General features: G+C 44.7%; 52 protein-coding genes, 13 tRNA genes and 1 pseudogene (1 of these 66 running past the window's edge). 11 read left to right on the top strand and 55 right to left on the bottom strand.

Features of this window, described 5'->3' with window-relative positions; all coding sequences use genetic code 11:
• The 3 genes from AB4Z45_RS08205 to AB4Z45_RS08195 form a co-directional block, all read right to left on the bottom strand.
• On the bottom strand, positions 1-1,543 hold the 5' portion of the coding sequence (locus AB4Z45_RS08205) for an S-layer homology domain-containing protein (RefSeq protein WP_441908659.1). The gene continues 5,135 nt to the left of window position 1, outside the view; only the first 1,543 of its 6,678 coding nucleotides appear in the window; its start codon is at positions 1,541-1,543; its stop codon lies off the left edge, out of view.
• 252 nt (positions 1,544-1,795) lie between these two features.
• A complete protein-coding gene (locus AB4Z45_RS08200) occupies positions 1,796-2,836 on the bottom strand; it encodes an NAD(P)/FAD-dependent oxidoreductase (protein WP_441909074.1) in 1,041 nt (346 codons plus the stop codon).
• Positions 2,837-3,004: 168 nt separating this feature from the next.
• A complete protein-coding gene (locus AB4Z45_RS08195) occupies positions 3,005-4,954 on the bottom strand; it encodes an AraC family transcriptional regulator (protein WP_441908657.1) in 1,950 nt (649 codons plus the stop codon).
• Between the two features lie 426 nt (positions 4,955-5,380).
• Between AB4Z45_RS08195 and AB4Z45_RS08190 the strand changes: the two are divergent.
• Together AB4Z45_RS08190 and AB4Z45_RS08185 are read left to right on the top strand one after the other, a co-directional pair.
• Positions 5,381-5,596, top strand: a pseudogene (locus AB4Z45_RS08190) (YiaA/YiaB family inner membrane protein); the annotation flags it as partial.
• A gap of 84 nt (positions 5,597-5,680) precedes the next feature.
• Positions 5,681-5,878 carry a YiaA/YiaB family inner membrane protein gene (locus AB4Z45_RS08185; protein WP_256711064.1) on the top strand — a complete coding sequence of 66 codons (198 nt, stop codon included), beginning with the start codon at positions 5,681-5,683 and terminating at the stop codon, positions 5,876-5,878.
• A gap of 66 nt (positions 5,879-5,944) precedes the next feature.
• On the opposite strand, the gene AB4Z45_RS08180 is transcribed toward AB4Z45_RS08185, so the two are convergent.
• The 9 genes from AB4Z45_RS08180 to AB4Z45_RS08140 all read right to left on the bottom strand — a co-directional run bounded on the left by AB4Z45_RS08180 (position 5,945) and on the right by AB4Z45_RS08140 (position 16,810).
• Positions 5,945-7,402 (bottom strand): ABC transporter substrate-binding protein, encoded by a 1,458-nt coding sequence (locus AB4Z45_RS08180; protein ID WP_339207482.1) that lies wholly within the window; start codon positions 7,400-7,402, stop codon positions 5,945-5,947.
• A gap of 111 nt (positions 7,403-7,513) precedes the next feature.
• Positions 7,514-8,386, bottom strand: coding sequence for a carbohydrate ABC transporter permease (locus tag AB4Z45_RS08175; RefSeq protein ID WP_076271011.1), 873 nt, complete (start codon positions 8,384-8,386; stop codon positions 7,514-7,516).
• Entirely contained in the window at positions 8,386-9,306 is a 921-nt protein-coding gene (locus AB4Z45_RS08170; RefSeq protein ID WP_441908656.1) for a carbohydrate ABC transporter permease, read from the bottom strand. The genes AB4Z45_RS08175 and AB4Z45_RS08170 overlap by 1 nt, the downstream gene beginning before the upstream one ends.
• Positions 9,307-9,412: 106 nt before the next feature.
• Positions 9,413-10,750: a response regulator transcription factor gene (locus tag AB4Z45_RS08165; protein ID WP_441908655.1), complete on the bottom strand. Its 1,338-nt coding sequence runs from the start codon at positions 10,748-10,750 to the stop codon at positions 9,413-9,415.
• Positions 10,751-10,779: 29 nt separating this feature from the next.
• The gene (locus AB4Z45_RS08160; RefSeq protein ID WP_441908653.1) at positions 10,780-12,582 is read right to left on the bottom strand and encodes a sensor histidine kinase; all 1,803 of its coding nucleotides are present in this window, start codon (positions 12,580-12,582) and stop codon (positions 10,780-10,782) included.
• A gap of 176 nt (positions 12,583-12,758) precedes the next feature.
• Entirely contained in the window at positions 12,759-13,775 is a 1,017-nt protein-coding gene (locus AB4Z45_RS08155) for an HD-GYP domain-containing protein (protein WP_441908652.1), read from the bottom strand.
• Between the two features lie 227 nt (positions 13,776-14,002).
• Positions 14,003-15,919: a ribosomal protection-like ABC-F family protein gene (gene abc-f, locus AB4Z45_RS08150; RefSeq protein WP_441908650.1), complete on the bottom strand. Its 1,917-nt coding sequence runs from the start codon at positions 15,917-15,919 to the stop codon at positions 14,003-14,005.
• 106 nt (positions 15,920-16,025) lie between these two features.
• Positions 16,026-16,169, bottom strand: coding sequence for a hypothetical protein (locus AB4Z45_RS08145; RefSeq protein WP_179089924.1), 144 nt, complete (start codon positions 16,167-16,169; stop codon positions 16,026-16,028).
• A gap of 170 nt (positions 16,170-16,339) precedes the next feature.
• Positions 16,340-16,810 carry a GNAT family N-acetyltransferase gene (locus AB4Z45_RS08140; protein WP_441909073.1) on the bottom strand — a complete coding sequence of 157 codons (471 nt, stop codon included), beginning with the start codon at positions 16,808-16,810 and terminating at the stop codon, positions 16,340-16,342.
• 113 nt (positions 16,811-16,923) lie between these two features.
• On the opposite strand from AB4Z45_RS08140, the gene AB4Z45_RS08135 reads away from it, so the two are divergent.
• Positions 16,924-17,460, top strand: a complete 537-nt coding sequence (locus AB4Z45_RS08135; protein ID WP_441908648.1) for a superoxide dismutase family protein — start codon at positions 16,924-16,926, stop codon at positions 17,458-17,460.
• Positions 17,461-17,539: 79 nt separating this feature from the next.
• On the opposite strand, the gene AB4Z45_RS08130 is transcribed toward AB4Z45_RS08135, so the two are convergent.
• Together AB4Z45_RS08130 and AB4Z45_RS08125 are read right to left on the bottom strand one after the other, a co-directional pair.
• The gene (locus tag AB4Z45_RS08130) at positions 17,540-18,364 is read right to left on the bottom strand and encodes a TrmH family RNA methyltransferase (RefSeq protein WP_441908647.1); all 825 of its coding nucleotides are present in this window, start codon (positions 18,362-18,364) and stop codon (positions 17,540-17,542) included.
• Positions 18,365-18,372: 8 nt separating this feature from the next.
• On the bottom strand, positions 18,373-19,095 hold the full coding sequence (locus AB4Z45_RS08125; protein ID WP_076271060.1) for a potassium channel family protein: 723 nt from the start codon (positions 19,093-19,095) through the stop codon (positions 18,373-18,375).
• A 79-nt stretch (positions 19,096-19,174) separates the two neighbouring features.
• Here AB4Z45_RS08125 and sspI point away from each other — a divergent pair, with 79 nt between their 5' ends.
• Positions 19,175-19,408: a small acid-soluble spore protein SspI gene (gene sspI, locus AB4Z45_RS08120; RefSeq protein ID WP_144376885.1), complete on the top strand. Its 234-nt coding sequence runs from the start codon at positions 19,175-19,177 to the stop codon at positions 19,406-19,408.
• On the opposite strand, the gene AB4Z45_RS08115 is transcribed toward sspI, so the two are convergent.
• Positions 19,402-20,607 carry an alpha-D-ribose 1-methylphosphonate 5-triphosphate diphosphatase gene (locus tag AB4Z45_RS08115; protein ID WP_441908645.1) on the bottom strand — a complete coding sequence of 402 codons (1,206 nt, stop codon included), beginning with the start codon at positions 20,605-20,607 and terminating at the stop codon, positions 19,402-19,404. The genes sspI and AB4Z45_RS08115 overlap by 7 nt on opposite strands.
• Before the next feature lie 233 nt (positions 20,608-20,840).
• Positions 20,841-21,398 carry a GbsR/MarR family transcriptional regulator gene (locus AB4Z45_RS08110; protein ID WP_339207472.1) on the bottom strand — a complete coding sequence of 186 codons (558 nt, stop codon included), beginning with the start codon at positions 21,396-21,398 and terminating at the stop codon, positions 20,841-20,843.
• A gap of 240 nt (positions 21,399-21,638) precedes the next feature.
• On the opposite strand from AB4Z45_RS08110, the gene AB4Z45_RS08105 reads away from it, so the two are divergent.
• The 3 genes from AB4Z45_RS08105 (at position 21,639) to AB4Z45_RS08095 (ending at position 24,642) form a co-directional block, all read left to right on the top strand.
• A complete protein-coding gene (locus tag AB4Z45_RS08105) occupies positions 21,639-22,847 on the top strand; it encodes a quaternary amine ABC transporter ATP-binding protein (RefSeq protein ID WP_441879374.1) in 1,209 nt (402 codons plus the stop codon).
• Entirely contained in the window at positions 22,834-23,670 is an 837-nt protein-coding gene (locus AB4Z45_RS08100; RefSeq protein WP_076270998.1) for an ABC transporter permease, read from the top strand. Before AB4Z45_RS08105 ends, AB4Z45_RS08100 begins: the two co-directional genes overlap by 14 nt.
• Before the next feature lie 105 nt (positions 23,671-23,775).
• Entirely contained in the window at positions 23,776-24,642 is an 867-nt protein-coding gene (locus AB4Z45_RS08095) for a glycine betaine ABC transporter substrate-binding protein (protein WP_305953912.1), read from the top strand.
• A 400-nt stretch (positions 24,643-25,042) separates the two neighbouring features.
• Here the strand turns inward: AB4Z45_RS08095 and AB4Z45_RS08090 are convergent, their stop codons facing one another.
• The 8 genes from AB4Z45_RS08090 to AB4Z45_RS08055 form a co-directional block, all read right to left on the bottom strand.
• Positions 25,043-26,143 (bottom strand): Gfo/Idh/MocA family protein, encoded by a 1,101-nt coding sequence (locus tag AB4Z45_RS08090; protein ID WP_441908644.1) that lies wholly within the window; start codon positions 26,141-26,143, stop codon positions 25,043-25,045.
• Positions 26,144-26,190: 47 nt separating this feature from the next.
• Positions 26,191-26,913 carry a ThuA domain-containing protein gene (locus AB4Z45_RS08085; protein WP_441908642.1) on the bottom strand — a complete coding sequence of 241 codons (723 nt, stop codon included), beginning with the start codon at positions 26,911-26,913 and terminating at the stop codon, positions 26,191-26,193.
• 60 nt (positions 26,914-26,973) lie between these two features.
• Positions 26,974-28,137 (bottom strand): Gfo/Idh/MocA family protein, encoded by a 1,164-nt coding sequence (locus tag AB4Z45_RS08080; RefSeq protein ID WP_441908641.1) that lies wholly within the window; start codon positions 28,135-28,137, stop codon positions 26,974-26,976.
• 105 nt (positions 28,138-28,242) lie between these two features.
• Positions 28,243-29,277 (bottom strand): LacI family DNA-binding transcriptional regulator, encoded by a 1,035-nt coding sequence (locus AB4Z45_RS08075; protein ID WP_441908640.1) that lies wholly within the window; start codon positions 29,275-29,277, stop codon positions 28,243-28,245.
• 195 nt (positions 29,278-29,472) lie between these two features.
• Entirely contained in the window at positions 29,473-30,540 is a 1,068-nt protein-coding gene (locus AB4Z45_RS08070; protein WP_441908639.1) for an undecaprenyldiphospho-muramoylpentapeptide beta-N-acetylglucosaminyltransferase, read from the bottom strand.
• 159 nt (positions 30,541-30,699) lie between these two features.
• Positions 30,700-32,286 (bottom strand): peptide chain release factor 3, encoded by a 1,587-nt coding sequence (locus AB4Z45_RS08065; RefSeq protein ID WP_076270992.1) that lies wholly within the window; start codon positions 32,284-32,286, stop codon positions 30,700-30,702.
• 39 nt (positions 32,287-32,325) lie between these two features.
• Positions 32,326-33,882: a glucose-6-phosphate dehydrogenase gene (zwf, locus tag AB4Z45_RS08060; protein WP_441908637.1), complete on the bottom strand. Its 1,557-nt coding sequence runs from the start codon at positions 33,880-33,882 to the stop codon at positions 32,326-32,328.
• A 140-nt stretch (positions 33,883-34,022) separates the two neighbouring features.
• The gene (locus AB4Z45_RS08055) at positions 34,023-34,862 is read right to left on the bottom strand and encodes a YwmB family TATA-box binding protein (RefSeq protein ID WP_441908636.1); all 840 of its coding nucleotides are present in this window, start codon (positions 34,860-34,862) and stop codon (positions 34,023-34,025) included.
• Positions 34,863-35,043: 181 nt separating this feature from the next.
• Between AB4Z45_RS08055 and AB4Z45_RS08050 the strand changes: the two genes are divergently transcribed.
• Positions 35,044-35,412 carry a hypothetical protein gene (locus tag AB4Z45_RS08050; RefSeq protein ID WP_441908635.1) on the top strand — a complete coding sequence of 123 codons (369 nt, stop codon included), beginning with the start codon at positions 35,044-35,046 and terminating at the stop codon, positions 35,410-35,412.
• Between the two features lie 139 nt (positions 35,413-35,551).
• Positions 35,552-36,328, top strand: a complete 777-nt coding sequence (locus tag AB4Z45_RS08045) for a hypothetical protein (protein WP_441908634.1) — start codon at positions 35,552-35,554, stop codon at positions 36,326-36,328.
• Positions 36,329-36,463: 135 nt separating this feature from the next.
• On the opposite strand, the gene AB4Z45_RS08040 is transcribed toward AB4Z45_RS08045, so the two are convergent.
• Entirely contained in the window at positions 36,464-37,855 is a 1,392-nt protein-coding gene (locus AB4Z45_RS08040; protein ID WP_441908632.1) for a molybdopterin molybdotransferase MoeA, read from the bottom strand.
• Between the two features lie 121 nt (positions 37,856-37,976).
• Here AB4Z45_RS08040 and mobB point away from each other — a divergent pair, with 121 nt between their 5' ends.
• Positions 37,977-38,477: a molybdopterin-guanine dinucleotide biosynthesis protein B gene (gene mobB, locus AB4Z45_RS08035; RefSeq protein ID WP_441908631.1), complete on the top strand. Its 501-nt coding sequence runs from the start codon at positions 37,977-37,979 to the stop codon at positions 38,475-38,477.
• An 8-nt stretch (positions 38,478-38,485) separates the two neighbouring features.
• On the opposite strand, the gene AB4Z45_RS08030 is transcribed toward mobB, so the two are convergent.
• From AB4Z45_RS08030 to AB4Z45_RS08005, 6 genes are all read right to left on the bottom strand, one after another.
• A complete protein-coding gene (locus AB4Z45_RS08030; RefSeq protein WP_076271056.1) occupies positions 38,486-39,136 on the bottom strand; it encodes a response regulator transcription factor in 651 nt (216 codons plus the stop codon).
• An 82-nt stretch (positions 39,137-39,218) separates the two neighbouring features.
• Positions 39,219-40,205 (bottom strand): sensor histidine kinase, encoded by a 987-nt coding sequence (locus AB4Z45_RS08025; protein ID WP_076270986.1) that lies wholly within the window; start codon positions 40,203-40,205, stop codon positions 39,219-39,221.
• 101 nt (positions 40,206-40,306) lie between these two features.
• A complete protein-coding gene (locus AB4Z45_RS08020; RefSeq protein WP_076270985.1) occupies positions 40,307-41,014 on the bottom strand; it encodes a PspA/IM30 family protein in 708 nt (235 codons plus the stop codon).
• 1 nt (position 41,015) lies between these two features.
• Positions 41,016-41,495, bottom strand: a complete 480-nt coding sequence (locus AB4Z45_RS08015) for a PspC domain-containing protein (protein ID WP_441908630.1) — start codon at positions 41,493-41,495, stop codon at positions 41,016-41,018.
• Positions 41,483-42,169, bottom strand: coding sequence for a PspA/IM30 family protein (locus AB4Z45_RS08010; RefSeq protein WP_076270983.1), 687 nt, complete (start codon positions 42,167-42,169; stop codon positions 41,483-41,485). The genes AB4Z45_RS08015 and AB4Z45_RS08010 overlap by 13 nt, the downstream gene beginning before the upstream one ends.
• A 75-nt stretch (positions 42,170-42,244) precedes the next feature.
• Positions 42,245-42,541: a LiaF transmembrane domain-containing protein gene (locus AB4Z45_RS08005; protein WP_076271055.1), complete on the bottom strand. Its 297-nt coding sequence runs from the start codon at positions 42,539-42,541 to the stop codon at positions 42,245-42,247.
• Between the two features lie 262 nt (positions 42,542-42,803).
• On the opposite strand from AB4Z45_RS08005, the gene AB4Z45_RS08000 reads away from it, so the two are divergent.
• Complete coding sequence (locus AB4Z45_RS08000) at positions 42,804-43,352, top strand: C40 family peptidase (RefSeq protein ID WP_441908629.1); 549 nt, start codon at positions 42,804-42,806, stop codon at positions 43,350-43,352.
• 75 nt (positions 43,353-43,427) lie between these two features.
• Here the strand turns inward: AB4Z45_RS08000 and AB4Z45_RS07995 are convergent, their stop codons facing one another.
• From AB4Z45_RS07995 to AB4Z45_RS07880, 24 genes are all read right to left on the bottom strand, one after another.
• Positions 43,428-45,011 carry an ABC transporter substrate-binding protein gene (locus AB4Z45_RS07995; protein WP_441908627.1) on the bottom strand — a complete coding sequence of 528 codons (1,584 nt, stop codon included), beginning with the start codon at positions 45,009-45,011 and terminating at the stop codon, positions 43,428-43,430.
• A gap of 134 nt (positions 45,012-45,145) precedes the next feature.
• Positions 45,146-46,693, bottom strand: coding sequence for an ABC transporter substrate-binding protein (locus tag AB4Z45_RS07990; RefSeq protein ID WP_339207456.1), 1,548 nt, complete (start codon positions 46,691-46,693; stop codon positions 45,146-45,148).
• Positions 46,694-46,779: 86 nt separating this feature from the next.
• A complete protein-coding gene (locus AB4Z45_RS07985) occupies positions 46,780-47,718 on the bottom strand; it encodes a carbohydrate ABC transporter permease (RefSeq protein WP_076270979.1) in 939 nt (312 codons plus the stop codon).
• Positions 47,719-47,768: 50 nt separating this feature from the next.
• Entirely contained in the window at positions 47,769-48,692 is a 924-nt protein-coding gene (locus AB4Z45_RS07980; protein WP_076271054.1) for an ABC transporter permease, read from the bottom strand.
• A gap of 174 nt (positions 48,693-48,866) precedes the next feature.
• Positions 48,867-50,480 carry a helix-turn-helix domain-containing protein gene (locus AB4Z45_RS07975; RefSeq protein ID WP_441908625.1) on the bottom strand — a complete coding sequence of 538 codons (1,614 nt, stop codon included), beginning with the start codon at positions 50,478-50,480 and terminating at the stop codon, positions 48,867-48,869.
• Positions 50,473-52,224 carry a sensor histidine kinase gene (locus AB4Z45_RS07970; protein WP_441908623.1) on the bottom strand — a complete coding sequence of 584 codons (1,752 nt, stop codon included), beginning with the start codon at positions 52,222-52,224 and terminating at the stop codon, positions 50,473-50,475. The genes AB4Z45_RS07975 and AB4Z45_RS07970 overlap by 8 nt, the downstream gene beginning before the upstream one ends.
• A gap of 164 nt (positions 52,225-52,388) precedes the next feature.
• Complete coding sequence (locus AB4Z45_RS07965) at positions 52,389-53,144, bottom strand: hypothetical protein (RefSeq protein WP_441908622.1); 756 nt, start codon at positions 53,142-53,144, stop codon at positions 52,389-52,391.
• On the bottom strand, positions 53,141-53,839 hold the full coding sequence (locus tag AB4Z45_RS07960) for an ABC transporter ATP-binding protein (RefSeq protein WP_441908620.1): 699 nt from the start codon (positions 53,837-53,839) through the stop codon (positions 53,141-53,143). The genes AB4Z45_RS07965 and AB4Z45_RS07960 overlap by 4 nt, the downstream gene beginning before the upstream one ends.
• A gap of 7 nt (positions 53,840-53,846) precedes the next feature.
• On the bottom strand, positions 53,847-54,227 hold the full coding sequence (locus tag AB4Z45_RS07955; RefSeq protein WP_441908619.1) for a GntR family transcriptional regulator: 381 nt from the start codon (positions 54,225-54,227) through the stop codon (positions 53,847-53,849).
• A 45-nt stretch (positions 54,228-54,272) separates the two neighbouring features.
• Positions 54,273-55,025: an ABC transporter permease gene (locus AB4Z45_RS07950; RefSeq protein ID WP_441908618.1), complete on the bottom strand. Its 753-nt coding sequence runs from the start codon at positions 55,023-55,025 to the stop codon at positions 54,273-54,275.
• Positions 55,018-55,974 carry an ABC transporter ATP-binding protein gene (locus AB4Z45_RS07945; RefSeq protein ID WP_441908617.1) on the bottom strand — a complete coding sequence of 319 codons (957 nt, stop codon included), beginning with the start codon at positions 55,972-55,974 and terminating at the stop codon, positions 55,018-55,020. Before AB4Z45_RS07945 ends, AB4Z45_RS07950 begins: the two co-directional genes overlap by 8 nt.
• A gap of 158 nt (positions 55,975-56,132) precedes the next feature.
• Positions 56,133-56,214, bottom strand: a tRNA-Leu gene (locus AB4Z45_RS07940).
• Between the two features lie 106 nt (positions 56,215-56,320).
• Positions 56,321-56,395 (bottom strand) — tRNA-Gln (locus tag AB4Z45_RS07935).
• Between the two features lie 31 nt (positions 56,396-56,426).
• Positions 56,427-56,502, bottom strand: a tRNA-His gene (locus AB4Z45_RS07930).
• Between the two features lie 18 nt (positions 56,503-56,520).
• A tRNA-Trp gene (locus AB4Z45_RS07925) sits at positions 56,521-56,594 on the bottom strand.
• An 11-nt stretch (positions 56,595-56,605) separates the two neighbouring features.
• Positions 56,606-56,690 (bottom strand) — tRNA-Tyr (locus AB4Z45_RS07920).
• Positions 56,691-56,693: 3 nt separating this feature from the next.
• A tRNA-Thr gene (locus AB4Z45_RS07915) sits at positions 56,694-56,769 on the bottom strand.
• 31 nt (positions 56,770-56,800) lie between these two features.
• Positions 56,801-56,876, bottom strand: a tRNA-Phe gene (locus AB4Z45_RS07910).
• A 16-nt stretch (positions 56,877-56,892) separates the two neighbouring features.
• Positions 56,893-56,969, bottom strand: a tRNA-Asp gene (locus AB4Z45_RS07905).
• Positions 56,970-57,007: 38 nt separating this feature from the next.
• A tRNA-Met gene (locus tag AB4Z45_RS07900) sits at positions 57,008-57,084 on the bottom strand.
• 18 nt (positions 57,085-57,102) lie between these two features.
• Positions 57,103-57,178, bottom strand: a tRNA-Val gene (locus tag AB4Z45_RS07895).
• A 66-nt stretch (positions 57,179-57,244) separates the two neighbouring features.
• Positions 57,245-57,319 (bottom strand) — tRNA-Glu (locus AB4Z45_RS07890).
• A gap of 4 nt (positions 57,320-57,323) precedes the next feature.
• Positions 57,324-57,414: transfer RNA gene (locus AB4Z45_RS07885), tRNA-Ser, on the bottom strand.
• Between the two features lie 4 nt (positions 57,415-57,418).
• A tRNA-Asn gene (locus AB4Z45_RS07880) sits at positions 57,419-57,494 on the bottom strand.
• Between the last annotated feature and the right edge of the window lie 177 nt (positions 57,495-57,671).

Genomic DNA, 57,671 nt, shown 5'->3' with positions numbered 1-57,671 from the left:
ATTGTCCCTTATAATCGCCTTCAGAGACATTGCCGTATTTTAGCTGTCCTGCTGCATCCTCGTATAAGAAGAAATTTTGCCATTCATTCTGAATTCGAATATATTGCGGCGAGCCATCCCCGCTAAATGCCGGGTCTTCAAACAACCATTGCGCCGCATTCTCATTTGGCTGAATTGTACTTGCCTGGGCTGCGCCCGTATTGTCTTGAATATGCAAATATTCGCCTTGGCCAACATAGCTCTGAATGCTTTGATAGTCATCATAAATGGCTGATTTGCTAAAGGACCATTGATCCTCTGCAGAGCTTTCCGTTAATGAAGATACCTTAAGCGGATCGCTGATCTCATTAACTCCTGCACGCGTAACATAATGACCAGTTGCTAGGTTGCGCAGCCGTTTTTTGCCGTTAAAATCTTCCCTTACCCACTGGTAAAATGACTTCTGGCCTGCCTGTGTTGTCAGTGCGCCAACCTTTGCCAGCCCAGCATCTTCATACAAATAAGCAGTACCTACCTTCTCATTTGTAAAATTCACGATACGGTATGGCTGCGTATCCGGCGCCAGCTCTATTCGCCAGTGTGCATTGTCTCGATCCAGGACGGACCAACTGTTCGAGCGTACATGTTTGTCATCAGAAAACTGCGTATTCAATACGTAAATGGTCGAAGGAACCTCCTGATAAGCTGCAGCGTTTTGGAAGGTGATAAAATCTCCACCCGCTGTGCCAGCTACCAGCCACTCGCTTTTATTCGTGTTGTCCAGTCCGATAGCTTTAATAGGCTCATAGTCTATTCCTTGCGTAATGTAATGACCGGTTGCACGGTTTTTAATCCGATAGGAATCCGGCGTTGCTCCCGGGACAAGCACCCAATGAGATACGCGATCCGCAGCAGGCACCTCGCCAAAGTCAACGAAACCATTTGCTCCCTCGTACAAATATTGTCCTGCTCGGAACTTGTTGGCAAGGCGAATTGGAGCAGCAGACTCCACCGGCTCAAGCGCCCACTGCGGACTCTCGAACGTTATATTGATGTCATTGCTTACTTCCGCAAAGCCGAGCAAATCCTCTTGATGAATAACGAGATTGGCATTCTCCGGCACAGTTGCACTTTTAATGACCACATAACCCTCGCGGCTGGACGCATGAATGGTCCATTGGTCTGCAAGCGTACTCTCCGTTATCTCACGGCTGGTCAGTGCATCGCGCCGCTTCCCAACCTCTGAGACCGTAATGTAATGTCCGGTTGCACGGTTTTGAATTCGCTTATTGCCATCATGCTCCTCAATGAGCCATTGCGAGGATTCATCTTCATAGCTTGGAAAACCGTACCGCACGATACCATTTTCATCCTCATACAAATAATTGCTTTGCCATTTGTTCTGGATGCGAACGTAGGTTGATTCCGTAACGGATGACACTGCCGCCTCGGGCTGGCCCCCGCCTTCCGATACTACTGCCGTCTCATCCGCATAGACCGGTACCGCCATAAGCATAAGCAGCAGCGCCAGCATGAATGCCAGTATAGACCTTGCACGTTTCATTGCACAAACCTCCCCAAAGGTATCCAAGTGCAAACGTATCCCGAAAGCACTCGCTTATGTAAATCCTTCATTCTCTTTCATCATAATTTGGAATCGCTTACATATCGATGTGCATTTCTAGAAATAATAGGTGTTATATTACGAAGTGTATAGGCATGCAAAAACCCCTCTGTCTTAGACAGAGGGGTTCTATTCTTATATGGGTAACCTGCTGATGGCTGTGAAGCTCATGTTTTCTGATTAAACGGTATACTATTCTTCTTCTACTACGCCAAGCTCCCGATTTTTCTCCTTAAAACGTTCGTTATGAGAAGAAACATAAGCCATCTCTGGAGCTTCCGGATCCATGTACAGCTTCGCGCTGTTGAGTGCCAAGACGCCGTCCGTGAACGTTCCTGCAATAAGTCCAACCTTGCTGCCAAAGCTCGCGAAATCGCCTGCGCCGAAGATGCCCGGAATATTAGTAGCCATCCGCTCCCCAACGTTCGCATTCCATACTCCCATATCAAGACCCCAATCACGGATGGGTCCAAAATCACTCTTCATTCCATGATTGACGATGACAGCATCGACTTCAATCTGCTTGCTTTCCTCCGTTTCCATATGTGCAATTGTTACACTCTCGATACTTTCCCCATTACTGCTATGAAGCGCAAGCACTTGATAAGGCGTAAGAACATTTACAGAGGATTGTTTCATCCTGGAAACATTTCTCTCATGCCCGCCGAAGCTGTCACGGCGATGCACGACCGTTACCCTGGCTGCAATGGATTCCAGCTCATTTGCCCAATCTACTGCGGAATCGCCGCCGCCGGAAATGAGCACTCGCTTATCGCGGAATTTTTCCAGCTCCTGTACGGTATAGTACAAGTTCGTTACTTCATAGCGGTCAGCCCCTTCAATCTCCAGCTTCGCTAATTTTTTTATTCCGTAACCAATTGCCATTATGACCGTTCTTGTATGATGCTTCTCTCCAGTTAATGAAGTCAGCATAAAAGTTCCATCAGCCAATCGTTCATAGTCCGTAATTTGTTGTCCGAGCACAATCGTCGGATCAAAGGTTTTGGCTTGTTGGATCAATTGCGCAATTAATTGTTCGCAGCGAATCGGTGTTACCCCGCCTACATCCCAAATAATTTTCTCAGGATAAGTGAGCATTCGTCCGCCGAGTTGATCCTGCGCTTCAATTAATTTCGTTTTTAAATCGCGCATGCCGCTATAGAAAGTGGTATATAACCCACCTGGGCCACCACCAATTATCGTTACATCATAGAGCTCCAATTGTTCGTTCATCATTTTCCTCCAAACGTCAGTCATGATCAATTTATTTTTTGATATTGATTATCACTATCACTTATTAAAGTTTAGGATACCATACTCATTGTGACAATGGACAAAAGTCACCATTTCTTTGTACAAAACTGACTTTTGTTATCTCTATCCATGCTTTCAACGATTCGTTTATTTCGCACCTGCGAGCCAATTAGCTAGTTCCTCTGTCTGTGATAGCGTAGCAATCGGATCAAAATACCATGAGCGTTCCTTACTCCAAATATAGACGCGATCATTTTTAACTGCATCAATCAGCTTCCAAATCGGCTCGGTTTTCAAATCTGCAAGCGTTAGCGTATCAGACGTTAATATAATATAATCGCCAGCAAAGTCAGACAGCTTCTCTCCAGAAACCTCAACAATTTGCTCCTTCATCAGCTGCTCCGCTACTTTAGCTGGCGGCTTAAGTCCAAGTGCTTGATAGACTGCTTGTCCGCCCCTGCCGAAATTATCGCCGAATACGCCCGTATTCCCTCCCCAATCCTGCATGACTGAAAACACAGCATCACTTGGAATAACACTTTCAACCTTTGCTTTGGCTGCTGCAATACGCTGGTCGTAATCAGCTAACCATGCTTCCGCTTCTGCCTCTTTCCCTAACAATTTACCGAAATAGGTCAATTCTTGATGCGTATTTTTTAGTTCGCCATAAGGAACAACGATCGTCGGTGCAATTTTGCTATACTGCTCATAAGCTGCTTCATTTCCTGTAACGATCATATCCGGCTGCAAATCTATTATTTTCTCTAGCGATACACTCTCGTATTCTCCAATATTCTCCACGCCTGCAAGCGCCTCTGAAAAATACGGATTTTTCAAATTCAATTCTGGCGTACCGATTGGTTTGACATTTAGTGCAATAAAGCTGCCCAAGTACAGATCAACAACGATCCGTTCGGGATGCGAAGGAATTTCGATATCACCTTTTATCGTTGTGATTACTCTAGTCTGAGCCTCCGATTGCGGCTTATTGGAAGGAGCTGCTTCCCCCTTCGTCGTTAATTTTGATTCCACGGTTGTCGTATTTGTATTTAACGTCCCCGTAGAACATGCGCTCACAAATAAGGCAAAACAAAACAATAAGGTTGCCGCCATTGATAATTTCAATCCTTTGTACATGGGTATTTGATTCTCTCCTTTGTATTGATAATGATTATCATAACGATACACATTGTAACGCCGGAGCCTCCCTGGAACAATGGACAATCGGCTCGATCTATATAGACGATTTGCCCCGCTTCTAGCATTTCTCAAACTGTCTTTATACCTGCCTGGCGAAACGCCAGCAACCTTTTTGAATATCCGTGTGAAATATAAGCGATCGGAATAACCAACGCTTTCCGCAATTTCCTGAATGGTCGCACTTGTATTTTTCATTAGCTCCTTCGCATGATCAATTCTCACCTGAATGACATAATCAATAAGACTATGCCCTGTTTCCTTTTTAAACACCTTGGACAAGTTTTTGGCGCTATAGCTTAAGGTCTGCGCCAACTGCTCAAGCGTAATCGGCTCCATATAATGATCATGAATATAACGAAGCGCTTGAGCTGCTAGGTCGGGCTTCGATAGAGATATGTCTTGCTTTTGCAGCTGAATGAATACCTCATAAACAAATTGATGAAATAACGTATTGACATGAAACCTCTCCAAAGAATGCGATATTTGCCACTCCTGTACCATTACGTTAACAATTCGAAACAGCGAGATTGGGTATTGCGGGGCGAAGCCATATTGCATTTGGAACGGGTTGTTATTTTCTATAAGTGATAAAATCTCTTGCCTGCAAGGATGCGGAATAAGTGCTTTATATAAGATTAAGTAATAATCAAAATCCTCCTCCAGCTTATCTATATCCAAGCACATTCCTTTGCCCCCATGCAGCACATGAAATCGCTCCGCCTTATATAGATGACCGTCCAAACATACATTTGCGCTGCCCATTGTCGTATATAAAAATCCGCTTGCTGGAAGACGGTAGGATTGCAGCCTATCGCCAAGTTTCATCTTATGGTGACGAACATCCAACACCTTAATTGAGGCATGGTTCCAAAGCCTAATAAGATCATTCCACTCCACTTTCCGAGTTCAGCTCCTCTAGCGTTTACTTTGTGCTGCTCACAGATCGACCGAAGAAAAGCCGACTGCTTGATTATGATGGTTCAGCCTTTTATGTATGGTTCCTTGCAGAGCATATTAACAAGCATTCTAATGATAATCATTCTCATTGTCAATTCCTTTCTTACTAGGGCATGTCTGAGAACTCTGAAGACAGCAAATTTTGCTGAATTTTCGTTCCATGCAAGGCGCGTTTGTGAAGGCGTACCGGGGTACGTCAAGCAGACGGAACGAAGCAGGGGGCGAAAAGGCGGTGAAAGGTGCCACTGAACGGGTTTTCAGTCACGCCCTAGTACCTGGTACTACAATAAGTTGGTACTTTTGCGTTTTGGCATATGATGTAAACTAAAGACATGAACAACAAATCGATTCGGGAGGCTTTCTCAAATGGAAAAAATGGAAACGATGCAAGTACGCAAACCAGCAAATTTTTATCGCCGCCGCAATACCCCAACGTATATCTTCATGGCTTGGGCAGCTTTTCTTATAGCATGTGGCTTCGAATTCATCGGTATTTACACGCTTAAACAGCCAATGTCTGTGCAAGGGTATTACGCTGTAACCGGCATACTATTAATTATCACTTCATTTCTTCTGCAGAAGGTTGCGCGCGACAATGACGAGGATAAGTTTCTCAAAGACTACAACCCAGGCTACAGAAGCCGCAATACCTCCGCCTTTTCGTTCATGGCTTGGGCTGGCTTTATCATTGCCATTCTCGCTCAATATATAGGTATTTACACGCTAGAGGAGCCGCTTTATGTCAAAGGCTACTACGCGATTGCCGGTGCTTTCTTAATCGTTTCTTGCCTCGTTTTGCAAAAGACCATTCGGGATAATGAAGAAGACAGCGTGCATACGAAAACAGAAGATTTAGAAAGCTAGAAAATAATAAAAAGCCTCCCCTTTAAAGATGAATTGGGGAGGCTTTCTTTAGATCAATCCGTTTAACTATTCGACTTTAATAGAATCAAAAAACTTCTCTTGCACGACCTTGGCAGACTTGTCGAGCAGGCCTTGAAGATCTGAACCTTTTTTGGAGAAAACCTCTTGCAGCACATTCGTTACTTCGCCGTAGTAATCCTGCGTGTTGTATTGCGCTTCAGGTTTGCCGTCAAGCAAAGAATCGGATTCAGCGTTATATTTGTAGACGTTATCGTATTTATCAAATATAGCCTGTGCTTTTTGACCGTATTCCGATGAAGGGCTGTAGTAGTTCATTTGCGGCGGAATATAGTATTTGCCTTCTGTTTGGCGTTTTTGGATATCGGTTTCAAGCGACTCTAGACCTTTATCGGTAAAGTAATCGAATGTAATATAGCGGAAAGCAATTTCTTGTTCGTCCTTCGTCGCATTTGGGTTGATCACGAGGTAATCGCCGCCAAGTACGCCTGTATGCTTGCCGCCTTTCTCTGCTGCCGGCATTGGGAATGTCAGTACATCTTCTGGCTTCAAGCCGCCTTGGTTGAGCGCTTGCTCAAGTACACCCTCAGCTCCTGCTATAACCATAGCCGTACGGCTTTGTCCGAAAGCGCCGACAGCATCGCCCCATCCAAGTGCCCAGTCCTGCGGAATTGCATTTGCTTCCCATCTAAGCTTGTTGTAAAACTCTAGCGCCTTCAAGCCTGCCGCAGAATTAAAGGCTGCTGTTACTTTGCCGTCAGCGATCGTCTGAACATCGCCGCCTGCCTCAAACAAGAAGTTGGTCCAGTTCCAGCCTGCTTCTGTACCTTTGCCCATCGGCGCAATACCTGCAATACCTTTCTTCGGATCAGCTACTGCTTTCGCAGTATTGTACATATCGTCCCATGTCCAGTCATACGATGGAATCGGTACACCTTTCTCGTCAAGCAGCTTCTTGTTTACAACCGTAGTTGTAACATAGGCTTTCTGAGATACTCCGAATACCTTGCCGTCAATGATAAATTGGCTTTGCAGCACAGGGTTGATTTGATCCTTGAATGGATAACTGTCCCACAGCTCCGTAATATCAGCTACCCAGCCGCGCTCCTGCAAAAACTTAGCTTCTGTTGCCCAAGTGTTGAAAAATGTCGGCGCTTCGTTTGCTGCCATTTTGATGCCGATTTCGCTTGGGTTGTAGTGCCAGTCGCTTTTTACGATTTCCACGTTAGGATAAACCTCGTTAAAACGTTTGATTTTGTCATCTTCCAGCTTGCGGTTCTCCACCTGATCCGGCAATGGATAATAAATGCTGATCGTAATTTTTTTGTCTTTAATATCTTCCTTCGGAGGGTCTGTTTCCTTGCTGCCTGCATTGTTTGTCGCTGCATTCGTTGGTTTATCAGTTTCTTTTGGATCGTTGGTCTCCTTGCTCCCACCGCTGCAAGCCGCAAGAATTGAGCATATCATGACCAAACAAATCAACACTGCCACGTTTTTCTTTAGCATCGATATTCCCCTTCACCATTCGTATTTTCACTACATCCTCATCATAAAGGAGACGTTTTCATTTGGGCGAGGTGTATTCTTATTCCGATCATGTGTATGTCTACGAACTGCTTATCCCTTAACCCCGCCAAGATGAAGTCCGCGCATAATGAACTTTTGGAACGCCAGAAACACGAGAATCGGCGGCAGCATCACCATCGTAAGGATCGCGAAACGAATGTTCAGGTTGAGCCTTTGCGCACTAATGACGTATTTATATACGGCTGTCGCAAGTGGATATTTCTTATCGCTGTGCATCACAAGCGAAGGCCAGAACCAATCGTTCCATGCCGTTGAGAAAACAAATATTGCGAGCGTGGAGAAAATAGGAATGGAAAGCGGAATCGCGATTAGGCTGAAGCATTTCCAGTCCGACGCGCCGTCGATTCGAGCCGCTTCAATCATTTCATGATGGATACCATCGAAAAAATTTTTAAGCAGCAGCAGATAGAATGCACTCGCACTGGCAGGCAGCCAGAAAGCCGCATACGTATTAAGCAACCCAAGATCCTTCAGATTAAGAAAGTTCGGAATGATATAAGTGCTCGGCGGTATAAAAAGTGTAATCATGAAAAAAAAGTAGATTCCCTTCTGATACGGAACATTAAGCTTGGATAGGCTAAAGGCTGCTAAACCAAGCACGACGATGGTCATAATCATGTTGCCGCCAAAAATCATAAGCGTGTTTTTCAAAAACTGCGGCAGATTAATAAAATTCCAGCCTGTTCGGTAGTTGTCGAAATGCCACTCCGATGGCAAAAAGTGCGGCGGAAACGAGTTCACTTCGGTGTTTGCTTTCAAACCGTTAAACAATGCAGTAGCAATGGGATAAAGCATCGAGGCAACCATTGCAATAATGACAAGAATTATAAGCAGAAACCCTACCTTGTTTTTATTTCTGCGCAAATCGTGACTGGATAATATCCCTCTGTCTAAGCTCTTCATCACTTGCTCGCCCCCCTGTTGTTCAGCCTGAATTGTAAAAGTGCCAATCCGCCAAGGACGACGAACATAAGTACACCCAGCGCAGAGGCTACCCCGTAATCAAGCTTCGTAAATGCATATTTGACGATAAACAGCGAGTAAGTGAGCGTTGCTTTGTTCGGACCGCCGTCAAGCAAGGCCAGCTGAGATTGGAAACCTTGCGTCGTTGCAATCAACTGCAAGAGGAACAGAAGCAGAATCAAGCCGCGAATCGACGGAAGCGTAATATGCCAGATACGGCGGAATATGCCTGCGCCATCAATTTCTGCCGCCTCATACCAGTCCCGCGGGATACTAAGAACAGCAGCCAAATAAATGAGCATGCCTGAACCGAACTGCTGCCATGTTTCCATGACGACAAGCGAAATCATTGACCAGCTTCTATTCGTTAGGAAGGCTATTTGGTCAAGCCCCGCTTCCGTCAGCAATCCGTTAATCGGACCTACCGGATCATAGAACCATCTCCATAAGCCGTATAACACAACAGCAGGCACGACGTTCGGCAAATATGCCGCCACGCGAACGAAGCCTTGAAAGCGACGCAGCTCTGATATTGCGATTGCAAACAGAATAGGAACCCAAAAGCCGATAACCATACATAAAAACATGTAATACAGCGTATTTTTGACACCAATCCATACATCAGGATCGTTAAAAATCGTCTTGTAGTTATCAAACCCCACGAACGTATTTCCCTTTACAAAATCGATCGTGTAAAAGCTGTAAATAATGCCTTTCGTGATCGGCACCCACAAAAATAAAATAAAAATAATAGCTGCGGGCAGCAGAAACAAATAGCCCGAAATATGTCTTTTCCACCTGCCAGCCTTCCTCTGCACCTTTCTATCGAGCGGCTCGCCTACTACAACGGATTGTTCCATCTGAGTTTCCCTCATTTCTTTTCTATTGCTCTATACCATTCTAGAAGCAAGGCGGCTAACTGGTAATGTGCAAATCTAAGACAATGATAGCTATTTTTACTTCTTCTTATTTCTTCTCGTCCTTCTTAAGCTCGCTTGGGCTCATCCCATAATATTTTTTAAATATTTTGCTAAAATGCTCCGGAGATTCGTAGCCGACGCGCTCTGAAATCTCGTATCTTCGCAAATCGGTAAACAAAATAAGCTTCCGACTCTCCTCCATTCGAAGCTTGATTACATACTCCCATAAGTTATAGCCTGTATCCTTCTTGAACAAATAGCTTAAGTAATTCGGGCTGACATGATTTTTCTGTGCGACCTCATGCAGCGTCAGTCCCTTTTGAGCAAAGTTGCGATCGATATATGCCTTCGACTTCTCTACAATGAGGCTATTCTGTTCGCTTAGCTCTTCGGCAGTAGGGTCCTGCGTATAGGTGCTCCAATTAAAATCACCGTAATAAAACACATAATGATCACGATGCTCACGGTTCCACAAGATCGCTTTGCGCGCTTGTTCGCTGAGCATGCCCACGAAACCAATGCCCCGCACAATTTGACTAATGCCAATGACACAGTGCAGCCCGATAAATTTATGAATGTTGTAATGGAGGCTGCGCCCGATCATATCCAATTGATTAATTTTGTTGACACTAGCTTCTCCAAACTCGTTCTCGTCCCATTGAATAAGTACACTAATCTCCTGATTGGGGGAATAGAAGGCCACATGATTCCATTCCTTATCCAGCAGCTCGTTCGCAATGTTCAATGCAGCATATTGCAGCAGCAGTGCATCCCTACTTTGGATCTGCCGATCCTTATCCGATAAATTCAGGCGCAGCTTAATGACCGCATAATAAGGCCCGTTCAGCTTGATTGCGTAGCGCTCATACAGCTTCTTCGCTATTTCCTCGGGTGTCTCCTCGGAGCTTGACAGCAGCTGATTAAACAGCTCCGTTCGCTTCGGGAGCGGCTCCTCCATATGGAAATGCTCTTGCAGCTTGGATAAGAACTGATCCTCCGTTGCTGCAGGCTTATTCATTTTGAGCAGCACATTTCGGACGGAATCCAGAAATTGATCGTTATTAAGCGGTTTAATCATATAGTCCTTTGCACCGAGTCGAATCGCCATTTGAGCATATTGAAAGGTTTCATAAGCGGAAATAATGATTGTCTGAACCCAAGGCTTCAGCAGCTTAGCCTGATGCATTAGCTCAATTCCATTCATCGAACCCATTTGAATATCTGTGATCAGCAGGTCAATTTCTTCAATTCTCAAATAATCGAGCGCTTCATATCCGCTGTGCGCCATATAAACATTTGCTAAACTAATGCCGGAAGCAGACAATAAACTGCATAAACCCTCACATATTAAAGGCTCGTCATCTACGATCAATATATTGTACATTTATCTTCCTCCCGTCCGCATTCCAATGCTCACTTTGTCTCATCATAGCTCGTTGGCAAAATAATCGTCACCGTCGTGCCGCCGTTGTCCCCGCGCTTGTAGCTCATTCCATATCCATTGCCAAAATGAAGCTGAATTCGTTGTTGGATGTTACGAATCCCATATCCTAAACTATGATCTGACTTGTCATTGCTTAATAATCGCTCAATTGAGGCATAATCAACTTCCTTATGTCCGTTGTCCTCCACCTTGATCGTAACCCGCTCGCCCTCAACTACGGCCGAAATTTGGATTTCGCCATCCTCACCCATAAATTTAACGCCATGGATAATCGCATTTTCGATAAGCGGCTGCAGCGATATTTTTGGAATCATAATCATTCTTGCGGCATCGGAAATGTTCCAGTGCACTTGAAACTCATATTTGTATCGCTTCTGCTGCAAGYTGACGTAAGCGGATGCATGCTCAAGCTCCTCGTCCAGCAGAATGAGCTCTCTTCCTCTGCTAAGGCCAATTTTCATCAGCTTCGATAAGTCCTTAATCATTTCTGCGGATTCCGCATTGCCTTCAAGCGAGCTCTTCCAGTAAATACTCTCAAGCGTGTTGTACAGTAAATGTGGATTAATTTGCTGGTAAAGCAGCTGGAGCTGCGACTCCTTCTGCTTGATGTCCATATGGTATTTATAATGAATGAGCACATTCAGCCTACGGGCCATGTCATACAAAGCGGCAAAGAGTACGCCGACCTCGTCATTCCGGCCTTTTCCCGGCGTCTCCGGCACTAGCCTGCCTGGCTCATAGGTGCGAACAAACTGCGCCAGCTTCTGAAGCGGCGTCATAAGCGAGCGCCAGAAATAAACAACAACGACGCAGCCGAACAGTATATAAGCAATAGAAATGAGCTGGATGACATGCTTGAGCTCGCTTTGCTGCTTTAATAGCGAGCTGATCGGAATTTGATAGACAAGTTTATTGTTCAAGTTGCGGTTATAATTGACCACATAGATGTAATCAGAGGTCATGACATCAAAAGTGCCGACCGCTTCCATCCCATCCTTAATCTCTGTTGCAGGCGGCAGTACATACGTCTTCCCCATCAGACTTGAATCAGTCGCTGCGAGCACGCGGTTCGACCAATCCATAAACATGATCTTGCCGTCTGGCAGTGAAACGGATTTCAGCGATTCACTAATTTTCATATCCATCTTTGTTGCGACCAAAACGCCAATGATACCGTTTCCAAAAGATACATTGCTAACGGCACGAATATAAGCAAGCGTGCTGATCTGCGATAACCCTACATTTGAATCAATAATTTCCATGTAACCTTTGCTCTTATAACTGACCGCATCATCGTACCAGCTTGGCTTCTCTGCATCGGAGAAAAAATAAACCCCGGTTTGTGTCAACTGACGCTTCGGTGCAAAAAAATAGTAATCATTTGGGTCATAAATATACAGCGAATAATATACGGCTTCTCCTCCATTTAGAGGAATCGAATTACTCGCAAGCAGCTTGTCGACCTTATCGTATTTCCGCACTCTTTCAATCACCGTTTCAGCCCCTGTAGGCACAAGCTGCTGCGTAATTGGATTTTGAATAATCGTCGTCGTTATTTTGCTGATCGTATCCATGTCACGATTAATGACGGTATCGTTTTGTTTAATGAGCTCCACATATGCGCTCGTCACATGGTTTTTGAGCAAATGCTCTGCTTTCATATTGCCGTACCAATGCAGTAGAAAAATCGGACTCACCATCACGAGAAACAAAAGTATCAATTGCTGCTTTATGTTCAATTTTGTCAAAGGATTGCTAAGACCCGATCGCATGCAGGCACCTCCGGTTAATAATTGTACTATAGCAAAAAAAACAGCCAAACAGAGTGGCTAGATCTACCCTTTTCAAAAGGGGCAATGGAGCATAATCGTAGAAATACACATACTTCATACAAAAAAAATGCTGCTAGTCAACAGATGTTGGTTAGCAGCACTTAGGATGGTATATTTTAAGCGATAATAGATTTGATATGTATATTTCTCTCCTGGCTTAAATCCAAGAAATAATCTGCCAGCTTGATAAGAGGCGTCTCAATATTGTGCGGATTGATGTACACGACCTCGCCTTCTCGGCCATCCGTCAGAAGCACTTGTTTGCCGACTAATCGCTTCATCAGGTTTTCAATAAATACCGATATAATTTGCGGGTTAAGAACGCCAAACTTCCCATCTGTCATCTGATTTACAATTTCATGAAAGGATAATGGCTCGTGATAAGGACGCTTGGAGGACATCGCATGAAAAATATCCGCAACTGCTACGATAGAGCTGAATAAATCGATATTTTCCTTTTTCAGTCCGAGTGGATAGCCGTTCCCGTCCTCGCGTTCATGATGCTGAAGCGCAACGCGAGCGATTCGGAGGCTTAAGCCCGTCGTACCCTTGAGCAGCTCATAACCGTAAATGGTATGCTTCTTAATTAATTGGAATTCAACCTCATTCAGCTTGCCCGGCTTGTTTAAAACCTCTAGCGGAAGCTTTACTTTGCCAACATCATGCAGGGTAGCAGCAAGCGACAAAATCGAAAGCTCTGAATTGTCCAGATTCATCCATCTTCCGATAAGCGTCGATATGACGCCCACACCTACGTTATGCTCATATACATAATCATCCTTGGCCTTCACCGCTTCGAATAATTCGAAAATATCCTGATTTTTGGATAGCTGCAAAATAGCTGGCAGCACCTCATTGCGAATCTCCATTAACGGGACCTTACGTGATACTAATATCGATTCAAAGAGCTCTTTTGAGATATTCACCGTTTGCTGAACAAGCTCACCAATTTGAATGCTTGGTTGCTGAATCGGCTTATCCTCATAAGCAAGGGCAATCGATGATAAATCTATCCGATGGTTTATTAATATTTGTATTGATTCACGAGTCAGAACAGAGTCAGCAGGTACAATCGTAACGCCATAAGCGTTCAAAATATCATATTTCATTTTTTTCCCGATCAACTGTTCCATGACTTCACTCCCTCGGACTTGACGTTTCCAACTTTTAGTTTACCATATCTTATTTAGGAAGGGTCTATTAAAATTAGAAAGATGAGAATACATAGAAAAAGCCAACGGATTAGGAAGGCTAATCCGTTGGCTTTTTCAGAATCAAATCCTGTACAGCTATCTTAAAATCCATCATAAAACAATAAATATTGATCTGTATTCGCTTTAGTTTATCAGCATTTTATGAATTATAGTTCCAACCATACTTCCATTAGCTGATCCAGCTGCTTTTGCCGTTCCTCCTGCAAATTCCAAATGGATTCAAGCGCAGCTGGATCATCCATTTCCGCGACTTGCTCCATTTCCATATTGCCCTCTAGCAGGCTTGCTTCAAGCCTCGCAATCTCTTGTTCCAGCTGCTCCTTCGTACGCTCCACTCTTCCACCATGTTTCGGCTTCGTACGCTCAGCTAATTTCCTCGGATCTCGCACAACATAATCTGTTTTAACGGTAACATTGTTCTCGTTCGTTTTATAAGGCTTCCGCTTCGACTTAAAGTCATCATAATTGCCCAAGTAAGTGTGAATGGCTCCCTCATTAAGCTCCCAAACTCGTTTAGCCAGCCGATTGATAAAATACCGATCATGCGAGATCGCCAGCACCGTTCCATCATAGTTTTCCAAAGCTTCCTCCAGCGCCTCGCGGGAGCTGACATCAAGATGATTCGTTGGCTCATCCAGCAGCAATAAGTTCGGTTTTTTGCGAATAAGCAGCGCGAGGCGAAGGCGTGACCATTCCCCGCCTGACAGCAAATGAAGCGGTTTAAATACATCCGTTCCGTAAAACAAATAGCTAGCCAGTATATTCCTTGCCTCGCCTTCCTCTAAACCGCCCTCCGTTTTAAAAAATTCAAGTACGCTGAGCTGCTTATCGTCAACCTTCTCTTCTTGAGCCAAATAGCCGATATGAAGACGGGCTCCTAAGACTAGCTGTCCATCATCTGGCTGAAGCTCGCCAAGCAGCATTTTAAACAACGTCGTTTTGCCTGAGCCATTGTCCCCAACCAGCACAACCTTCTCACCATAGAACAAGCTGCCCTCAGCTTTTTTCAAAATAACCCGATCACCGAATTGTTTAGTTACATTCTCAAAGGTAATTGCCTTACGACCAGAGCGATCAAGCGCTGTAAGCTCGAAATCAGCGGTCTTCGGATCAAGAACTGGTCGTTTAATCATTTCCAGCTTTTCCAAAGCTTTGCGCATGGAAGCGACGCGTTTAAAAAACTTCTCATTGTCGCCGATACGCCCCCATTCCTCCAAGCGCTTAATCGTTTCCTTCATCTTCTTTATCTGCTTCTGCTGCTCTTGAAAATTCGCAAACTGCTGCAAGAGAAGCTCCTCTTTCTCCTTCACATATCCGCTATAGTTTGTAAGAAAGGTTTGTGCTGTACCGTCCTCAAGCTCGATTATTTTGGAGCACACCTCATCAAGAAAATAACGATCATGCGATACAATGACACATGCGCCATCATATTGCTGAATAAATTGCTCCAGCCACTCCATCCCCCGCAAATCCAGATGGTTCGTAGGTTCATCAAGCAGCAGCAAAGCCGGTCGGACAATCAACTGGGAGGCAAGTGCAATCCGCGTTTTCTCACCGCCGGACAGGCTGCCAAAGCTTCGTGAATAAACAGCTCGATCGATACGCAAGCCCGTTGCGACCTGCTCAATTGCCGTATCCATCTCATAACCGCCGCTTCTCTCGAACCTTTCCTGAGCCAGCGAGTATGTTTTCAGCAAACGCTCCAAAGCAGCTGAATCAGCAAGCATTTGCGGACTCGACATCTCTATTTCCATCTGCGTCATCTGATGCTTGCACGCCATTAATTCTTGATAGCCATAAGCCAAAACTTCATACACGGTCAGCTTATCAAATTCGGCAGGTGTCTGCGGCAGATATCCGATTGCCAGCTCCTTCTGTACCGTAAGCATTCCCTCATCTACCTGATCATGACCTGAAATTAGGCGAAGCAATGTCGATTTTCCGCTTCCGTTGCGGCCAATCAACCCGATCTTCTCGCCTGCTTGTATTTGCAGCGTTAGTCCATCAAATATCAGATTTGCGGCGTGGTATTTCTTTATTTCCTGTATATTAACAATAATCATGTGAAGAGCCTCCTGTTAGATGAAGACCCTGACTCTCAAACACAACAAAAAAAGAGCCGCAGCAACAAGCCTGCGACCCTTCGGATGGTAAAGCTATCCGTAGTGGTTAAAGTAGGCGTCTTCTCGCGAATGGTTTAATCGTATGAGCATAATTGGACAGACCTCTCCCGTTCGCGGAAAATGTATGAACAATGCCAGCCATAGCAATCGGCAGCTGGCTAATACGGTTATTGACCATTTCGTGATTCACCTACTTCACCTCCCTTTCATTCATTCTTTTTAAAATAACATAAGGCCAAGTGTTATTGCAATAGCCAAACCAAATTTTGTATTTACAAGGAGTAAGCGTACATGATGTCGAAGATGACATTGTGAAGTATGCTTATATATGGATAGATTTACATATCTTGGGGTGTAGCTTTACAGCTTTTTGATCATTTTAAAATTGTTTAATTTCACACCTCTCCGTTCCACAACTTGTGACTCGACTTCCCGGTATTCATGACGTTCAAAAAATGGTTTTGCTGTTATGCTCGCAACTGTTTTTATCTCATTTACCCCTAGTCGGCCAGCTTCAGCTTCAAGTTTTTTCAATAGGGCTGAAGCTACGCCTCTTCTCTGATAATACTTATGGACATACATTCGATCCAGCTCCCCTCCATAGGTCATATCAGCAAATCCTACAATTTGACTGCTGTTCTCAGCGATAAAAGTAATATTTCGAACCATGGATTCCTTCCAAGCTTCGATTTTTTGGTCTGTCTCATCTTGTGGAGCCCAATCGTTAAGCTGATCTTGTGAATAATGTTGTTTGTTTACTTCATGCACCGTTTCATAGAATAGGGAAACAACCTCACTTATATCCTCTTCAAGGAACCTTCTAATATTAATACTCATTCCTCCATTTGGATTTTTATGTATAAAAGTAATCATTTTGCACACTATAAGCATATTGCCGTTTTCTATGCGGTCAAAAACAAAAACATGATGAATGGGAGAATACGATGAGAAAAATATCTATGTTAGTCTGTCTGCTATTCCTGACCCAAACATTTGGAATTGTATTAGCACATCCAAATCCAAATGCTGAACCTGCTGGAGTACTTGTCACTATAATTAACAGCGAAGGCCAAAATATTGGATCCGCTCAGCTCACCCAAAAAGCTGACAAAGTATATTTGCACATTGAAGCGGAGAAGCTTCCTCCAGGCAAGCACGGTATTCACTTTCACAGCATGGGAAAATGCGATACTCCTGATTTCAAAACAGCTGAAGCTCATTTCAATCCAGTGAACAAGCAGCATGGCTTTAACAATCCAAAAGGCTACCATAACGGTGACCTCCCCAATATTACGGTAGGCGCCGATGGCAAAGTGAAGGCTGATATCGTAAGCAGCGATGTGACGCTCTTGAAAGGCAAACCAAATTCCTTATTAAAGGACGGCGGCACATCCATTATCATCCATGAAAAAGAAGATGATTATGTTACCGATCCATCCGGAAATTCTGGCAATCGTATCGCTTGTGGGGTTATCCAATAAGCTAGCGTGAAAAACGAGAGGCTGTCACAAGGTAATAACCTTGTAACAGCCTTTTTTTGATCTCGATATTTATTTGTATTTATTTGTTATAAGCTCGCTGACGCAAGCTTTCGTAAAGCAAAACCGTTGCTGCCATCGCTACATTTAACGACTCTGCTTGTCCAACCATCGGAATAATGACCGATTCGTCCACGAGCGCGCGAACTTCAGGAGACAGTCCTTCTGATTCGCTGCCCATCAGCAGCCATGTTGACTGTGTCCAGTCGTAGCCATAGCAGGTATGCTCTGCTTGTAGGCTTGTCCCAATAAGCTTCATGCCTTTTGCTTTCGCTTCGGGCAGCAGTTCTTTTAAATCCGCTTCTATAATAGGCAGATGGAATAAAGAACCCATCGTAGATCTTACGGTTTTCGGATTGTAGAGGTCCACGCAGCCTTTGCCCAAAATAACAGCATCTGCGCCAACCGCATCCGCGCTGCGGATGATCGTTCCCGCATTTCCAGGATCTCGTACGCCGTCAAGCACAACGACAAGCCCGTTTTTGCGATATAATGCCTCTTTATGTACGGACAGCTTTGACAAAATAGCAAATACAGGTGGAGGCGTATCCGTTCCTGTGCATTTTGACATGACCGATCGTGAAGCTTGAACCCACTCCAAACCGAGTGTTGCCTCCGTATCATTCGTTTCTCGCTCCAGCTTAAGCTCTGCGGGAATACCACGTTCTGCATCATAAACAATCGTCGTTACTTTTGCTGTACCTCTCAGCGCTTCCAATACGAGATGAACGCCTTCAATTAGGAATTGGCCGCTGCGATCACGGTATTTTTTGTCTAGCAGCGATGCCCACTGCTTGACTCTGTCATTTTGTACAGATGATAGCAAAGAATCAAAATTTTCATTCATAGTTTGATTTAACCTTCCGAATATGCAATTTCTAAATTTGTTAGATCTGAGTTTTTACCTACAATAACAAGAATATCATCCCTGCCAATTAAATCGTCCGCATATGGAGCGATGTTCATGGTAGAGCCCGTTTTGATAGCCATAACATTACATTTATACTTCGCCCTAATATCGAGCTTCTTCAAGCTTTGTCCAATCATTGGCTCGGGAGCTTTAATTTCAATGATGCTATAATCGTCTGATATCTCGATATAATCGAGAATGTTAGGCGACACAAGATGATGCGCAACGCGCAGGCCCATATCCCGTTCAGGAAAAACCACCTTATCGGCACCAATTTTGCCTACAACTTTACCATGAAGCTCGTTTTGAGCTTTGACGATTAACGTTTTTACGCCTAAATCCTTCAAAATGAGCGTCGTCAAAATGCTTGACTGAATGTCCTGTCCTATCGCAACGACAACAACATCAAAATTCCGAATACCGAGCGCTCGAAGCGCTTCCTCATCCGTTGAATCAGCGGATACCGCATGAGTTACAAAATTAACGACTTCTTGTACACGCTGTTCGTTCGAGTCAATAGCTAATACCTCAAAGCCCATATCTGTCAAAGCTTTTGCAATGCTGGAGCCAAAACGCCCCATTCCAATTACTGCGTATTGCTTCTTTGCCATCGATACATAATCCTCCTTACGCGGATGATTGCTGCAGTTATTTAGACAGTATACCATAGCTTGCTCATTCGGATGAAAGAAGCATGCACTGGACATAGTAAATAAGTAAATCCCAATGGGCAGGAGGCTGTTTAGCTTGAAAGAAATTGATCTGCGTCAAGCAATCGTTATGCGTGTGCAGGATAACTCTGCGAAAGATCTATCGGAAGTAATTGAAGACTCAATTGGCGCGGATGAGCGTGCTTTGCCGGGGCTTGGTGTACTTTTTGAGATGATCTGGCAGCAATCCACTGAGCTAGAGCAAGAGCGAATGGTTGATTCCTTATATAGGCATCTTCATCATTCTGAGCATGCTAATCCGTCTCAGTAACGCACAGCTGCAGAATAAACAATTTGGCCTCCGATAATGGCAGCTGTTACCCAAGGCAGGCCATCATAACGATCCACAATAATTAAATCCGCTGCTTTGCCAAGCTCTATGGAACCAATGTCACCATCCACGCCCAATGCCTGCGCTGGATGTAATGAGACCATCCGTACCGCAGCTGGCAAAGCGGCAATCCCTTCATCTGCAAGCTTAAACACAGCTGCCAGCATAGAAGATGGATGATAGTCTGAGCATAAAATATGGGCAGCGCCAGCAGCAATTGCATCGACCGCCTTTAAATTGTTGTCATGAGACGCGCCTCTAACAACATTAGGAGCACCTACGCAAACACGAAGCCCTCGCTTAGAAGCATATTTTGCCGTAACCATATTAATTGGAAACTCACAGACAGAAACCCCATAATCAAGCGACTCATCTACCTTCTCCACCGAATCATCGTCATGTGAGGCAACGGCTATGCCAGCTTTAGCTGCTAGTTTGCTCAGATTCTTCAAATGGCCACCGTTTACCAGTTGCCTTTGCTGAATGAGATTATCAACAATTGCACGAACCTCTACCACGCCTACACCCTGATTCTTCATTACATAACGCTCAAAAGAGCCGGGCTCACGATATTGGCCTTGCCCGGGCGAATGATCCATAAAGGATATATAATCAATCGCTTTCTCATTCAAAAAACGTTCAACTATTGGCATGCCTGCCAGATGTGATACCTCAAAGCGCAAATGTATTCGATTGCGAATCATCGATCGTTTATTGCGGTAGCTGTTAATCTGCTCAATCATCCCCGTTAGCAAATGATCTCCTCGCAAACTAAGCCCTACGCCAAGCGATAATGAATGATACATCGTAGTTATGCCATGCACCGGCAGCTTCCGTTCAAACTCCAGCAATGCCATATCCAAAGGAAACAATGTATTGGGACGCGGCTGCACTTCTTTCTCAATCGCATCGCAATGAATGTCAATTAGGCCTGGAAGTATGTACTGCTGCTTTGCATCTATGTTTATAGACTTTGGGTGCAGCTTTATCCAATTGCTGATTGCCAGTTCATCGTGCAGCACGGCAGTTATTCGCCCATCGATAATAGCAATTGCCCCGTCATCCATTTGGCCAGGCAAAACGATCTTTCCGTTTGTAATGATCATAGGCGCAGTGCTGGCTCTCAAGCGATTATCCATCGATATACACTTCCCCCGCTCTAAAATGATTGTAATGATTTTACCATATTTTACTTATAAAAACATACCTAGGAGTTAGATCCTTGATATTTGTAAAAAATACATTAATTCCTCTTTTATGCAGTTCCAAAGCCTCTATATTATGCTCGAAACAAGCAAAAAAACCGCAAGAATAATTCCTCGCGGCTTTGAAGCATAATAAAGGCAACAAGCGTTGCCTTCCGTTTCTCATTTTATTCTTCAAGAGGTATCAGCTTGTAAATATCTCCATTTTCAAAAGAATCGATTAAACGATCCAGCCATTTGTAATATTTTAAAGCCTCATCAATCTTTTGTGTATCATTATCAAGCACATCAAGGAAAGCTTGTTCGCTTTCGTATTGAAGCTTTAGAGCATCAATTTCCTTCATTGATCGGTTTAGGGCACTCATATTTTGCTCGACAGCTTTTCTCCATTTAATGGAGAAGTAGTCAGTAAAGTTTTGATGCCAGTTCGGCTCTACTTCATATAAGTCTTTTCTTGAGCCTTTTCCCCATACTTTATTTATCATCTTCAGATCATGCAGCGTACGCATGCCAGTACTCATTGAAGTCTTGCTCATGCCCATCGTCTGGCTCATCTCATCAAGTGTAACTGGCTCACGATTAAAGTACATATTGCCGTACAAATGACCAATGGATAACGTAATGCCGTACAAATCCATGTTTTCACCTATTGATTCAATGACGCGGCGCCTTGCTTTATGCAGCTTGGTTAGCTGCTCATCTGTTAATGCTGCAAGCTCATTCATGTCGTTCCTCCTGAGGAGTGTCTTTCCCCCTATCATTCTTACATCAATTATTGTAATCAAATGACCATCCATATGTAAAGAACACGTTTGATACGAAAAAGGGAGTTATCCAGAGTATACAGTATGTAAAGTTCGTAAAGTTATAACTGTACGTAGTATACAGAGTCTCACGCCTTTTGACCATAACAAACATAACCAACTAAACTTATGGGAGTCGAAATATTCCAAAGGGGGCACAACATGGCGATTATAGAAGCCAAGAGGCTGACCAAAATTTTCGGAACAGATCCGAAAAAGGCGATCCCGCTGCTGGATAAAGGATGGTCTAAAGAGAAAATTTTTGCAGAAACAAAGCTTACGGTTGGGGTGAACCAAGCAAATTTCTCGATTGAAGAGGGACAAATATTTGTTATTATGGGCTTGTCCGGTAGCGGCAAGTCGACACTTGTACGTCTTCTCAATCGATTAATTGAACCTACTCTAGGTCAAGTCCTGTTTAACGGGACAGATGTTCTTAAGATGTCACCAGAGCAGCTGCGGCAATTTAGAAGAAAAAATGTAGGTATGGTATTTCAGAAGTTCGCACTGTTTCCGCATCGCACCGTTATTCAAAACATTGAATACGGACTAGAGGTACAGGGCATCGATAAGAAAAAACGCAGAGAAATGGCGATGCATTCGCTAGAGCTTGTTGGATTAAAAGGATGGGCAGACAGCTATCCTGACCAATTAAGCGGCGGTATGCAGCAGCGCGTTGGACTAGCAAGAGGACTTGCCAACGACCCGGATGTTCTGCTTATGGATGAAGCATTTGGCGCACTCGATCCTTTAATTCGGAAGGATATGCAGGATGAGCTGCTTGAGCTTCAATCCAAAATGAAGAAAACAATTGTTTTCATTACCCATGACTTAAATGAAGCACTGCGGATCGGTGATCAAATCGCTTTGATGAAGGACGGAAGCATCGTCCAAATCGGATCACCAGAAGAAATATTGATGCAGCCAGCGAACAAATATGTTGAGCGTTTCGTGGAGGATGTTGATTTATCCAAAGTATTTACAGCATCACATGTCATGATTAAGCCTGAAACGATAACGATCGAGAAAGGTCCGCGTGTTGCTTTGCAATTTATGCGTGACCGCGGAGTATCGAGCCTTTACGTTGTCGACAAAGGTATGCGCCTGCTTGGCGTTATAACGGCAGAAGAAGCGGCGAATGCAATTAAAAACGGCCAAAAGCTTGAAGATGCAATGGAGCGAGAAGCACCATTCGCACAGCCGGATACGCTGCTTAATGAGTTGTTTGAATTAATGAGTAATTCGAAATTCCCCATTTCCATTATTGATGCAAACGGGCGCCTTAAAGGCATCGTCATCAAGGGCGCGGTTCTAGCCGCATTAGCTGGAAATTCCGTATTAGAGGCTGGTGAACGTATTGAATCTACCTAAAATCCCATTAGCTGACTGGATCGAATGGCTGGAGGCTTGGTTTGAAGCTCATTTCGACCCTTTTTTTAAATTAATACGCACAGTTGTCGGCGAAACTGTAAATGGCTTGGATGTCGCTCTCAATTGGTTTCCAGCGCTAGTGCTTATTTTGATATTCACTATTTTGGCTTGGCTTATCGGCAAGTGGAAAATGGGAATATTCACACTTATCGGATTGTTAATCATAGAAAATCTCGGCTTATGGAGCCAAACGATGCAGACACTAGCGCTCGTTTTGACTGCAGCCTTCATATCCGTGCTGATTGGCGTTCCTATTGGAATTTTGTGTGCTCGCTACACCAATTTCCAAAAAATCATTACACCATTGCTTGATCTTATGCAGACGATGCCAGCCTTCGTTTATTTGCTCCCAGCTGTAACGTTCTTCTCCTTGGGTGTTGTTCCTGGCGTGATCTCTTCGATTATTTTTGCAATCCCGCCAACGATACGATTAACGAATCTTGGCATTCGCCAAGTCCCTGCCGAATTAGTAGAAGCAGCAGATGCCTTCGGCTCTACGCCAACGCAAAAATTGTTCAAGCTGCAGCTCCCTATTGCCATGCCAACCATTATGGCCGGCATTAATCAGACCATTATGTTGTCACTATCGATGGTTGTCATTGCATCCATGATTGGTGCACAAGGCGTAGGAGCTTATGTATATCGTGCAGTGACGCAAGGAAATACCGGCGTTGGGTTTGAAGCTGGTCTTGCTATTGTTATATTAGCCATTATTTTAGACCGACTGACCCAACAAATTATTCGTAAAAGCAAAACCACTTAAACTAATTTATAAACGTTAAGCGCATGCTCAATGCTAGTTTGCTGCGCAAAATTTAAGCGTATGCTTACGAAGTATTTTGCTGCGCAAAATTTGAGGAGTGATTTTTTGAAATTTAATAAAATGAGTGTAATTGTTGCTGCTGTTATGACCATGGCTTTAGTCGCTGGATGCTCTTCGAACAATGAAGGCGCTAAGAAAAAAGTAACGCTTGCTTACGTGGCTTGGGATTCTGAGATAGCGAGCACGTATGTTGTGAAGGAAGTACTTGAGCAGAAGCTTAATTACAAAGTTGATATGATGCAAGTTGATGCGGGGCCTATGTGGGCTGGTATTTCTGACGGCAGTGCAGATGCGATGGTAGCTGCATGGCTTCCTACAACACATGCATCGTACATCGAAAAATATAACGGTAAATTTGATGATTTAGGACCAAATCTTGAAGGAACAAAAATTGGTCTAGTCGTCCCTAAATACATGGATGTTAACAGCATTGACGAGCTTAACGATGCCGTTGGCGCTGAAGTAGATCATACGATTATCGGTATTGAGCCGGGTGCTGGACTTATGATGTCGACAGAAAAAGTATTAGATCAATATAATCTGCGAGATAAATGGAAGCTGCTTGAGAGTTCCTCCGCAGCGATGACTCAGCAGCTTGAGAAGGCTTATGCTAACAAAGAGCCGATTGTTGTGACAGGCTGGACACCGCACTGGATGTTCGCCAAGATGGAGCTGAAATATTTGGCAGATCCTAAAAATGTATATGGCGGAGATGAACAAATTCATACAATCGCCCGTCAAGGACTAAAGGATGATCTGCCTGAAGCTTATGCATTCCTCGATCAGTTTAATTGGACGCCAGATGATATGGCTTCCGTTATGATCAAAATCCAAGAAGGCGAGACGCCAGAAGCAGCTGCTAAAGCTTGGGTTGAGCAAAATCCTGACAAGGTTGCAGCTTGGATAAAATAATAGCCAACATTCGAAAGAAGCTGTCTCCAAAGTATTCAGACCGATGGATCAATAGCTAACTTTGGACAAAATGTTGGAGAGCATGAAAAAATAGCGCACCAAAGGCTATTCCCGGCGGATTCAATTATTGGTCTCGCCGGCATTGCATAATACCTTAATCATTTCTCTAACGAACCGTATCATTCTTATTATTAAATCCATTACGAATAGTTTGAATAAGACCTGCTGGGTTCGTTAGCTATAAGATTGTTAAAGTGAGGACATCGTCCGGCCTAAGTTCCAACAAAAAACAAAGCAAGAGCTGTTCCAATCGTAGATACATCTACTTTTGGGACAGCTCTTTTTTTAAGTTATTTATTAATGACTTTACATTCTAGCTGTTAATGCTCTTCAGCCTTTATTAATCCAAGCAGAATGGCTGCAAACCAAGCGGCAATGGCGCTGGGCGCTCACAAGTGCTCTTCATAACATAATGCACGCCTTGTTCCGACGCGTCATGGAAGCCATGCATAGCTTCGAGTACATGATAAGCAAGCTCGCCATTAGCGCGATGCTTGCGGCCGGTTTGAATCGCTTTGGCCATGTCTGCTGCACCGACACCACGAGCGTTCTCTGTGTATCCGTAAGCGAGCGGAATATCTGACCATTCGTTTGAGCCCGCACGCCAAATCTTAATTTGTCCGCCAAACCCGTTAGGATCTGGGACAAGAAGTGTGCCCGCGCTGCCGTATATTTCGATACGAGGAAGCGTTGAGCCGCCTTTCACATCAAAGCTTGTGAGCAATGTTCCGATTGGACCCGATGCAAAGTCCATCACTCCAGCGATATGAGTTGGTACTTCAACCTCTACCTGCTGGCCGTATTTCGGTTTGCTTGTAATCGTTCTCTCTGGGAAAGAGATACGTGCCGAACCCGTTACACGAGTGATCGGTCCAAGCAGCGCTACAAGCGCGGTTAAATAGTATGGCCCCATATCAAACATCGGGCCGCCGCCCTTTTGGTAATAAAATTCAGGAGCCGGATGCCATGATTCATGCCCGCCGCACACCATGAATGCCGTCGCGCCAATTGGCGTACCAATCCAGCCGTCCTCAAGCAGCTTGATGCTCGTTTGGATGCCGCCGCCAAGGAATGTATCCGGCGCGCTTCCTACATAAAGGCCTTTTTTCTCAGCAAGCTCAAGTACCTGCTGCGCCTCTTCACGAGTAACTGCAAACGGCTTCTCTACATAAACATGTTTGCCTGCTTCAAGAGCTTGTAAGCAAATCGATGCATGCGCTTGCGGGATCGTCAAATTGATTATCATTTGAACTTCCGGATCAGCAAGCAGCTCCTCAACCGAACAACCGCGAACGCCAAACTGCTCGCCTTTTGCTTTGGCTCTCTCCACATCTAAATCTGCGCAAGCTACAACCTGCAAGGCATCAAAACGGTTGCCGTTTTCAAAATAGATGCCGCTAATATTGCCTGTTCCTATAATGCCTGCTTTAATCTTTTCCATAATCTCTAGTCCCTCTTCTCATATCCTAAGATTATTATGATTGCGAATTACAACTGATTATCTGCCATACCGCTATAAGCAGAAGCTGTTTTCCCTGCTGCCAGCGCATTTGCTTTACCTTCCGCACACCACAAGAAGCCGCGTCTCATAAGTTCTTTTACCGTTTCAATCTCTATAATATTAGCTTGATGACCAAGCGAGTTGTAGTATACGCGTCCAACACCCCAGCGCTTCGTCCACACAACCGGCATATCGACTGCCTTGTTGAGTGAATGCGGTCCCGGTGTCAGCGGAAAACGTGTTGTCGCCAGCACTTCAACTGCCGGATCCACATGCAAATAATATTGCTCAGAGCTGACAACAAAATCTTCAATGCCTTCTGTCAGCTGACTGGATGAATTATTAATATTAACCGTATATTCAACACCGTCATTGCCTGGGTGAGCTACCCATTGTCCGCCGGTCATAAACTGCCAGTCTACATTTTCACGGAACGCATCGCACATTCCGCCATGGCATCCTGCCAAACCTACGCCGCTTTGAACAGCTGCAGATACATTATCGACAAGCTTCTGCTCGATCCGTGCCATCGTCCATACGGGTACGATAAGATCAAGTCCCAACAGTTTTTCTGCATCCGCAAATGCTTCCAATGTGTCGGACACCTCTACCTCAAAGTCCTCAGCTGCAAGCACCTCACGAAAAATTTCTGCTACCTCTTTCGGCTGATGTCCATCCCAGCCGCCCCATACGATTAGTGCTTTTTTCATTACCTTCTCCTGCCTCTCTCCAAGCGCTAAGTAATCTCCTAACTAATAACCCTATATGGCTTACGATAATTCGCTAATTGCTACCCAGCGGCGTTCTGCAATCGAACGATCTACCGCCTCCAGAACCTCTTGGCATTTCACGCCATCTACAAAGTTCGGTACGGGCTGACGATCTTCAGCAAAAGCTTGCATCAGCTCATGCATTTCATGTGTAAACGTGTGCTCGTATCCAATGGTATGTCCAGCTGGCCACCAAGCGTCCATATACGCATGCGATGGATCGGTTGCGAGTACGCGGCGGAAGCCTTGAACATCCTCGGCATCATCGGTGAAATAAACTTGAAGCTCATTCATCCGCTCAAAATCAAACTTGATGCTTCCTTTACTGCCGTTAATTTCAAAAGCGTTCGTACAGCGATGGCCGGCTGCGAAGCGAGTCGCCTCAAAGCTGCCCAGCGCGCCGTTAGCAAAGCGTGTCATAAACATAGTTGCATCATCCACTGTTACTTCTCCGAGCGGTCCACCCTCGCTTCCCTTTGCACTGAGGCCTGTCATAGCTGAAGCAATCGGGCGCTCTTTAACGAAAGTCTCGCTCATGCCGATAACCTCATTGAATTCTCCAACGAGAAAACGCGCCATATCTATTAAATGTGCTCCTAAATCACCATGGGAGCCGGAGCCTGCAATTTCCTTCTGAAGACGCCATACGAGCGGGAAGCTCGGATCGATAATCCAATCTTGCAAAAACACAGCACGGAAATGATAGATTTCACCGAGCCTGCCATCTGACACCAATTTTTTGGCAAGCTGTACAGCAGGTGCAAATCGATAATTAAAACCTACCATATGCTTCACGCCTGCTTTTTCAACAGCATCAAGCATCTCGCGGGAGTCTTCAAGCGTAAGCGCCAGCGGCTTCTCACAAAAGATATGTTTGCCGGCTGCCGCTGCTGCTAGAGCGATAGCCTTATGTGCATCACTTGGTGCATTAATATCGATTAAGTCGATATCCTCGCGGTTAACGAGCGCATTCCAATCCGTTTCAGCACTTTCCCAGCCGAATTGTGACCGTGCTTGTTCAACGCCTTCTGGATCGCGACCGCAAATGGCCGTCATCTCCGGCTTAATCGCATTCGGGAAAAACATCGGAAGCGCGCGGTACGCGTTGCTATGTGCCTTCCCCATAAACTTATAACCAACCATGCCAACTCTTACTTTATCCATAATAATCCGCCTCTCTTAAGCGTAAACGCCTTATGCTGCCACTAGCGATAAGATCGCGTCCCGCAATTGAAATAGAATGGAGCAGAAAAACTAGTATTCAGGATTTTAACGTTTGAGTCTTGACGTTTCTCTTGTGATCAGGCTGACCGGTAAAACATCTGTTTGTGAATCTGTCGTTTTCGTTTTCTGATCCGGGTCCAGCAATCTAGCAGCTGCAAGCTTACCCATCTCATAGAAAGGAACAGCAACGGTAGAAAGCCTAGGACTAATGATGCGCGAGCCGTCTGAGTCATCATATCCAACTAGCGCATAATGCTCGCCAGCTTCAACTCCCAGTTCCCGCAAGCGCTGCATCAGGCCGATTGCCATTCGATCATTAGCCGCAAATACCGCGTCGATATTGCCTTCTTTAATTTGTTCCGCCAATTGCTCCCCGAGCTCCGCCCCGCTCTTTCGGCTGTAATTACCGTGATAGATTAGACTAGGCTCATAAGCAAGTCCCGCTTCCATTAGAGCCGCTTTGTAGCCTTCCTGCCTATCGGCACTATTGGAATACTGCAGCGGGCCGTTAACAAAAGCAATGCTGCGGCTGCCCTGACTCAACAAATGCGAGACGGCTGCCTTGCTGCCTGATACATGATCAGCATCGACTGTACGATAATGCTCCGCATCAAACCGCTGATTTACAAGGCAGAAAGGAAAGTTTTCAGCCTTCAGCTCAGCAAGGGCGGCTCTTTCCTCAGGCACATTTTGTGAGCCTAAAACGATGCAAGCATCAATCTTATGCGTGCGAAATAGCTTAGCGTAATCTCTCGCCCCATCCGGCTCTCTAAAAATAAGAAGCAGGTCATAGCCGCAGCGCTTCGCTGTTTCACCGATTCCACTTAATATTTCCGAAAAATAGTAAGTGGAAAATAAATGAACTTTGGGCACGAATGGCAATATGACGCCAATATTCCCGCTCTTCCTTCGAGCAAATTGCTGAGCAAGCGCATTTGGTACGTATCCAAGCTCAGCCGCGGCTTGTAATACCCGTTCACGCGTTTCCTCTTTGATAGGGCCGACGCTGTTCATCACTCTCGAAACAGTCGCCTCTGAAACTCCAGCTAGTTTCGCAACTTCTTTCCTGCTAATAATCATTTTCCTCCTGAAAAGCTAATATGCTAAGTTGTCTTTTCATTTCAATGTACACGCGTACATTATTGCATGAAAACGTTTTAGCGTCAATAAACTTTTTGCATATTTTTCTATCGTTGCCCTCATTACAAAAAAAACGATCCAGTACGCTTGCATCGGCGTCCCAGATCGTTTTTTCTCGTTGTCTCTTGCAGTTACTTACTTCTTCGCTATTTCATTAATCCATTCAAAAACAGCGGACAGCGCATTTGCTTCCTCGCTCATGTTCATCCTATCGATATAGGATTCACGGTTTTGGTACAAACGCTCGACGCTCTCAACAAGCGTGCTTGCCGTCAGCTTCTCTTCATACAATACGTCGGCATAACCCGATTTCTCAAAAGACTGGGCATTCAAAATTTGATCGCCTCGGCTCTGATCCCGTGTTAGAGGAATAAGCAGCATCGGCTTCTTTAAGGACAAAAATTCAAAAATGGAATTAGAGCCTGCTCGTGAAATCACAAGGTCCGTCATCGCCAAAACATCCGGCAATTGCTCATTCACAAATTCGAATTGCTTATAGCCAGGCATAGCAAGCGAAGGGTCAACTTGATTTTTACCGCAGAGATGAACGATTTGATAGCTTTTGGTAAGGCTTATTAATGACTGTCTGACCGCCTGATTAATTTTGCGTGCACCCAAGCTTCCACCCATAATTAAGATAACCGGTTTGTTTTTAGTAAATCCGCAAAAGGTTCTGCCTCTTTCCGCGTTGCCCTGCTTCACTTCCTCACGTATAACTGCCCCTACATGCCTGCTTTTATCAGCCTTCAGCATGCTGCCCGTCTCAGGAAAAGTCGTACATACTCCTGTAGCAAAAGGAATCGATAGCCGATTGGCAAGACCTGGCGTCAGATCGGATTCATGAATAAGCAGCGGCACCTTGTTTAGCCATGCGCCAATAACGACAGGTACGGATACAAATCCGCCTTTGGAGAAAATGACGTTCGGTTTATTTTGCTTAATAAGGCGATAAGCTTGATAAAGGCCTTTTACTACCTTGAACGGGTCCTTAATGTTCTGAATATCCATGTACCTTCTCAGCTTTCCCGTCGATATCGGAAAATACTTAACCTCTGGAATCGTTGCGATAAGCTGCCTTTCAATACCGCTCTCCGATCCGATATATTGGACTGACCAGCCCTCTTCCAAAAAATGCGGGATCAAGGCCATATTAACGGTAACGTGTCCGGCTGAGCCTCCCCCGGTGAACATGATTGTTTTCATGAATGACTAGCCACCTATCGTTTTTTATCCATTTATTATACGGGTAAAGATTCGTTTTAGCACTGAAATTCAAGGAGATGGATATAAAAAGCATCCCCAGCCGCTAGCGCTGCTGCGCGATTGGCCGAGGATGCTTTAAACGTGCCTATATCCCTACCCTTAAGGCGCAGTTTCCAGAAACTTAGACGTTGGATTCTTGTCTACTGCCGTACGCATCGCATATTCGTTCTCGAACAAGACGACATAGTTGCCCTTCTTGTCCTTTACGAGCGTCGTATTGATTCGGAATTTGCTAGGGTCAATATTATCATCAACGATCCAGCGGGCAAATTGGAACTGCATCCGGTGCAATTGAATATCTACGCCGTACTCCGCTTTCATTCGATGCTCAAATACCTCAAATTGCAAATGACCAACAACGCCGAGAATTGTCTCGTCGAAGTTGCCTGTAGAGTGGAACACTTGAATCGTGCCTTCCTCCGTGAGCTGATCAATGCCCTTTTGGTACTGCTTGTGCTTCAACGCATTTTTAACGGTTACTTTAGCAAAAATTTCAGGCGAGAACGTTGGAAGCTCATCGAACACAACTTCGCCGCCTTGTGATAATGAATCGCCGATTCGGAAAATGCCTGGATCAAACAAACCAATAATATCGCCCGGATACGCTGTATCCACGATATCTCGGTCTTGCGCTAGAAACTGCTGAGGCTGAGCAAGCTTAATGTCCTTGCCATTACGCACATGACGAACGCTCATTCCGCGCTCGAATTTGCCGGAGCAAATCCGAAGGAAAGCAATTCGGTCACGATGGGCTGGGTTCATATTCGCTTGAATTTTGAAAACATATCCCGTAAATTTCTCATTCGTCGGATCAACCTGACCTGTCGTGCTGTTGCGCGACGTCGGCTTAGGAGCCAGCTGAAGGAAGTTTTCTAGAAAAGTTTGCACGCCAAAGTTATTAACCGCGCTTCCGAAGAAAAGAGGCGTCAGTTCACCCGCTTGCACTTTCTCGAAATCAAATTGATCACCAGCGACATCCAGCAGCTCAAGATCACCAATAAGCTGATCTGTTAAATAATCGCCAGCCATCTCACGTATGACAGGATCATTATAGTCGCTAACGGGACGAACCTCGATTGTCGAGTGGTCATTTCCTTGGAAAAGCTCGACCTGTGTTTTCATTCGGTCATAAACACCGCAAAGCTCGCGTCCCATGCCGATTGGCCAGTTCATTGGAACAGCGCGAATGCCTAAGACACGCTCAAGCTCCTCCATTAATTCAAATGGACTTTGCCCTTCACGGTCCAGCTTGTTAATAAAAGTAAAAATCGGAATGCCGCGTTTACGGCAAACCTGGAACAGCTTGATCGTTTGTGCCTCGACACCTTTGGCAACGTCAATAAGCATGACGGCGCTGTCGGCTGCGGTAAGCGTACGATACGTGTCCTCACTGAAATCTTGGTGACCAGGCGTATCAAGAATGTTAACGCGATGTCCTAGATAATCGAACTGCATTACGCTGGACGTTACCGAGATACCACGTTGTTTCTCAATTTCCATCCAGTCGGATGTTGCATGACGGCTCGCTTTGCGCGCCTTAACTGACCCTGCAAGCCGAATGGCTCCTCCGAATAGGAGGAGCTTCTCAGTGAGGGTCGTTTTTCCTGCATCCGGGTGAGAGATAATCGCGAATGTACGGCGCTTATCTACTTCCTGTTTAATTTCTTCACTTAACGATTGGCTCATGCTTGTCTTCCCTTCATTACGTAAGGTATGCGGCAGCGATTATTTTCCGCTGTTCGAAACCCAAATGACGTTATCTTCCTCTTGTCCGTTAACCGGCCACCAATGGAAACCATCTTCTTTTAGCATTTCATCCGCAGCTTCTGGACCCCATGATCCCGCTGGATACAGCTTCAAATCACTTTTCTCTTCACGCCAAGCTTGTGCAATACGATCCACGAAAGCCCAAGCTTGGGATACTTCATCCCAGCGCGTGAAGTAAGTGGAGTCGCCGCGTGCCGCATCATGAATGAGGCGCTCATACGCTTCAGGCGTATTTAAGCCGATTTGGCAGCTTTGGCAGAACTCCATGGCAACTGGCTGTACCGAATTGTTTTGACCTGGTGTTTTTGCGTTTACTTTAATATATATGCCCTCAAGCGGGTTTACGCGAATAACGAGCAAATTCGGCGCCAAATCATGACGCTGGGCAAATAGAACATTTTGCGGCATCGATTTAAACTCAATGACGACCTCCGTTGTTTTTACAGGTAGACGTTTGCCCGTTCTAATATAGAAAGGCACGCCAGCCCAGCGGAAGTTGTCCACTAATACTTTGGCAGCAAAATAAGTTTCAGTCGTGGAGTCCTGGCCAACAGAATCCTCTTGGCGGTATCCCGGAAGTTCTTTGCCGTGATGGCTGCCTTCGCTGTATTGACCGCGTACGACGTGCGAGCGAACCTCATCACTTGACGTATAATTGCGCAGTGAACGAAGCACCTTCACCTTCTCGTCACGAATATCTTCTCCGTGCAAGCGGCTTGGCGGCTCCATAGCAATCATCGTAAGCATTTGCAGCATATGGTTCTGACCCATATCGCGCAAAGCTCCCGATTTGTCGTAATAGCCTCCGCGATCCTCAACGCCAACCGTTTCGGATAATGTAATTTGAACATTGGCAATATGGTTATTATTCCACAAAGGCTCAAAAAAAGCATTAGCAAAACGAATAACTTGAATGTTTTGAACCATTTCCTTGCCTAGATAGTGATCGATACGGTATATTTCTTCTTCCTTAAACACTTGGTTAATCTGTTCATTCAGCTTCTGAGCCGATGGAAGATCGTAGCCAAATGGCTTCTCGATTACGACGCGATGCCAGCCATTAGATTCAAGCAATCCTCCGTCGCGCAAATTGAATGATACCGGACCGAAAAGTGAAGGCGCAAGGGCCAAGTAAAAAAGACGGTTGCCGGGAATGTTGAACTTCACGTCAAGCTGCTCAGACAATTTGCTAAGCTCGCGGAAGCCTTCTACATCGTTAATATCGAGTGACATATATACGAAATGTTCTGCAAAACGATTCCAAAGCTCAGCATCGTCCGCTTTGTAACGACAAAACTCTACAATAGATTCATAAAGGTCAGCACGAAATTGTTCATTCGTACGAGGACGTCTTGCTAGACCAACGACGGCAAAGTTTTCCGTGAGCTTGCCTTCTTTATATAAACTGAAAAGGGCTGGAAACAGCTTGCGCCGAGCCAAATCGCCCGTTGCTCCGAAGAGGTAATATACAGCACCTTCTGCAGAGACGGATTCAAGATTATTATTATATGTCATTTGCCTCATTCTTTCCCTATGTATTTTTATACAACTTTACATGATATGTAGTTTAGCATATTCAACTTTAATTCGCTATTCAACATGTCATAAAAAATACTGATACGATCCGTTACTAATTCTAATCAGAGTATACCCATCTATGGGCTCGCCGTCGCATTGGCACTGTATTCACCCGTAATGACAGGCACACCGATCGTCAATGCCGTTTGATCTGAATTTGTCTCTTTATGCAAAGCGATTTGAAGATTGGCTGTTTTCCCATTTTCAACGGTGATGGCTGAATACAGCTTTCGGGTATAAAACATGTCGCTTGTCGTGCCTTTATCTTCATAATGATCCACAGCTTTGGCATCTGTCAGCCTAACCAAACGCTGAATGGCTTGACTATTTTTCGTATAACCTTGTACTTTCATACTCGTCGTAAACGCAGGGGAAATACGTGCGATCTGAGCAGAAACTTCTGCTGTCACTTGCAGCAGCTTATTTTTTTTGGTCATTTCAGTTGGCTTAGTTTCTAATATAACCATAAGCTGCTCGCCATTGCTGTCGATCTGTGTGAGACTAATTGAAACTTGTCCGCCGTATGACGGAATAACGCCAGTGACTGTTTTGCCTTCATTCTGGTTCTGCAACAGTATGCTGCTAGCTTTTCCCGGTTCCTGTGAAAACATTTGCTGAGTAAGCTCCTCCATGGCTCCTTCCTTGCCCGTTACATTCCATCGAATCGACCACTGCGCTCCCTCAGAGCTGCTTTTCATTTGGTCGTCGCTCCATAACCACAGCTCTCCCAAATCATGCTGAAGAAGCTGTTCCGCTGAAGTTGCTTCCTTCGGTTCCCTGTCGGCCTGCCACATCGCCCATGCTGCACATATCAAAATCACAAGCATTGCTAGCATGATTCCAACCTTCGTTTGTTTGGCTCGCTGCCTTGCTGACATACGGTGGCGAGCGGGAGGCGTGTTTTTCGGAATATACATTATTATTCACTCCTGTCCTCTTCCAAATGGGTAAACATCCATACACGTTTGCCTGTAGGTGAATACACTGGTTGCAGGAATGCTGGAATAAATACTTTGAGTTTAGCCTCTCATAGCAAAATGACAATACAACACGCTCAAGCGCTTTATTCCAATTACACTTTGGAGGTGTCATCAGCAAATGGAACGCATTTATCCATTGCACGAAGAAGTCGTCAGTCGTTTTTGCGGGTATCCAGTATGTGTGATTATGAATGACGGCATGCGCCACTTTGGCATACTTAGCTCCTGCGAGAGCGGGAGATTGCATTTAAACGCAGGCTCCGGCGAAACGGAAGCCGCGACCGCAAATGCGAAGCCGCAAGTTTCAAAAAACAAAAAAGGCGGTAAAGGTAAAAAAGAGACGGCTCATAAATCCGCTTCAATGCAAGTTCAAACGCAGGCTTACCCTTATGATCCTTACTATTATGGAGAACGGCCTTATTATCCATGGGGCGAAGCGCTCGCTCTTGATTTGGCTTCAATCGCATTCTTGTTTCTATTGCTGTAAATGGCAAAGCGGCGAGCTCAGCGGAGATGCGCCGCTTTTTTATTTTATTGATGCTGCTGACAGCTTTCGCCAGTCTTTTTAATCACCGTATAGTACGCTGACACAACATATACCAATGGAGTGAGAAAGGAGTTTTCTAATGAGCACATCGATACGTTCCATTCGAGGCATTGAACGATCCTATGCATACTCCACCGTACAAGCTATTAGCCCTTATGCTTATTATCCTTATCGGGATGGCGAAGCTCAGCAAGCCCCAGAATATAACAAGAGCTTAACGCGCGTTTTCCAGCAAGCTGCTAACAGTGCTGCTTCTTGGCTTAATAAGGCAAAACAAGCGCAGTACGACATCGAGCAGATAAACAAGCAATTAAGTAACGAATTGTACACGGACAAGCCAATTGCAAGCAGCTTGCTTCGCCTTACTGCGATGCTCAATCAGTTGGAGGATCATTACAGAGCACATGCTGATGATTTGAAACCAGAGCTGTGGGAAAGTATTGAGCTGGCTTTGAGGCATCCCGCAGCTGAGGAGATCGGACTGCGACGCAGTACAACAGACGGCAAGTGGATTGCGGATTCTACCTATACCATTTCTTCAGAAAATAGAGACCGAACAGCTAGCCTTATTTCTGTTCAGAACGAAATCAGCAAGAGTTTGCTGCCAACTTCCATCCATATGGAGCAAAAACAAAAGTTGTCGTACTCTTCCAGCCGTATGCAGAGGCTAATGCTTGGATCAGAAGGGATGCTTACTGGCTTAAAATATGCACTTACTTATGCCGAGCAGCATAAGGCCGTTGATCTGCTCCAGTCACCTCTTACATCAACCCTTCCTTACGCTGCTTACTACAGTTCTATGCAAACCTACTCACCAATTCCATATGTTGGATTAGTCTTGAATCGGTTCCTTTAAAGTTAAATCCGAAAGGGCATGCCACGTTCGCAAAGCTGCTTCTTGTCACTCTATGTAAGTGATATATTCGGCTCCTTACCGAGTATATCCTTCCGTTTTATATAATAAAAACCTTTATTTTCACTAAATTCCATGTTAAGGGATAAGAACAACCTCAATCATATCACCCGCTTCCGCTCCTCTCGAGCCTGACGGAATGATTGCTAATCCTTCTGCATCCGCAATGGAAGCCATCATACTCGATTTGGAATAGGCTAGCGGGTCAGCATGCAAGCTTCCATCTTCCGTGCTGATGAGTGTTGTGCGCACAAAACGATCATGGGGACTTGGCTTATTCACAGCTGTCCGCAGTATTGCTTTAACTTTACGAGGCAATGCTTCACTTGCTCCCTGCAATCGCAGCAGCACCGGACGAACGAATAATTCAAATCCGACAAAACAAGCACCGGGATTGCCCGACAAGGCGAGCAGCAGCTTGCCGTTAAGCATTGCTGCTGACGTTGGACTGCCTGGTCTCATCGCAACTTTGTCGAAGAGCACTCGGTTTGCATCTTCACTGCCAGATACACTATTGTTCTTTATCGACCTAATGATGTCTGACATGACATCAAAGTCCCCTACAGATACACCGCCTGTTGTGACAATCAAATCAACATCATCCCATACACTCGCCAAAGCAGCCTCAACGGCATCAGGCTTGTCTTCCAATGATCCGCACATAACCGCTAATCCGCCGCTCTGCTCCACCATAGCAGCGACCATAAAGCTGTTGCTGTCGCGGATCTGTCCCGCCGCCAGCGGAGCCTCGACCGCCAGCAATTCGCTGCCGGTCGCAAATATCGCTACGCGCGGGCGCTTGCCAACCGCCACCTCGGCATAGCCGAAGGTGGCTAGCAGCGCAACATGTCCCGTTCGCACAAGCGTCCCGGGACAAGCCAAAGCGCCCCCAAGGCGAAACTCCTCGCCTTGGGGCGCAATGTGCTGGCCTGCCGCGGCGGCGTGCTTAATCAGCACCGCCGGCGAGCCATCGGCCAGCATCGCTTCCGCGGTCTGCTCCAGCATGACAACCGCGTCAGCCCCCATAGGCACAGCCGCGCCAGTCATGATGCGCACGGCAGTGCCCTTCTGCACGGTCGCAAGGGCGAGCTCGCCCGCTGCAACCGAATCAACCACGCGCAGCGTCGCCGGCGTACCTGGCGACGCTGACGCGATATCTGCCGCGCGCACGGCGTAGCCGTCGAGGCCCGAGCGCGCGAAGGGCGGCCAGTCGCTTGTCGCAGCTATCGTCTGCGCAAGCCATCGGCCGCCGCTAGCCCGCAGCGGCACAAGCTCGCTGCCGAGGGCTAGCCCATCCGCAGCAGCAAGCAGCCGCTGCTGCGCTTCTTCCACCTTCACAGCCTGCCGTTTGAACCGGCTCATATGTTTCCTCCCACTCTCCTCACCGCGATTTGCCTTATCCATGCCCTCACTCGCTTCACCGCGATTAGCCTTATCCATACTTCCGCTCGCTTCGCCACTCTCAGTCATATTCAACCTCCGCTCATCTCGCCGCCTTACGTAACCTTCGGCAGCTTGTTCAGCATCCATTTTACAATGTATGTTAAACTATTGGCAATTACGGTCATCAAGCGCCATGAAGGAGAAGCCCATGCCATTAATCGTTCAAATCGTTGGATACAAAAATACCGGCAAAACCACATTGGTTTGCCGGCTAACAGAACGCTTCAAACAAGCAGGATATAAAGTTGGGACAATCAAACGCGACGCGCATGATTTTCAGATCGATACACCAGGAACGGATACATGGAGGCATCAAGAGGCAGGGGCGGATATAACAGCTATCACATCCTCAAAGCGTACAGCTATTATGAAACAGCATGCTGAACCGCTTCAGCTGTTAATTTCACAAATGACCGAGGCCGACGTTATTCTTATCGAAGGTTTCAAAGATGCCTCATACCCAAAAATCATCATGATTCGAACTGCGGTTGATTCCGAGCTGTTCCATAGTGTTTCAAACCCTCTTGCAGCCGCGGCTTGGAGTGATGCCAGCTCTGGAACAATAGTTCACCCGTCCATCCCAGTAATCGATGTAGATGATATCGAGCAGCTATACCAAAAAGTATTATCGATATCCGCTAAGCCATAGCGCTACACTTATTCGGCAATTCCTTGTCTATGTGCATAAATGGCTGCTTGCGTGCGATCATCCACATCAAGCTTATTAAAAATATTAGTAATATGAAATTTTACTGTTTTCACACCAATGAACAGCTCATCGGCAATTTCTTGATTGGAGCGTCCCTGTGCAACCCGCTTCAATACATCCATCTCGCGCTCAGTCAGCTCATCATGCAGCGGAGCTTGCTCCTGCTGCTTTGGCTGCCGGAAGCGATTCATCATTTTAGCTGCTACCTGCGACTCCAGTACCGATTGTCCGCGAGCAGCGGCCCTTATCGCATCCGCGATCTCGGTCGCTCGCGACGTCTTCAGCAAATAGCTGAATGCGCCTGCTTCAATAACAGGGTAGAGCTTGCTATCATCCAAATAGCTCGTCAATACAATTACCTTGCATTCCGGGTACAGTTCCAGCAGTTTTGCTGTCGTCTCGACACCATCCATGCCATCCATAACTAAATCCATAAGTACAACATCCGGTCTGTATGCCTGTGCTAATCGAATGCCGTCCATGCCGTTGCTCGCTTCACCGACAACCTCAATTCCATCCTCGGTATCAAGCACCGCTGCAAGTCCGATGCGCACCATTTCATGATCATCTACAAGCAGAACCTTTATAGGCCGACTCAATTGCTGGGTTGCTTCCACACCTTACACCGCCCTCATTTTTTCATAAAGCTCATCATTATTACTATAATTATATTACATTCTCTTATGAAACATCAGTGGGCACCCAAATTTCAATGACAGTTCCCTCGCCAGGTCTCGAAATCATCTGCAGGGAGCCGCCAATTTCAATTACCCGCTCTTCCATAGTCAGCAAGCCATAGGACGTTTGCTTCTTCGCTTCAAGATCAAATCCAACGCCGCTGTCCTTCAGACTCATGTGTACTTGGTTGCCGAATTGAAGCAATTTGATATCCATGCTTTCCGCTTTCGAATGCCTGAGCGTATTCGATAATGCCTCCTGAGCGATGCGGAATAAATGATCCTCAGCATTAGGAGGAAGCAGGATCGTATCATCAACCTCAAGTGTAATCTTCATCGGTACTTTCTGCTTCAGCTCATCCACTAGAACAGTAAGCGCCTGCCCCAGATTTTTTCCGTCCAAGTGGACGGGCCGAAGATGTAGCAGCAACGCGCGCATTTCTGATTGAGCAACGGCAGCCATTTCCTCAATAAGCTGTACCTGACGTTTGGCTCGCTCCCAATCTCGCTCAATCGTTCGACTAACAGCAGTCGCTGTCATCGATATGGCGAATAACTGCTGGCTTACTGCATCATGCAGCTCGCGCGCAAGCCGCTGGCGCTCTTCGATTACTGCGGTGAACTTGACCTTCTTCGCCCAGTTAGGATCAACCTGCTCTTGTTCTGAAATTTCGTTTTCCGTCGTCTCCCCATTGCTTAACGTAACTGTAAATCGACGTTTTTTTTGCTGCTCGGTCAGCCGCTTCAGCGATTCCTTTAGCTTGGAGTTTTGCAAATAACCGTTTAATGTAGCAGCCGCTAAACCTGCGCCAACGAAAGCTAGTCCGATAATTGCCCATTTCCCTTGAAGCGTGAAGAGATCAACATAACCGATTCCTTGCAATATGATAACAACCAAGCTGACAATGATCAGCAGCCACAATATCGTTTCCGTTACAAGACGCTTGCGGGCCGCATGATTCGAATGGTCGCTCTTATTGCCTTGCTCCATACGGCTCACTTCCTTCTCTTCGCTATTTTAACCACTATGAAGTAAAAAACATATGAAAGAGCAGACCGCAAAACGGTCCGCTTCCTTCATAGCCTATAGTCTTATTCCTCAGTCGGAGCCTTTGTTAATGAAGTTGTTGGGTTTAGCTTGTTTTTTAGTGCTTGCAGCTGCTCATCCACTTTATTTTTTTTCTCAGCATCTGCTGCATTAAAGCTGTTCGAAGAGCTGTTATAGGAGTAAGGCGTGCGCAATACATCTGCTTCAGCCTCTAGCTGCATAATTTTCTCTTCCATCCGGTAGAAGCCGCGTGATGCCGAACCGCTATCAATCGTGTTGTTTGTAGTCAATTGCGCCATTTGCTTTTGAGCTTTTGCTACTTGTGCACGGGAAGCAAGCTCATTGCGCTTGTTGCGAAGCTGGTAGAACTCTTCCTTCATTGCGTGCAGCTGTTGCATCAATTCCTCAGCCTGAGTCTTCGATTGTGCGTGCAAATCAGTATATTCTGTTACCTTTTGGTCAAAATAAAGCTTCTCTTCAAGCAGCTTGCGCGTATGTTCTTCTTGTCCAGCTCTTAGAGCCGCTTCTGCTTTTGATTCACGATCTGCCGCGCTGCGTACTGTTTCTTCCAAGCGCTGCTTCATCCGGCGCTCATTCGCCATTTGTTTAGCTACTGTAACCTCAGCTTGATGAATTTCAGATTCCATGTCACGCAAGTATTGATTTAACATAATAATCGGATCTTCAATTTTGTCCAATGCCTCATTTACCGATGCCTTAGTCATGTCTTTCATGCGTTTGAAAATTCCCATATTAAAAATCCCCCTTCTCGTATTTAGCAATTTTGGCTTTCAATTCTTCAATTTCACGACGTAGTGCTTTTTTCTCCAAATCATCCATCATGCTATCGAACTGTGACGATGTTGTAGGCTGGGATGAAGGTGCCGGTGCACTCCAAGAGCCTGGCGCTTGCGGCGGGTTTTTGTAAGGACCGCCGAAAGGCGAATTTGTATGTTGATCGAATCCTGGGTTATAACCTCCGCCATAACCGTTTCCGTTTCCGTTACCAAAGCCGTTTGGACCGTAGCCGGAGTAGACCGGCGGTTCTTTAGGAACAACCAAGCCTGCGATAATATAGATCAGAATAACAGCTCCGCTTGTGAAGATCGTAACGACTATAAGCAGAATCCGCAGCAGCGTCGCATCCACATTCAACATTTCTGCTAATCCACCGCAAAGACCGAATAATTTTTTGTCTCGAGAAGATCGATACAGTTTTTTCAAGACGACCATCCCTCTTTCTCAAGCTTACGTTTCAGCTGCTCAAGCTCTCGTTCAATAACTGACTGCAATGTGTTGCCCGCTTCGGATACGAATTCTTGACCCATCTTGCGAATGTCGCGAAGACTCTTTGCTTCATGCTCCATGCCGCTTATACGATCTTCCAGCTTTCTAAACACAGAACCCGATTGAATGCCTTGATCACCGAAGCCGCTCGTATATCGAGCGTTCATTCGTTGTTGAAGCCTTAGTGATTCCATACGAGCTGCATAATATTCACGCTTGTCATATACCGATTGGTATTCGCTGCGCATCTCGCGCAGCTGTTCTTCAAGATCAAGCGTGTTTTGACGGCTTTGCTCGAACAGCTCACGGTATTGAATTGAACGCTCTTCGCAGCTAGCTTTCTCATGCAATGCGATTCTTGCCATTTGCTCCTCGCCAGCCTTCAGAGCTGTCAAAGCTTGATTCTCACGGCGTTCCTTTTGCTCTTCAGCTTGCAGCCATTGTGCTTTCAAGTGATTGCTATGTCCTGCATACTGCTGATATAATTTCTCAGCTTGGATAATATCTTCTCTTGTCGACCAGAGGAATTGATCAATCAACCGTACTGGATCCTCTGATTTTTCAAGCCGTTCATTTAATGTAGCGACAGTAATGTCGCGAACTCGCTTCATAATGCTCATTCAATGTCCTCCTTAACGTTTTGCGGTGCAAAACCAGCTTCATCTATCTTTACATTTAATAATGATTCGCAGCAACTAGAATGCTCTGCGTTTGTCTTTCTTAAAGAGGCTCACACCAGCAACGATTAAGCCGATTGCTAGAAGCAGTAAGATGATACCGCCGAGTTTGCCGAAAATCATCATGCCGCCGATTGCAATAAGTATTCCGCCAATCCATTTCTTATTGTTCGACCAACCGACAACCCCCAATCCGATTAGTATGAACGGGAGCAAAAATCCGAATATTGCACCAAAATGAACTCCGACAAAATTAAGTACCGCGATACTGCCGACGATGACAAGCAACACGCCCAAAGCGCTTTTTCCATTCATCTCCATTTCCAACTCCTTTCGACTATTAGAATTTATTCATTTTTCTTTTCTTGCCTTACGTGTGTTGCTCTTGCTTATGTACTTAGTTTAGATCAATTTCTCCTTTTATAAAACGGACTTTCGGCGGTTTTCTCACTAGACTTAGGTCGAGTGGGCAGCCCGCCTCTAGGGTCAAATGCGGGTTAATACCCATATTTTACAGCTTAAACTACTAATATCCCTGTGTTACGTTATTATCACACAGGAGGTGTATACGCTGCCAATGAAAAACTATTCGATTAAGAAACTCATTGTAGCTGGCTTTTTGACTACCGTATTATTCAATACTGGGGCCATTCCTTTCCAAACAAATGGACATGTCTATGCAGCATCATCATCGGTGGAGAAAATAATTGCAACAGGAATGAAATACTTAGGGACACCCTATGAGTTCGGCTCTGATCGAAGCACAACGAAAACATTTGATTGTTCAGATTTCACCAAACACATATTTGAAAAAGCAGCGGGCGTAACGCTTCCTTCTACCTCTGCTCTGCAAGCAGCTTATATTAAGAAAAATTCAGCGATTCAAACAGACTGGAAAAACCTAAAGCGCGGTGACCTCATGTTCTTTATGTCCTATCACGGCAGCAGTACGGCAGGTTATTCGCGTTTAACGAAGTCAAAACAAACGATAACTCACGTAGGCGTTTATTTAGGCAATGGAAAAATGCTCGATACTTATTCGAAGGAAAGCGGCGGCGTACGGGTCGACAACATCGACAATACGCACTGGGAATACCGTTTTGTTTTTGGCGGAAGCGCGCTCTAGCCGTTTTCTTATCATTAAAAAGTGCCGGTCCAGCTACGAAAGCGCATGGCCGGCACAACTTATAGGCTTTGAAGCTTATTTGCTTGCAAGAAATTGATCGAATTGCTTTTGCTTCTCCGCTATTATTTTCTCGATACCTGCCGCTCTCAGCCTCTCGATATACTCGGGCAGTACTTTATCAACATCTACAGATCCTGTTTCAAGCGCAGTTTGGTACTGCCTATCCACATTGCCGACCGCAGCTACTTCAGCCCTTACCGTATCTCCATTAAATACGAAGCCAAGGCCTGGTGAAATTTTTGCCTCTTGGTTAAATTGCTTGAAGCTATTCCACTTCATTGGGTCTTCACTTTCCCATACATAATTTAAAAACTGATTGCCGAACATCCAAGTGGTTCCTGGATTATAATTTTGCGTATACTCGGTTGGCCTGATCACATTCTCACTAACCTTTATATAATGCCTGCCTTCAATCCCGTAGTTCAATAAATTATTTAAGTAAACATCTGTATGCAGCCGATTAATAAACATCATCGCTCGCGCTGGATCTTGTGAGGTCGAAGAGATAGCCAGCATTGACCCCGCGGTCTCTGACGTTGCTATCGTCTTCACATTTAACGGCAGCTGCGCAAGCTTTCCGATCATACCCGTCTGAATCGCCAGCTCTTCACTTTTGCCGGGCTTCAATGCGCCAGTTATTGAAAAAACATCGCCGGATCTCAGCGCCTCGCTGTTCATCGTCTGATTCGTAGCCGCATCTTTATTAATGTACCCTTTTTGAAAAAACTTGCGTGTAATGTGCAGTGTATCTATATAACGGCCCACTTCATAGGCAGGCAAAACCTTAGTGCTTTCTCCATCCTTCAAAATGACCCCAGGAATCGATGTATCTCCTAATGCATCAAAATTCCCAATGTAATGTGTATTAAACGATTCCCCCATCTTCAGATAAAGGGGTGTGATCTCCGGCTTTTTCTCTCGGACAATCTGATAAACCTCATCTAAGTCTTCTATACTTTTCACTTTAGTCATATCTATTCCAAGCTCTTCAGCTATATCCGCGCGATAGATAATGCCTCCCTGCGCAGCAAGCTCCTTGTTTGTTGGAACGGCATAATTATGTCCCTCAATCTTGGCACCTGCCAGAAATACAGGGTCAAGCGATTGCAAAATGCCTTGGCCATACTGATCTAAAAGCTCATCAACGGCTAAAAAAGCACCTTTTGACACATTAATCGCGTGTTTATTCCATTGCGCTGTAAATAAAATATCAATCTTTTCACGTGATGCGATCATCAGATTGACTTTATCGTCCCACGGTCCCCAGTCAATTGGAATGAGGTCTATTTTTGCATTTATTTTCGTTAATAAGTAGTCATTCATGGCCGCTTCTATTTCTTCTTCATCTTTCTGCGGTGCACCTGTATATACAAACTTAAGCGTGTACGCTTTTAATTGATGAATGTCAGAGTTATCGGCTTCATCCACTTCTCCTGAATCTATTGAAACGCTTTCATTATTGATTTCAAGTTGGCTCTTGGCTTCACTATTGCTCCATGCCGGTTCTGTGCCTGACTCATTTGAACAAGCTATAACTAGAAAGAAGCAGGTCAGCAGGAGCATCCTTGCACGCATCAAATGGTACATCGATCGAGTCATACCCGCATAGCCCCCTACTGCATGGATGAATTGCATTTGTTAGCTTAATTGTAAGGAATACACAAAAAATTGCAAGCAAGAAAAACCCGCGCCTTTAGAAGGCGCGGGTTTCATTGATCGTAACAACAGGTTGTTTACTTGCTGGCTAGGAACGCATCAAATTGCTTTTGTTTCTCCGCAACCACTTTATCAACGCCTGCTTCCTTCAATTTCTTATCATATTCAGCTAACGTTTTATCGACGTCGACCGAGCCTGTTTCAAGCGCTCTTTGATATTGACGGATTACGTTTGCCAATGCTCCAACTTCCGATTTCACTGGCTCGCTGTCGAATACGAAACCAAGGCCTGGAGAAACCTTCGCATTTTGGTTGAACTCTTTAAATTTAGCCCACTTATCTGGGTCCTCTGTATTCCAAACATAGTTCAAGAACTGACTGCCGAACATCCAAGCCGAGCCTGGGTTATAGTTAGCTGTATTTCCTGTAGCTGTTATGATTTCTCCACTGCGTGTATAATGGTCGCCTTCAATACCGAAGTTAAGCAAGTTATTGATTTCCTTGTCAGTATGAAGCAAATTAATCAACATCATCGCACGGTCTGGATCCTTAGAAGTGGAAGAGATACCTAGCATCGAACCAGCAGTTTCAGATGTGGCGACTGTTTTTTCTGTCATCATGATTTGAGCAAGCTTCCCAGTCAGGTTAGAAGCGCTTGCAATCTCTGCGTCCTTGCCTGGTTTCATTGGCTCAATTGTAGAGAATACATTGCCTGCCTTCCAAGCGTCTGCTGAAGCAACTTGTGTAGTCGCAGCATCTGCATTAATGTAGCCTTTCTTGAAATAGTCACGAGTCAGATTTAAATATTGCTTGTAGCGATCAAGCTGCTCCATAGGCATCACTTTAGTATCGTCTTTATCTTTAAGAATGGCGCCAGGAATCGTTGAATCGCCCAAGAAGTCGTAATTGGCGAAGAAGTGCGAGTTGAAAGCGCCTGCCGTTGTATACAGCGGAATTAATTCCGGCTTTTTCTCCTTAACCACGGCATATACAGCATCAAGATCTTCTGGTGTTTTCACATTGCTCATATCAATGCCGAGCTCATCGGTAACATCTTTGCGGTAGACGATTCCGCCAGCAGCCGCGAGCTCCTTGTTCGTTGGAACACCGTAGTTTTTGCCGCTAATTTTTGCCCCCTCCAGAAACGCAGGGTCTAATGAATCTTTAATGCCTTGACCGTATTTATCAATCAGGTCACCTAGATCCAGAAATGCGCCTTTGGCAACATATTTAGCATGACCATTCCACTGCGCCGTGAACACAATGTCCACTTCTTCCCTCGAAGCAACCATCAAATTGATTTTATCATCCCATGCGCCCCAATCAATTGGCCTGAGATCAATCGTTGCGTTGATTTTTTCAGTAAGCAGCTTGTTGAGTGCTTCTTCTACTTTTTTCTCATCCGTTTGCGGTGTGCCAGGATATACGAGAGAAATCTGATATGGCTTCAAATCTGATGCTGGCGGCTCTTCATCCTTAGTGACTGGTTTATCCGTTTCGGCAGCTGGCGCTTTTGTTGGCTCTGCGTTGTTTTTCCCGTTGTTTCCTGAACATGCGGATACAATCAGTACGATGGACATCAGCATGAGAAGAAGCATCGATGTTTTTTGTTTAACTTGCTTCATAGCGGGTGGACCTCCCTCAAAAATTTGGATTATATGCTAAATCGGCGTTGCCGATTACAGCCGTATGATTGCTGATAGCCATGAATTCAACCTTTTACAGCGCCGACAGTCAGCCCTTTTACAAAATATTTTTGAAAGAACGGATATGCAAAAATGATAGGGCCGATTCCAACAACAACCATTGCCATACGAACCGTCTCGCTCGGAAACTTAAAGGTGCCTCCAGCCGCAATAATAGCCGCCGCCGCCGTACTGTTATTAGCTAAAAACTGAATGTTCAGCATCGTCTTATACATGAGGTATTGAACAGTTATGTTCGATTCCTTCGTAATGAACACAAGGCTGAGGAACCAATCATTCCAATACGTTAACGTCTGAAAGAGTGCTACTGTGGCAAGTACCGGAAGCGATAACGGCAAAACAATTTTGAAAAAGATCGTCAGCTCTCCTGCTCCATCAATTTTTGCAGACTCCAGAATGGCAACAGGAATGGTCGTTTGGAAAAACGTTCGAATGATTAGAACAAAAAACGCAGCAACTAAAAGCGGTACAATAAGAGCCATTATCGTATCCTTCAAATCGAGCATTTGAACATATACGAGATACCAAGGAACTAAGCCCCCTGAGAAAAGCATCGTAAAAAATACGAAGAAGGTAAAAAACTTGGCATGAGGAAAGTCTGATCTGGATATTGGATAAGCGTACAGCGCCATGATCATTAAGCTAAGTGAAGTTCCGACAATCGTTACAAAGATAGAGATACCATAGGATCGAAAAATTTGGGTCGCATCCTTAAATAGGAACTGGTACGCTGCCAAATCAAACTTTGATGGAATAAATTGATACCCTTCCCTGACAACTGTACTTTCATCGGAGATCGAAACCATAATAATTAAAATGAGCGGCACGATACAAAGCAACGAATACACTATAAAAAATATATTGATGCCTAGAGAAGCCGGAAGTGATAATTGGTTTTTGATATTAGATCCGGAAGGTATTTTTTCAATCTCAGCTGCTTCCATAGGATCACCTCCAAACAAAATTTTCGTAAATATCCTTCGATTGCGCGACTCTAAAATAACGCATTATCTTTATTAATTCGGCGGACCACCCAATTCGAGAAAAATACTAATGCGAAGCCGATTACGGATTGCAGCAATCCTGCCGCTGAGGATAAGCCAATATCACCAACCGTTAGGAATGTGCGATAAACATAGGTGTCGATAACATTCGTTACCGGGAACAACACACCCGATTCTCTTGGCACTTGGAAAAACAAACCGAAATCCGCGTTAAATATTTTTCCGATCTGCAGCAGCGTCATAATCGTAATGATCGGCATAATGAGCGGGATCGTAATACTCGTCATTTGCTTCCACTTGCTTGCTCCGTCTATGGTTGCTGCTTCGTAATACTCATCATCTATGCCAATGATGGCTGCCATATAAATGACGGTAAAGTACCCCATGCTTTTCCAGGTGTTAACGATTGGCAAAATGTAAGGCCATACCTCCTGGGTGAAATACCATTGAACCTGTTCAAGTCCAAGCGCCGGCAGCAGCGAAGTGTTCAAATACCCATGCTGATCGCTCAAGAAGCCATAGACCAAATAACTAATGACGACCATCGATAAAAAGTAGGGCAGGAACATAATCGTTTGATGAAGCTTTGCGAGAAACCGGCTTCTGATTTCATTAAGCATGATTGCAAAGGAGAGCGGGAATACCAAGTTCAATACGATAAAACCTGAGTTGTACAGCAGCGTATTCCTTGTAATGATCCAAGCGTCTGACGTTTTGAACAAATACTCAAAGTTTCTTAACCCGCTCCAGGCGCTTCCAAATATTCCATCCGCGTAATTAATGTTTTTGAACGCAATTATGATTCCGAACATCGGAATGTAATTGTTCAGCAGCAGCAATACAATGGCTGGCAGCATCATTAGGTAGAACATCCAATACTTGCGAAAAATACGGAGTTGAGACATTTTTTTCATTGAACTCTTCGGAATATAGGCAGCTGTTGTTATCGCTTCCGACGTATGTTTCGCCAACGCCTTCCCCCTCCTCTTTCTAAAACTCTTGTGTTTCATCTAGGTATAATTGTATAAAAAAAAGACGCCGACATCTGTCGGCGCCGTGACCATATTAACGGTGCAGTGACTTTTCAATCATACATCCTGAAAGTTTTTACGATACTCTTGCGGTGTAAGCCCTGTCGTTTTCTTAAACAGCTTAGAAAAGTGCGAGAAATTACTATATCCCACGTTTATGGCAATATCACTTATTCGGTTATTTGTTTTTTCAAGCTCGATTCTCGCCTTAGCTATACGCATTCGAACCAAATAATCCGTTAACGAGTAACCCGTTTCCCTTCGGAACAAACGAGATAAATAAGCTGGATTCAAATAAACAGACTCTGCCGCTTGCTCACGACTGAATTCCTCTCCCATATGCTCTTCCATGTAGCGCTGAACCTTCTCCACAACTTGTGACACGTCCTTGCCGTTTTGGTTGGCATAGTCCGTTATCTGCTGGCTCAATTGCTGTGTCCATGTTCGCATGCGCGGCAATGATTTGAGAATGTTCTCGCCTACCTCCCATTCTCTATGTACAAACACGTCCGTCATTTGAACCGACTTTTTATTCAACCATTGGAACACCATATTCATATATCCATAATAAAACGATGCCATATGGGTATAATCAACTTTCAGCTCTAACATCTGGTCGAAGCATTCATCTATTCGCAAGGACAACTCCGTCTGCTTGCCGGACTCCAGCAATAGTGCCCAGTCAGAGAAGGGGGCTTGCTGAAGTGTATTCAATCCTTGCTTCTGTGTATGATCACGCTCCATTATAATCGCACAAGTATTGCTGACGTTGCTTCTCTCTAAGGTAAGCAGCGTTTGTATTGTAGTACGGAGCTGCTTCACTTCCGCTGCTTCGCTTATATAACAGGATAACGAGCAATTCAGCATCGTTTTGCATTGATCAATAAATGTTTTGCATCTGGCATGCAGATCATTATTGCCTTGCTTGTCATCGAACACTCCACTATAAAATATTGCATATAAAATCCCGCTGCCATCTTGCACAATATGGCCAGATTCACCTTGAAGCACGATCTCTTCAGCTGCATTCTTAATACCGTATGTCATGATCTCCTCATCACGGGCCGACCATTCCTCCCGCCACTGCTCGATGCTGATTAGCACGACGCGAATCAAACTGTCCGATTCAAGCGGTAAACCATAGGTTTGCAATGAGAAATTGAGCTGTTGCGATGCCGCTGATAAACGGTAGTGAATGACATCTTGCCAGAAACGCTCTATTAATATAGGCTGCTGCTTGCTCCATTGCTCATAAAATAAGTTGTACGTCCCGCGAATTTTTTCCAGCTGCTCCAAATCACGAGCTTTTTCCAGCGCCTCATTCACACATGCTTTTAGAGCGTTATGATCGATCGGCTTGAGCAAATAATCGAAGCAGTCAAGCTGAACCGCCTGCTGCGCATATTTAAAATCCGCATGACCGGTCAAAAAGATAGTTACGCTGGAAGGGGAATGCTCATTCGCCCACTCTAGCAATTCGATTCCGCTTTGATTTGGCATATCAATATCCGATATCATAATGTGAATCGTATGCGCAGTCAGCAGCGCCTGGGCCTCTTCCGCATCTATAGCCGTATAAATGCTCGCAATCGGCAGCGTTGACCAGTCTATGCCATTCACGATGCCTCGAATTGCTATCTCCTCATCATCTACCACCAATAAGTTATACAACTGCTTTCACTCCCTCCGTAAGCTTAGGAAATACGATAACGACAATTGCTCCGGTGCCCTCCGCTTGATTGCGGAAAGTAATTGATGTCCGCTCGCCATACAGCAGCTGTAGTCTATGAATGACATTCATAATGCCTAAGCTGCTCGATTCGCCTTCCTGCAGCGGTTCTTTGTTTTGCAGCTTCTCCAGCACCTCAGGACTAAAGCCCGTACCATTGTCGCTGATCGATAACGTAAATCCATGCTCGGAGTCTATTTCCGCACATATTTTGATTTGGAAAAGCTGCCTCCTGTTTTTGAACCCATGAATGATGGAGTTTTCTACAAAAGGCTGAATGGTTAATGCAGCAATTGGATAATGCAAAATGTCATCGATTCCCTCATAGGTACATTGCAGCTTCTCAGGAAATCTAATCTTTTGAATCGTCATATAGTTTTCGATATGCATTAGTTCTTCCTTAAGTGTAATCGTGTCCCGATTGGCTTTCATAATAAATCGGAAATAATCAGCGAGATGCAGCGACATCTTTTTCACCGATTCCGTATCGCCTAATGCTGCTAAATTATAAATAATATTTAAGCTGTTCATATAAAAATGCGGATTAATTTGCGCTTGGAGCTGCTTAAGCTCTCCTTGCTTCACGCGGAGCTGCTCCTCGTAAACATCAATTTTCAAGGTTTTAATTTGTTCAGCCATGATGTTGAAGGTGTTTCCTAGAAACTCAAATTCAAGCGATTTGTTTTTCTTCAATCTGACATCCAGCATTCCTAAAGAGATTTTCTTCATTCCTAGAATAAGCTCATGCAGCGGCTTAAACAGCATGTTCCTCATAAAGAACAAATAAATAAGCAAAATAGCTAGAAACCCAATTGGAGCAAATAACGTCGCATTTCTAAAAAATAATAAATTACGCAGCAGCGTCCGCTCAGGTATAACGACTCGATAAGCGATATCCACCATTTCGCTCATTCTATTCATAACAAGATAGGTTTCGCCTGTATTTCGATCAGTCAGCGATTCATACGGTTTCTTCGATATTTTATAGCTGAGTTCCAGCGGCGCTAAGTTTTCCGTCAATGACTGAACAAGCTGATCGCCAGCGCGTAAATAAATGCCGTTATGACCGATATCACCGTCACTCCATTGAATCGATAACATTCTGTTTATATCCTGTACTTTAATGATTGCGCCGACGTATAAATCATCTGACACCTTAATGAAATTGATCAAAAAAAACTTCCCTGGCATCCGCTCGTCTGCTCTGACCTCCCATAAATGTTGATCATTCATAAGCAGATTTTCTTCCTTTGTCATTGAATCCATATGCGTTTTTATTATCTTTTTTGTATCGTTATATACGCTTTTTGTTCCAAAAATAATATCTTTATCGTGATATAGAAATACAGCATCAATCAGATTATAGACGCCAACGTCGCGATTTAGTTTCCCATCAATTCTAATTTTCGTTAACGTATAACCGTCACTATCCATCGGAAAGGACATTAGCAAACCTACGTCGGTATCAAGCACTGACATTTTATAAAGATAATCATTAATCTGCAATAGATTTTGATCCGTTTGCCCCACGTAAATATCGAGTGTGTTTCGATAGGTCTCAGATACTTTCTCTCGAACGATCTCACGTGAGTAACTGTTGTTAATAAGCATATAAATAACTACAGGCAGCATAACTGCCATAAACCCAATAATAAGACGAGTTCTAATCGATTTACCGAACCTCACGCTCCGCTTCCCCCTACTATCGATTGAATCATAATCATATTACCATTTAAAGCGTTTTCTTGAAATCACTTAAAAGCGATATGCTGATCCTTTTTTCAAATCTATTTAAAGCATAAAAAAGCGCATATAGGATTTTCACCCCACATGCGCCAACGTCATTTTTTTTAAATCTCGACTTTCTTTTTTAACAAATAAATCATTAGAAACAAGTAACCTAAAGTAAACGCTAAATCCAGTAAAAATGGTCCGAATAAAAAATCCACATTAAATGATGAACCAAAGGTTACTGATCCGCTATTCGATTGAGGTACATTGACTGAAACTATACCCATCATACCTTCTTTTTGGTCAAATAACTGATACGTTAACCAAGAAGCAATGCTTTGTACTCCAAAGAAAAAGACAATCCCGATCCATGTAGAATGTTTCACTCGGAAGCTGCGCGCCACTGTAATGGAACATAGAATCGAGAGCATAAAGGATGTGTACATCCAAATATAGCTTATTACCATTCCGAATACAGCGCCGTTCTCTAAAGAAACATGTTCTTTGAAATATTGAATATCCATATCCGAAAATGCAATGAAGATCGCGATATGAATAGCTGCTATAATCAAAACGAGCAGCATGATGATCCAGCCTAGAAGGATAGCAGCACCTATTCCATTGATTGGGTGCAGCGGCAGTAAGCGCCGGCTGTAGGATTTAATGTTTCGTTCAAACGTACGGCAGCAATGGATGAACAACAAGATAAAGACCATTACATAGCCGAAAATACTAAACGCTGTAATAAGACCTTCATCCCAGTTGCGCGTTAATCCCGTAATACTGAGCGCTGCTTCTAGTATGATAAAGATTGCAAGCGTGCTGAGGATACCATCGTTGCTTCGCTTCCAATCGTATTTCAACAGCTTAATCATTCCCCAAACACCGCCTTAAACATTTCATCAACGCTTTTACCGTGAGCCAGTCGTATATTTTCTACCTCATCCTGCAATACAATCTTACCCTCGCGTATGAAAACAACTTCATCAAAGATCCGCTCAATATCGCGTACAAGATGGGTTGAAATGATTAAGCTGCTTTCTTCGTTATAGTAGTTAACAATCGCATCCAATATTTTCGTTCTTGCTACTGGATCTACGCCTCCGATTGGCTCATCAAGCAAATACAGCCTCGCATTTCGTGATAATACGAGTGTAAGCTGAAGACGTTCATTCATCCCTTTAGATAACGCGCTTACCCGATCACGTTTATTCAAATTCATGAAAGCAAGCATTTCATTTGCTTTCTTATGATCAAAATCGGCATAAAAATCCTTATAAAAATCTATTGCATCCTCTACGCGCATCCAGCTCTCTGTGAGCGGTTGATCCGGCATAAAAGATGTAATTGCTTTTGTCTCGTTGCTTACAAGATGCCCGTTAATCGTAACCGTGCCCGAAGCTGGATGAATGAGTCCTGCAGCTATTTTCATCAATGTGCTTTTGCCACTGCCATTGCTTCCTAACAGACCAACAATCTTGCCAGGTGCCAACGTGAGTGAGACTTGGTCCAGCGCCTTCTTGCCGGCGAATGACTTTGATACCTCTGTCAGCTTCAAAATGCTCTCCACAGTCCCATCACTCCTTTACTTTATCTTCTTCTTTTACCGCTTGTGAAACGATCGTTACGATATCGTTATTTGCAAAGCCCAGCTCCTGCATCCCTTGAATAAAGCGACCGAGCAAATCTCCTGCCATTTCTTTTTTGATATCCATTATTTTCGACTCCTCACTAGTGACATATCGGCCAAGCCCGCGCTTCGTTTCGACGATTTGTTCTCGCTCAAGCTCCTGAAAGGTTCGTTGTATCGTATTCGGGTTGATTTGCAGTTCTAACGCAAGTTCTCGTACCGCCGGTATTTTATCCCCAGCCTTCAACTTGCCAATGACAATTTCTTTCTTAATATAATTCATGATCTGCAAGTAGATTGGCAAATTATTATCAAATTCTATGCTCACAATATGTCCTTCTCCCCTCAACTGCCCACTCGAAAACGTTGCATGTTAGGCAATATCCCGTTTTTTAAACGTAACAAAGCTAATAACCAAAAACAAACACACATATGCTGCACACACAACACTCGGGAACAACATTCCGCCAGATGACGATTCATTACCTGTAAATAACGATAGATCTGTATTCATAAAGAGTAGATATTTGGAGAAATCGTAGCTTGATAATAACATTTTCATTAAGCCTTCCAATAAGACAGCAGTCATGCCTATTCCTATTGTCGCTCCAGATGATCTCGTTAAAATGCCGAACATAAACGTTAAAGTTACATAGATGGTTGTATAAACTGTTTGAAATAACATTGATTTCGCAACATCCAACCAGGAAACTTCCCCTGTCGCTTCAAATCCAAATGCGATTCCTCCTGCTGCAAGAGCAGCAGCTATTGTGAAAATAATGAGCGAACAAACAAACAATATAACGGCTGCATATTTTGATGCTAAAATTTTGCTTCTACCATGAGCTCGTATGAGCAAAAATTTAACGGTTCCTAATTGATGTTCCTTTGCGACGATACCAGCTGTGAAAATAATGGCTACAATCGTTACGATCTGTCCGACTCCATTTGCCATGATCGATCCAGCAAATTCTAGCATAGTTGGATATTGATCACCAGACATTTTCCAAATTAAATAAGTGAAACCTACAATCGTAAGGAGCATTACTGCGTATGCAATGAAGAAGCTTCGTTTCTTTGACATTTTCAACCATTCGTTTAATACTAGACCGTTAAAATTAAGCAATGCGACTACCCCCAGTCCATTTCAAAAACTCGTCTTCCAGTGATATCTTCGTTTCAGTGATTCGATAAATTTTAATATTGTCTTCCCCTAGCTTGCTTACTACCTGAGGAATAAGTTCATTCTGAAGAGCTAATACAAGCTCGCTGCTATCTTTTAAAAGCTGAATAACTTCAACCCCATCTATACTTGTAGAAACCCGGCTTGCTCGCTCAATATCATCTACACGAACAACAACGGATAGTTGCTTGGATTGCTCTTCCTTATCGCTTAGTGAACGATGAGTCACATATTTGCCTTCCTGAATAACAACGACTCTGCTGCACATGAGCTCCATTTCTGAGAGCAGATGACTCGATACAAGAATCGATATCCCTTCTTGAACAGCTATTCTTTGCAAATATTGTCTCATTTCACGAATCCCTGCTGGATCTAAGCCATTAGTTGGCTCATCCAGTATTAACAAAGATGGATTGTCTAACAGTGCTTGTGCAATGCCTAGACGCTGCCTCATTCCAAGAGAGTATGCTTTTACTTTCTTGTTCATTGCTGCCTCTAAACCTACCAGCTCCGTAACTGCTTTTATCCGTTCTTCCGTAATGCCTGATGACATTCTCTGATATTGCTTTAGATTATCATACCCTGTCATATATGGATAAAACTCAGGATTTTCTATAATAGCTCCGATATGCCTTATGGCACCTGTAAATTCATTACGTATGCTTTTTCCTTGAATAAGCACGTCACCCTCGGACATTTGAATCAAACCCACAATCATTCGGATTGTCGTTGTTTTACCTGCACCGTTTGGCCCAAGCAACCCTACGATTTCTCCCTTGTGAATATCAAATGACATTCGATCTACGATTGCTTTGCCTGCAATACGTTTGGTTACATTTTTTAAAGAAAGTACGGGGATTGCTCCCTTTATTTCAGAAGATGATTTCATCATTTCCTTACCTCCATCGTCTTAGTGTTCTAGTTAAATAGTACACTAGGTTTAATCAGATGTAAAGGGGCAATTTTCAGGTCGATTTTACCTATTATGAAACTAAAACACAAAAAAACTCTTAAGATCATTATGATCTTAAGAGTTTGTGTTAGAAAAGTTGGTGCCGATGAGAGGACTCGAACCTCCACGGTTTCCCTCACGATTTTGAGTCGCGCGCGTCTGCCATTCCGCCACATCGGCATTTCAGTAAAGATGGCGTGCCCTAAGAGATTCGAACGGGAATCGAACCCGCGACCCTCGCCTTGGCAAGGCGATGCTCTACCGCTGAGCCACTTCCGCATATAAATGGCTGGGGATTCAGGGATCGAACCTGAGAATGACGGAGTCAAAGTCCGTTGCCTTACCGCTTGGCTAATCCCCAACAAAATGCGTGATGCTATTTTTTGAATTAATGGGGCGATCGAGGGGAATTGAACCCCCGAGTGTCGGATCCACAAACCGATGCGTTAACCACTTCGCCACGACCGCCATATTCAAATGTTTTATTGGCAGGGGCAGCAGGAATTGAACCCACACCAAAGGTTTTGGAGACCTTTGTTCTACCTTTAAACTATGCCCCTAGGTAAAAAAATGGTGGAGGATGATGGATTCGAACCACCGAACTCAGAGAGAGCAGATTTACAGTCTGCCGTGTTTAGCCACTTCACTAATCCTCCATGTGGTGCCGTCGAGAGGACTTGAACCCCCAACCTACTGATTACAAGTCAGTTGCTCTACCAGTTGAGCTACAACGGCATATTCACTTGTGTTGCTTGTACTGCATCAATGGTGGCTCGGGACGGAATCGAACCGCCGACACGAGGATTTTCAGTCCTCTGCTCTACCGACTGAGCTACCGAGCCTGATGTTGTTTTTAAGTGGCGGAGCTGACGGGATTCGAACCCGCGGTCTCCTGCGTGACAGGCAGGCATGTTGGGCCACTACACCACAGCTCCACATCATGTTCTCGGAAAGTTCCGAAAGGTAAAGAATTTGGTTGCGGGGGCAGGATTTGAACCTGCGGCCTTCGGGTTATGAGCCCGACGAGCTACCGGGCTGCTCCACCCCGCGTCGTTATTATTTAATAAATGGTGGAGGATGACGGGATCGAACCGCCGACCCTCTGCTTGTAAGGCAGATGCTCTCCCAGCTGAGCTAATCCTCCATGTTGAGCGACCTTTATATCATATCATAGGTCATTCTTTTTTGTCAATCTTTTTTATAGAAAAGTTGGTGACCCGTAGGGGACTCGAACCCCTGTTACCTCCGTGAAAGGGAGGTGTCTTAACCACTTGACCAACGGGCCTTGCTGGCAGAGAGGAAGGGATTCGAACCCTCGAGACCCGGTTAGAGCCTACACGATTTCCAATCGTGCTCCTTCGACCACTCGGACACCTCTCTACAATGGCTCCCCGAACAGGACTCGAACCTGTGACAACTCGATTAACAGTCGAGTGCTCTACCAACTGAGCTATCAGGGAATATTAAGCATTCAAAGCAAATTGCGCCCTGAAAACTGGATACGAAAGATTAGGCTTGCTGAAGCCTTTTTAGCTGCTGTCTACTGGATGTATGGGTCACAGTAAACGTGTTTAGGATAAGCCCTCGACCGATTAGTATTCGTCAGCTACACACATTGCTGTGCTTCCACCCCGAAC

Origin of the sequence: Paenibacillus sp. MCAF9, from assembly GCF_052114265.1 — a bacterium.
Lineage (GTDB): Bacteria > Bacillota > Bacilli > Paenibacillales > Paenibacillaceae > Pristimantibacillus.
The sequence above is the reverse complement of the archived record's forward strand: the minus strand, read 5'-3'. Positions and strand labels throughout refer to the sequence as shown.

Bases quoted from the DNA above. Each gene is read 5' to 3' on its own strand.
- AB4Z45_RS08200 (WP_441909074.1), bottom strand. From the start codon at position 2,836: ATGAACGAACAATTGGAGCTCTATGATGTAACGATAATTGGTGGTGGC.
- AB4Z45_RS08185 (WP_256711064.1), top strand. From the start codon at position 5,681: ATGGCTTGGGCTGGCTTTATCATTGCCATTCTCGCTCAATATATAGGT.
- AB4Z45_RS08180 (WP_339207482.1), bottom strand. From the start codon at position 7,402: ATGCTAAAGAAAAACGTGGCAGTGTTGATTTGTTTGGTCATGATATGC.
- AB4Z45_RS08175 (WP_076271011.1), bottom strand. From the start codon at position 8,386: ATGAAGAGCTTAGACAGAGGGATATTATCCAGTCACGATTTGCGCAGA.
- AB4Z45_RS08170 (WP_441908656.1), bottom strand. From the start codon at position 9,306: ATGGAACAATCCGTTGTAGTAGGCGAGCCGCTCGATAGAAAGGTGCAG.
- AB4Z45_RS08165 (WP_441908655.1), bottom strand. From the start codon at position 10,750: ATGTACAATATATTGATCGTAGATGACGAGCCTTTAATATGTGAGGGT.
- AB4Z45_RS08155 (WP_441908652.1), bottom strand. From the start codon at position 13,775: ATGGAACAGTTGATCGGGAAAAAAATGAAATATGATATTTTGAACGCT.
- abc-f (WP_441908650.1), bottom strand. From the start codon at position 15,919: ATGATTATTGTTAATATACAGGAAATAAAGAAATACCACGCCGCAAAT.
- AB4Z45_RS08135 (WP_441908648.1), top strand. From the start codon at position 16,924: ATGAGAAAAATATCTATGTTAGTCTGTCTGCTATTCCTGACCCAAACA.
- AB4Z45_RS08130 (WP_441908647.1), bottom strand. From the start codon at position 18,364: ATGAATGAAAATTTTGATTCTTTGCTATCATCTGTACAAAATGACAGA.
- AB4Z45_RS08125 (WP_076271060.1), bottom strand. From the start codon at position 19,095: ATGGTATACTGTCTAAATAACTGCAGCAATCATCCGCGTAAGGAGGAT.
- AB4Z45_RS08115 (WP_441908645.1), bottom strand. From the start codon at position 20,607: ATGGATAATCGCTTGAGAGCCAGCACTGCGCCTATGATCATTACAAAC.
- AB4Z45_RS08110 (WP_339207472.1), bottom strand. From the start codon at position 21,398: ATGAATGAGCTTGCAGCATTAACAGATGAGCAGCTAACCAAGCTGCAT.
- AB4Z45_RS08105 (WP_441879374.1), top strand. From the start codon at position 21,639: ATGGCGATTATAGAAGCCAAGAGGCTGACCAAAATTTTCGGAACAGAT.
- AB4Z45_RS08090 (WP_441908644.1), bottom strand. From the start codon at position 26,143: ATGGAAAAGATTAAAGCAGGCATTATAGGAACAGGCAATATTAGCGGC.
- AB4Z45_RS08085 (WP_441908642.1), bottom strand. From the start codon at position 26,913: ATGAAAAAAGCACTAATCGTATGGGGCGGCTGGGATGGACATCAGCCG.
- AB4Z45_RS08080 (WP_441908641.1), bottom strand. From the start codon at position 28,137: ATGGATAAAGTAAGAGTTGGCATGGTTGGTTATAAGTTTATGGGGAAG.
- AB4Z45_RS08075 (WP_441908640.1), bottom strand. From the start codon at position 29,277: ATGATTATTAGCAGGAAAGAAGTTGCGAAACTAGCTGGAGTTTCAGAG.
- AB4Z45_RS08070 (WP_441908639.1), bottom strand. From the start codon at position 30,540: ATGAAAACAATCATGTTCACCGGGGGAGGCTCAGCCGGACACGTTACC.
- AB4Z45_RS08065 (WP_076270992.1), bottom strand. From the start codon at position 32,286: ATGAGCCAATCGTTAAGTGAAGAAATTAAACAGGAAGTAGATAAGCGC.
- zwf (WP_441908637.1), bottom strand. From the start codon at position 33,882: ATGACATATAATAATAATCTTGAATCCGTCTCTGCAGAAGGTGCTGTA.
- AB4Z45_RS08055 (WP_441908636.1), bottom strand. From the start codon at position 34,862: ATGTATATTCCGAAAAACACGCCTCCCGCTCGCCACCGTATGTCAGCA.
- AB4Z45_RS08050 (WP_441908635.1), top strand. From the start codon at position 35,044: ATGGAACGCATTTATCCATTGCACGAAGAAGTCGTCAGTCGTTTTTGC.
- AB4Z45_RS08045 (WP_441908634.1), top strand. From the start codon at position 35,552: ATGAGCACATCGATACGTTCCATTCGAGGCATTGAACGATCCTATGCA.
- AB4Z45_RS08040 (WP_441908632.1), bottom strand. From the start codon at position 37,855: ATGACTGAGAGTGGCGAAGCGAGCGGAAGTATGGATAAGGCTAATCGC.
- mobB (WP_441908631.1), top strand. From the start codon at position 37,977: ATGCCATTAATCGTTCAAATCGTTGGATACAAAAATACCGGCAAAACC.
- AB4Z45_RS08025 (WP_076270986.1), bottom strand. From the start codon at position 40,205: ATGGAGCAAGGCAATAAGAGCGACCATTCGAATCATGCGGCCCGCAAG.
- AB4Z45_RS08020 (WP_076270985.1), bottom strand. From the start codon at position 41,014: ATGGGAATTTTCAAACGCATGAAAGACATGACTAAGGCATCGGTAAAT.
- AB4Z45_RS08015 (WP_441908630.1), bottom strand. From the start codon at position 41,495: ATGGTCGTCTTGAAAAAACTGTATCGATCTTCTCGAGACAAAAAATTA.
- AB4Z45_RS08010 (WP_076270983.1), bottom strand. From the start codon at position 42,169: ATGAGCATTATGAAGCGAGTTCGCGACATTACTGTCGCTACATTAAAT.
- AB4Z45_RS08005 (WP_076271055.1), bottom strand. From the start codon at position 42,541: ATGAATGGAAAAAGCGCTTTGGGCGTGTTGCTTGTCATCGTCGGCAGT.
- AB4Z45_RS08000 (WP_441908629.1), top strand. From the start codon at position 42,804: ATGAAAAACTATTCGATTAAGAAACTCATTGTAGCTGGCTTTTTGACT.
- AB4Z45_RS07995 (WP_441908627.1), bottom strand. From the start codon at position 45,011: ATGACTCGATCGATGTACCATTTGATGCGTGCAAGGATGCTCCTGCTG.
- AB4Z45_RS07990 (WP_339207456.1), bottom strand. From the start codon at position 46,693: ATGAAGCAAGTTAAACAAAAAACATCGATGCTTCTTCTCATGCTGATG.
- AB4Z45_RS07985 (WP_076270979.1), bottom strand. From the start codon at position 47,718: ATGGAAGCAGCTGAGATTGAAAAAATACCTTCCGGATCTAATATCAAA.
- AB4Z45_RS07980 (WP_076271054.1), bottom strand. From the start codon at position 48,692: ATGAAAAAAATGTCTCAACTCCGTATTTTTCGCAAGTATTGGATGTTC.
- AB4Z45_RS07965 (WP_441908622.1), bottom strand. From the start codon at position 53,144: ATGATTAAGCTGTTGAAATACGATTGGAAGCGAAGCAACGATGGTATC.
- AB4Z45_RS07945 (WP_441908617.1), bottom strand. From the start codon at position 55,974: ATGATGAAATCATCTTCTGAAATAAAGGGAGCAATCCCCGTACTTTCT.